The 47,484-nt window shown below is 60.5% G+C and carries 33 protein-coding genes and 2 riboswitches; of the genes, 21 read left to right on the forward strand and 12 right to left on the reverse strand.

Translation table 11 applies throughout. The features are described 5' to 3' along the window. Together cobN and cobW are read right to left on the reverse strand one after the other, a co-directional pair. Window positions 1-2,480 (reverse strand): cobaltochelatase subunit CobN (cobN, locus tag EJA72_RS03500; protein WP_157710151.1); only part of this gene is annotated, 2,480 nt, incomplete at its 3' end. A 3-nt stretch (window positions 2,481-2,483) separates the two neighbouring features. Continuing rightward, window positions 2,484-3,551: a cobalamin biosynthesis protein CobW gene (gene cobW, locus EJA72_RS03505; protein WP_157710152.1), complete on the reverse strand. Its 1,068-nt coding sequence runs from the start codon at window positions 3,549-3,551 to the stop codon at window positions 2,484-2,486. 99 nt (window positions 3,552-3,650) lie between these two features. Further along, window positions 3,651-3,866, reverse strand: a riboswitch (cobalamin riboswitch). A 223-nt stretch (window positions 3,867-4,089) separates the two neighbouring features. Continuing rightward, window positions 4,090-4,318, forward strand: a riboswitch (cobalamin riboswitch). 119 nt (window positions 4,319-4,437) lie between these two features. Between cobW and EJA72_RS03510 the strand changes: the two genes are divergently transcribed. The 4 genes from EJA72_RS03510 to cobM all read left to right on the forward strand — a co-directional run bounded on the left by EJA72_RS03510 (window position 4,438) and on the right by cobM (window position 6,585). Next, on the forward strand, window positions 4,438-4,629 hold the full coding sequence (locus tag EJA72_RS03510) for a CbtB-domain containing protein (protein WP_157710153.1): 192 nt from the start codon (window positions 4,438-4,440) through the stop codon (window positions 4,627-4,629). 11 nt (window positions 4,630-4,640) lie between these two features. Next, on the forward strand, window positions 4,641-5,345 hold the full coding sequence (locus EJA72_RS03515) for a CbtA family protein (RefSeq protein ID WP_157710154.1): 705 nt from the start codon (window positions 4,641-4,643) through the stop codon (window positions 5,343-5,345). Further along, window positions 5,342-5,755: a cobalamin biosynthesis protein gene (locus EJA72_RS03520; RefSeq protein WP_157710155.1), complete on the forward strand. Its 414-nt coding sequence runs from the start codon at window positions 5,342-5,344 to the stop codon at window positions 5,753-5,755. The genes EJA72_RS03515 and EJA72_RS03520 overlap by 4 nt, the downstream gene beginning before the upstream one ends. A gap of 83 nt (window positions 5,756-5,838) precedes the next feature. After that, window positions 5,839-6,585, forward strand: coding sequence for a precorrin-4 C(11)-methyltransferase (cobM, locus tag EJA72_RS03525; protein ID WP_157710156.1), 747 nt, complete (start codon window positions 5,839-5,841; stop codon window positions 6,583-6,585). A 181-nt stretch (window positions 6,586-6,766) separates the two neighbouring features. On the opposite strand, the gene nfuA is transcribed toward cobM, so the two are convergent. The 3 genes from nfuA to EJA72_RS03540 all read right to left on the reverse strand — a co-directional run bounded on the left by nfuA (window position 6,767) and on the right by EJA72_RS03540 (window position 10,927). After that, window positions 6,767-7,351 carry a Fe-S biogenesis protein NfuA gene (gene nfuA, locus EJA72_RS03530; protein ID WP_045057579.1) on the reverse strand — a complete coding sequence of 195 codons (585 nt, stop codon included), beginning with the start codon at window positions 7,349-7,351 and terminating at the stop codon, window positions 6,767-6,769. A gap of 57 nt (window positions 7,352-7,408) precedes the next feature. Next, entirely contained in the window at window positions 7,409-8,443 is a 1,035-nt protein-coding gene (locus tag EJA72_RS03535) for an acyltransferase (RefSeq protein ID WP_157710157.1), read from the reverse strand. Window positions 8,444-8,629: 186 nt separating this feature from the next. Beyond that, window positions 8,630-10,927, reverse strand: a complete 2,298-nt coding sequence (locus tag EJA72_RS03540) for a fatty acid cis/trans isomerase (protein ID WP_157710158.1) — start codon at window positions 10,925-10,927, stop codon at window positions 8,630-8,632. 155 nt (window positions 10,928-11,082) lie between these two features. Here EJA72_RS03540 and metH point away from each other — a divergent pair, with 155 nt between their 5' ends. Further along, window positions 11,083-14,793, forward strand: a complete 3,711-nt coding sequence (gene metH / locus EJA72_RS03545; protein WP_157710159.1) for a methionine synthase — start codon at window positions 11,083-11,085, stop codon at window positions 14,791-14,793. A gap of 54 nt (window positions 14,794-14,847) precedes the next feature. On the opposite strand, the gene EJA72_RS03550 is transcribed toward metH, so the two are convergent. After that, window positions 14,848-21,819, reverse strand: a complete 6,972-nt coding sequence (locus EJA72_RS03550; protein WP_157710160.1) for an NEL-type E3 ubiquitin ligase domain-containing protein — start codon at window positions 21,817-21,819, stop codon at window positions 14,848-14,850. Window positions 21,820-22,012: 193 nt separating this feature from the next. Between EJA72_RS03550 and EJA72_RS03555 the strand changes: the two genes are divergently transcribed. Then, window positions 22,013-22,231 carry a DUF2970 domain-containing protein gene (locus EJA72_RS03555; protein ID WP_157710161.1) on the forward strand — a complete coding sequence of 73 codons (219 nt, stop codon included), beginning with the start codon at window positions 22,013-22,015 and terminating at the stop codon, window positions 22,229-22,231. Between the two features lie 7 nt (window positions 22,232-22,238). On the opposite strand, the gene EJA72_RS03560 is transcribed toward EJA72_RS03555, so the two are convergent. Continuing rightward, window positions 22,239-23,324 (reverse strand): ABC transporter substrate-binding protein, encoded by a 1,086-nt coding sequence (locus EJA72_RS03560; protein ID WP_157710162.1) that lies wholly within the window; start codon window positions 23,322-23,324, stop codon window positions 22,239-22,241. 522 nt (window positions 23,325-23,846) lie between these two features. Between EJA72_RS03560 and EJA72_RS03565 the strand changes: the two genes are divergently transcribed. Beyond that, the gene (locus EJA72_RS03565) at window positions 23,847-25,505 is read left to right on the forward strand and encodes a nitrite/sulfite reductase (protein WP_157710163.1); all 1,659 of its coding nucleotides are present in this window, start codon (window positions 23,847-23,849) and stop codon (window positions 25,503-25,505) included. Beyond that, window positions 25,489-25,983, forward strand: a complete 495-nt coding sequence (locus EJA72_RS03570; protein ID WP_157710164.1) for a DUF934 domain-containing protein — start codon at window positions 25,489-25,491, stop codon at window positions 25,981-25,983. The genes EJA72_RS03565 and EJA72_RS03570 overlap by 17 nt, the downstream gene beginning before the upstream one ends. A gap of 48 nt (window positions 25,984-26,031) precedes the next feature. On the opposite strand, the gene EJA72_RS03575 is transcribed toward EJA72_RS03570, so the two are convergent. Together EJA72_RS03575 and sohB are read right to left on the reverse strand one after the other, a co-directional pair. Continuing rightward, complete coding sequence (locus EJA72_RS03575; protein WP_157710165.1) at window positions 26,032-29,832, reverse strand: dermonecrotic toxin domain-containing protein; 3,801 nt, start codon at window positions 29,830-29,832, stop codon at window positions 26,032-26,034. Window positions 29,833-30,017: 185 nt separating this feature from the next. Beyond that, on the reverse strand, window positions 30,018-31,040 hold the full coding sequence (gene sohB, locus EJA72_RS03580; protein WP_178129023.1) for a protease SohB: 1,023 nt from the start codon (window positions 31,038-31,040) through the stop codon (window positions 30,018-30,020). 199 nt (window positions 31,041-31,239) lie between these two features. Between sohB and EJA72_RS03585 the strand changes: the two genes are divergently transcribed. The 3 genes from EJA72_RS03585 (at window position 31,240) to EJA72_RS03595 (ending at window position 34,336) form a co-directional block, all read left to right on the forward strand. Further along, window positions 31,240-31,950: a histidine phosphatase family protein gene (locus EJA72_RS03585; RefSeq protein ID WP_178129024.1), complete on the forward strand. Its 711-nt coding sequence runs from the start codon at window positions 31,240-31,242 to the stop codon at window positions 31,948-31,950. 64 nt (window positions 31,951-32,014) lie between these two features. Further along, a complete protein-coding gene (locus tag EJA72_RS03590; RefSeq protein ID WP_008015934.1) occupies window positions 32,015-32,329 on the forward strand; it encodes an SCP2 sterol-binding domain-containing protein in 315 nt (104 codons plus the stop codon). 165 nt (window positions 32,330-32,494) lie between these two features. Beyond that, on the forward strand, window positions 32,495-34,336 hold the full coding sequence (locus EJA72_RS03595; RefSeq protein WP_157710167.1) for an amidohydrolase: 1,842 nt from the start codon (window positions 32,495-32,497) through the stop codon (window positions 34,334-34,336). A gap of 15 nt (window positions 34,337-34,351) precedes the next feature. Here the strand turns inward: EJA72_RS03595 and EJA72_RS03600 are convergent, their stop codons facing one another. Beyond that, complete coding sequence (locus EJA72_RS03600; RefSeq protein WP_157710168.1) at window positions 34,352-36,985, reverse strand: glucosidase; 2,634 nt, start codon at window positions 36,983-36,985, stop codon at window positions 34,352-34,354. Window positions 36,986-37,164: 179 nt separating this feature from the next. Between EJA72_RS03600 and EJA72_RS03605 the strand changes: the two genes are divergently transcribed. From EJA72_RS03605 to EJA72_RS03615, 3 genes are all read left to right on the forward strand, one after another. Then, entirely contained in the window at window positions 37,165-38,028 is an 864-nt protein-coding gene (locus EJA72_RS03605; RefSeq protein ID WP_157710169.1) for a LysR family transcriptional regulator, read from the forward strand. A 106-nt stretch (window positions 38,029-38,134) separates the two neighbouring features. After that, window positions 38,135-39,280, forward strand: a complete 1,146-nt coding sequence (locus tag EJA72_RS03610; RefSeq protein ID WP_157710170.1) for an SRPBCC family protein — start codon at window positions 38,135-38,137, stop codon at window positions 39,278-39,280. After that, window positions 39,277-40,368: an SMP-30/gluconolactonase/LRE family protein gene (locus EJA72_RS03615; RefSeq protein WP_178129025.1), complete on the forward strand. Its 1,092-nt coding sequence runs from the start codon at window positions 39,277-39,279 to the stop codon at window positions 40,366-40,368. Before EJA72_RS03610 ends, EJA72_RS03615 begins: the two co-directional genes overlap by 4 nt. Before the next feature lie 131 nt (window positions 40,369-40,499). Here EJA72_RS03615 and EJA72_RS03620 read toward each other — a convergent pair whose 3' ends face one another. Both EJA72_RS03620 and EJA72_RS03625 read right to left on the reverse strand, forming a co-directional pair. Further along, entirely contained in the window at window positions 40,500-40,730 is a 231-nt protein-coding gene (locus EJA72_RS03620; RefSeq protein ID WP_157710171.1) for a hypothetical protein, read from the reverse strand. A 98-nt stretch (window positions 40,731-40,828) separates the two neighbouring features. Further along, window positions 40,829-41,062, reverse strand: coding sequence for a DUF465 domain-containing protein (locus EJA72_RS03625; RefSeq protein WP_157710172.1), 234 nt, complete (start codon window positions 41,060-41,062; stop codon window positions 40,829-40,831). Window positions 41,063-41,278: 216 nt separating this feature from the next. Here EJA72_RS03625 and EJA72_RS03630 point away from each other — a divergent pair, with 216 nt between their 5' ends. The 7 genes from EJA72_RS03630 to EJA72_RS03660 all read left to right on the forward strand — a co-directional run bounded on the left by EJA72_RS03630 (window position 41,279) and on the right by EJA72_RS03660 (window position 47,412). Further along, complete coding sequence (locus EJA72_RS03630) at window positions 41,279-41,800, forward strand: DUF4142 domain-containing protein (RefSeq protein WP_157710173.1); 522 nt, start codon at window positions 41,279-41,281, stop codon at window positions 41,798-41,800. 184 nt (window positions 41,801-41,984) lie between these two features. After that, entirely contained in the window at window positions 41,985-42,836 is an 852-nt protein-coding gene (locus EJA72_RS03635) for an STAS domain-containing protein (RefSeq protein WP_157710174.1), read from the forward strand. A 4-nt stretch (window positions 42,837-42,840) separates the two neighbouring features. Then, window positions 42,841-43,203: an STAS domain-containing protein gene (locus EJA72_RS03640; RefSeq protein ID WP_157710175.1), complete on the forward strand. Its 363-nt coding sequence runs from the start codon at window positions 42,841-42,843 to the stop codon at window positions 43,201-43,203. Beyond that, window positions 43,200-43,604, forward strand: coding sequence for an anti-sigma regulatory factor (locus EJA72_RS03645; RefSeq protein WP_157710176.1), 405 nt, complete (start codon window positions 43,200-43,202; stop codon window positions 43,602-43,604). Before EJA72_RS03640 ends, EJA72_RS03645 begins: the two co-directional genes overlap by 4 nt. After that, the gene (locus EJA72_RS03650) at window positions 43,601-44,611 is read left to right on the forward strand and encodes an ATP-binding protein (protein ID WP_178129027.1); all 1,011 of its coding nucleotides are present in this window, start codon (window positions 43,601-43,603) and stop codon (window positions 44,609-44,611) included. The genes EJA72_RS03645 and EJA72_RS03650 overlap by 4 nt, the downstream gene beginning before the upstream one ends. Beyond that, window positions 44,604-45,479 (forward strand): sensor histidine kinase KdpD, encoded by an 876-nt coding sequence (locus tag EJA72_RS03655; RefSeq protein WP_157710178.1) that lies wholly within the window; start codon window positions 44,604-44,606, stop codon window positions 45,477-45,479. Before EJA72_RS03650 ends, EJA72_RS03655 begins: the two co-directional genes overlap by 8 nt. After that, window positions 45,469-47,412 (forward strand): response regulator, encoded by a 1,944-nt coding sequence (locus EJA72_RS03660; RefSeq protein WP_157710179.1) that lies wholly within the window; start codon window positions 45,469-45,471, stop codon window positions 47,410-47,412. The genes EJA72_RS03655 and EJA72_RS03660 overlap by 11 nt, the downstream gene beginning before the upstream one ends. Window positions 47,413-47,484: the final 72 nt, after the last annotated feature.

Here is a 47,484-nt window from a genome sequence, read left to right on the forward strand (position 1 = left end):
AGCTTGCTCCCGCTTGAGTGCGCAGCACTCACAACAGGGGCCGCTACGCAGCCCAGCGGGAGCAAGCTCCCTCGCCACAAAAGCTCATTCCCACAGGGATCGGTCAGTGTTTGCGTGATCAATTGCGCGGCGAACAGTTCCAGGCGTTCGCGGGTGTCGCCGGCGGTGCGCCAGGCTTCCTCGGATACGTGTTGCAACTGCGCAGGACGCGGCCCGCTCCAAGGCTCGGCCAACGCACAATCCAGCGGATCGAAGCCCAATTCGAAGGCCTTGGCCAACGCCCGCAGCACACTCGATTGCGCCCCACGGCCATCGCCACGGGGAATGCGCAGCAGCGCCAGTAACGTATCGATGCGCAACCGTCTGGTCGGCGATTCGCCAAAAATGTGCAGGCCGTCGCGAATCTGCGATTCCTTCAAATCGCACAAATACGTGTCCAGACGCGGTAGCCAGATCGCCGCATCGGCGTCGCTGTCGAGTTTCTCGTCCAGTTGCAGCTCACGGTCGATGTGCGTATCGCGCACCAATTGCAGGATGTCGCGCTGCAACTCCCGGGCACGGCGCGGATCGAGCAGTTGCGCTTCGTAATATTCGTCGGCCAACAGCTCGAGGTTGCGCAACGGCCCGTAGGTTTCGGCGCGGGTCAGCGGCGGCATCAAGTGATCGATGATCACGGCCTGGGTGCGGCGCTTGGCCTGGGCGCCCTCGCCCGGATCGTTGACGATGAAGGGGTAGATATTCGGCAGCGGCCCGAGCAGCGCATCCGGCCAGCAATGGTCCGAAAGCCCGACGCCTTTGCCCGGCAGCCATTCGAGGTTGCCGTGCTTGCCAACGTGAATCACGCCGTGGGCGCCGTAGGTGTTACGCAGCCAGAAGTAGAACGCCAGATAACCGTGGGGCGGCACCAGGTCCGGGTCGTGATAGACCGCGCTCGGGTCAACCTGATAACCCCGGGCTGGTTGAATGCCAACGAACGTCAGGCCAAACCGCAAACCGGCAATCATCATCCGTCCGCCCCTGAACATCGGATCGCTTTCGGGCGTGCCCCAGCGTTCCAAAACGGCTTGCCGATTAGCCTCGGGCAAGGCGTTGAACATCTGGTCATACGCGTCCAGCGCCAGGCTTTGGTGGCAAGGGCGTTGGTCGAGGGTATCGAGGTCGTTGCTGACGCCGCCGAGCAATTGCTGGATCAACGCGGTGCCGCTGTCGGGCAGTTCCGCCGGCAGCGGATAGCCTTCCGAATGCAGCGCGCGCAGGATGTTCAGTGCCGCCGCCGGGGTGTCGAGACCGACGCCATTACCGATGCGCCCATCGCGGGTTGGGTAGTTGGCGAGGATCAGCGCGATGCGTTTTTCGCCGTTAGGCACCCGCGCCAGGTCAATCCAGCGCCGCGCCAGTTCGGCGACAAAATCCATGCGTTCCGGTGCCGCGCGATAGCACACCACATCGGACTGGCTGCGCTCGCTGCGCCACGCCAGGTCCTTGAAGCTGATCGGGCGGCTGATGATTCGTCCGTCGAGTTCCGGCAACGCAATGTGCATCGCCAGATCCCGAGGGCCAAGCCCCTGTTCGCTGGCACGCCAGCCGGGTTCGTTGTCCTGGGCGCAGATCGCCTGAATCACCGGGATGTTGCGACGAAACGGCCGCAGGTGCGGCGCTTCCGGGCTGGATTGGGCGAAACCGGTGGTGTTCAGAATCACCCCTGCTTCGACTTCATCCAACAGCTCCTCGACCACCGAAAGGCAACCGGGCTCTTTCAAACTGGCCACGGCAATCGGCAACGGGTTCAACCCCGCCGCCTGCAAGCGCTGGCAAAAAACATCGATAAACGCGGTGTTGGCCGCCTGTAAATGCGAGCGGTAAAACAGCACCGCTGCCACTGGTTGATCGGCCTGCCAGTCGGCTTGCCAATCCTGCAGTTCAGCGGGGCTTTTATGGGGATGGTAAATCGCCGTGCGTGGCAAGGCAGTTGGCTCGGCCCACGGGTAATCGCGATTGAGCCAGCGAGTGGCCAGGCAACGGAAAAAATCGAGGGCATTGCTCAGGCCGCCCTGACGCAAAAACTGCCAGAGTCGGTCGCGGTCCTCAGCGCCCACGGTGCTCAGGTCGCTGAGTTCCGGGTCGGGGCGATCATCACCGGGCACCAGAATCAGCTGCACGCCGCGCTGGGACAACTCGACCAGTCGCTCGACGCCGTAACGCCAATAAGCGATGCCGCCGTGCAGCGAGATCAGAATCACCTTGGCGTGGCGCAGCACCTCGTCGACATACAAATCGACCGAAGCATGGTTCTGCACCTGCATCGGGTTGGCCAGGCGCACGCTCGGGTAATCGTCGGGCAGTTGCTGCGCGGCTTCGGCGAGCAGCGCGAGGCTCGAATCGCCGCTGCACAGGATCACCAGCTCGGCGGGGGTTTGTCCAAGGTCGGCGATATTGTCATCCGACACGAAACCGCCGGGCTGGGTCCTGAGCAGGTGCATGGGTTAAACGCTGAGCGCGGCGCGCAATTGCGCTTCGAGTTGAGCGGCGTCCAGTGCCTGGCCGATCAACACCAGGCGTGTAGTGCGCGCTTCATCGGCGCCCCACTGACGGTCGAAATGCTTGTCGAAACGCGTGCCCACGCCCTGGATCAGCAAACGCATCGGTTTGTTCGGGATCGCGGCGAAGCCCTTGACCCGCAGGATGCCGTGCTTGACCACCAGTTGGGTCAGCGCGTCCATCAGCAGGCTTTCGTCGGCTTGTGGCAGTTCGATGGAAATGGAGTCGAAAGCATCGTGATCGTGGTCATCGTGATCGTCACCGTCGTGGTGGTGATCGTGGTGGCTGTGACGGCTGTCGATGTGTTCTTCGGAACCGGCGCCGAGGCCGATCAGCACGTCCAATGGCACGCGACCGCTGCTGGCTTCGATGACCTTGACCGCGGGCGGCAGTTCTTCGGCGACTTCAAGGCGTACGCGGGCCAGGTCTTCAGGGCTGATCAGGTCGGCTTTGTTGAGAATCACCAGGTCAGCGCTGGCCAATTGGTCGGCGAACAGTTCGTGCAGTGGCGATTCGTGATCCAGGTTCGGGTCGAGTTTGCGCTGGGCATCGACCTGATCCGGGAACGCGGCAAAGGTGCCAGCGGCCACGGCCGGGCTGTCGACCACGGTGATCACCGCGTCAACGGTGCAGGCGCTGCGGATTTCCGGCCACTGGAAGGCTTGAACCAACGGCTTTGGCAGGGCCAGGCCAGAGGTTTCGATGAGGATGTGGTCGAGGTCACCGCGACGGGAAACCAGTTCGCGCATCACCGGGAAGAATTCTTCCTGGACGGTGCAGCACAGGCAACCGTTGGCCAATTCGTAGACGCGGCCGTTGGCTTCTTCTTCCGTGCAACCGATGGAGCATTGCTTGAGGATTTCACCGTCGATGCCCAGCTCGCCGAATTCGTTGACGATGACCGCGATGCGACGGCCCTGGGCGTTGTCGAGCATGTGCCGCAGCAAGGTGGTTTTGCCCGAACCGAGGAAGCCGGTAACGATGGTGACGGGGAGTTTGGCCAGTGTTTTCATCGGATGCCCTTTGGCAAGGTGGCGGGCATACGGGACGACAATCGCTGCGACGGATGCGCGCGCGGAAGAGTTCGCCACCGGATCACCCCGCCCGGTTGTAGTGAGAATCTGTGTCGAGGCAGGTCTCCTGGCTGACGGTGTGCAAGGCCATTGGGCCCGGCATTCGCTGCGCCTTCCCGCGAACCCGTTGTACAGGGCTTGCAGTGGCGTGGCAGCGAACATCACCGTTCACAGTTGCGGGGGCAGCCGCGGCATCGACCGCGTTCCCTTCTTAGCTTCGGCCATCGCCGAAGAACCTCGAAAGCGCAAGGCTACGCAGGGTGTGGGGGCGGGTCAATGACCGAGAGGCACTCACCATCTCCTGTGGCGAGGGAGCTTGCTCCCGTTCGGCGGCGAAGCCGTCGTCATCACTGCTTGCAATTTATGACTGAAGCAATGCAGGGGGTCGCTTCGCAATCCAGCGGGAGCAAGCTCCCTCGCCACAGGGCAGCGTATTGAGAACCCCTGCCAATTGACGCCCAACCCCCGCCCATGCTCTCCTACGCATCTTGTTACGGGTGCCCTTCACAGGGTGAAACGGGAAACCGGTGAATCATGTGCTTTACTCAAAGCCATGTCAGTCCGGTGCTGCCCCCGCAACGGTAAGCGAGCGGAGAATCAGATCCACTGTGCCAGCAGTTCGGCATGGGAAGGTGATTCTTGCAGGTTTCGGCTGATGCCAAAGCCCCTCGTGAGCCCGGAGACCGGCCCGCAACACAAAGTGATCATTACGATCGCTGCATAACAAACCCGCGGTGGGCGGGCGCTGTTTGAATCTCTGCGAGCCCGATTCGCAGGGGTCTTCCATGCGCTCTATTCACCCGCTGACAGACCAGAGGGAAGCGCCATGTCGATCATCAGCAGCACCGACCACAGCACCGCCAGCACCACTTCTACCCTGACGCAGCGCCTGACCGCTGCCGTTTGCGCATCGATCCTTGGCGCGTGCCTGGTGTATTTCGCCGGTTTCTCGCACATCGAAGCGGTGCACAACGCCGCGCACGATACCCGTCACAGCTCTGCATTCCCGTGCCATTGAGACCTGACGACATGATCAAGCGTATCGCGCAAACCGCAGGTTTCACCGGGCTGCTGGCCGCCCTGCTGCTGACCCTGCTGCAGAGCTTCTGGGTCGCTCCGCTGATTCTTCAGGCGGAAACCTACGAGAAAGCCGCACCGGCCGTTGAAGCTCATGAACACGCCGACGCGGCGATGGCCGGTCACACCCACGACGCCGAAGCCTGGGAGCCGGAAGACGGCTGGCAGCGCGTGCTGTCGACCACGGGCGGGAACCTGGTGGTAGCCGTCGGTTTCGCCCTGATGCTCGCTGGCCTTTACACCCTGCGTGCACCGACCAAAACCTCTCAGGGTCTGCTCTGGGGCCTGGCCGGTTACGCAACCTTCGTGCTGGCGCCCACACTGGGCCTGCCGCCTGAACTGCCGGGCACCGTCGCGGCCGATCTGGCGCAACGGCAGATCTGGTGGATCGGCACTGCCGCCTCCACCGCTGTCGGTATCGCACTGATCGTGTTCAGTCGTCACTGGCTGATGAAAGCCCTGGGGGCCGCGATCCTGGTGGTGCCACACGTGATTGGCGCACCGCAACCGGAAGTGCATTCGATGCTCGCACCGGAAGCCCTGGAAGCTCAGTTCAAAATCGCTTCGCAGCTGACCAACATGGGATTCTGGCTGGCCCTGGGCCTGATCAGTGCCTGGTTGTTCCGCCGCAAAGGCGATGGCCAATACCACGCATGACGAATGCCAGCACAGCGCCGACCCTGGTGGTCGGCCTGGGCTGCCAGCGCGGCTGCCCCGTCGGCACGCTGCGGGCGTTACTCGATCAGGCATTACAGGCCCATCAAATCGAACTTCACCAGATCAAGGCCCTGGCCAGCATCGACCTGAAACGTGATGAACCTGGCCTGATCGAACTCGCTGCACACCTCGCACTGCCGTTGACCTTCTTCAGCAGCGAGCAATTGACCGGCTATGAACCCCAACTCAGCCACCGTTCGGACATCGCTTTCGAACGCACCGGCTGCTACGGCGTCGCCGAAAGTGCCGCCCTCGCCCTCGCGGAACAACTGGTTCAAGCGCCGGCAAAACTGCTGATCTCGCGACAAAAATACGCTCAGGCGACCCTGGCGTTAGCCTGTCCCGCGTAAAATCCCCGATACTCCTCGCCATCGATCATGAGCAAACTTCATCTGAAGCCTTGCCCAGACCCTTTTTCTCACAGGAACCGACAATGACCGTGTACTTCATTGGCGCAGGTCCGGGCGACCCGGAACTGATCACCGTCAAAGGCCAGCGGCTGATTCGCAGCTGCCCGGTGATTATCTACGCCGGCTCTTTGGTGCCCGCTGCCGTGCTGGACGGTCATTGCGCCGAACGCGTGGTCAACAGCGCCGAATTGCACCTGGAACAAATCATCGAGCTGATCAAAACCGCCCATGCGAACGGGCAGGACGTGGCCCGGGTGCATTCCGGCGACCCGAGTCTGTATGGCGCGATTGGCGAGCAGATTCGTTATCTGCGTGAGCTCGGTATTGCGTTTGAAATAATCCCCGGCGTGACAGCCACTGCCGCGTGCGCGGCGCTGCTGGGTGCGGAACTGACCTTGCCGGACGTGTCACAGAGCGTGATTCTGACGCGCTACGCCGATAAGACGGCGATGCCGGCGGGCGAGGAATTGGGGAGCCTGGCGCAGCATGGGGCAACCATGGCGATTCATCTTGGGGTGAATCATCTGCAGAAAATACTGGCTGAATTGCTGCCGCACTACGGCGCGGACTGTCCGATTGCGGTGATCCATCGCGCGACCTGGCCGGATCAGGATTGGGTGGTGGGGACGCTGGACGATATTGCCGGGAAGGTTGAAGCCAAGGGGTTTAGGCGCACGGCGTTGATTCTGGTGGGTCGGGTGCTGGGCAGTGATCACTTTAGTGAGTCGTCGCTGTATCGAGCGGGGCATGCGCATCTTTACAGGCCCTGAACACCTGCGACTTGAAGCACTTGTGGCGAGGGAGCTTGCTCCCGCTGGACCGCGAAGCGGTCCCAACATCAGCCAACGCATTCATCACGGGAAAATGCATTGACTGCTTTGCGACTGCTTCGCAGCCGAGCGGGAGCAAGCTCCCTCGCCACAGCGTTTTTTCGTTTCCGCAGCGAACACCTTAGTAGTAGGCGTTTTCTTTCTGCGTGTGGTCGGTCACGTCACGAACACCCTTGAGCTCGGGAACGCGCTCGAGCAAGGTGCGCTCGATGCCTTCGCGAAGGGTGACGTCTGCCTGGCCGCAGCCCTGGCAACCGCCGCCGAATTTCAGTACGGCGATACCGTCATCGACCACATCGATCAGGCTGACCTGACCGCCGTGGCTCGCGAGCCCCGGGTTAATTTCGGTTTGCAGGTAGTAGTTGATACGCTCGTTGATCGGGCTGTCGGCGTTGACCATCGGCACTTTGGCGTTTGGCGCCTTGATGGTCAGCTGGCCGCCCATACGGTCGGTGGCGTAGTCGACCACCGCGTCGTCCAGGAACGCTTCGCTGAACGAATCGATGTAGGCCGTGAAGCTTTTCAGCCCCAGCGCCGTGTCTTCAGGTTTTTCTTCGCCCGGCTTGCAATAAGCAATGCAGGTTTCGGCGTACTGGGTGCCAGGCTGGGTGATAAAGACGCGGATGCCGATGCCTGGGGTGTTCTGCTTGGAGAGCAGATCAGCCAGATAGTCATGGGCGGCGTCGGTGATGGTAATAGCGGTCATGGAAACTCCTCGCAGGCTTGGGCGCAGTTTACGCCAATCATCGCGCCGCACAAAGTCCTAGTATTTTTGTCGGGAAAGAGCCAGGCCGTCCCGGCCAACCGGATCGCCGTCGATCCGGTGTTTAAGCCACCGATAGCTGCATTTTTCCACCCATTCGTAACTTGCCCAGGAACCGACGCCAATGGTCAGAGCGCAAACGCCGAACATCACGTAAGGGTTTATGCCATAGCGTTGTGCGACAAAACCACCGGCGGACAGCACCAAAACGTGCATCAGGTACACCGAGTAGGAGCAATCACCGAGCAACTTGAGCACGCGGCTGTGCTCGAAAAAACGCTCCAGCGACATACACGCCATCACCAGCACCGCGCTCGGCAGCCCCCAGGCCAGGAAGCGCGGCTGTGGCGGCAGGTAATAAATCACCAGCAATGCGCCGCCGATGCCCAACAATGGCAGGCTCAACCCAGGCCTGATCCAGCCGCGCCGGTAGAGCATGCCGATGGCGATCCCCAACAGAAACTCGTAAACAATGTCCGAGCGGTAAAACGCGCTGACCCAGCCATAGCCGGTCCACGCCTGGCACACCGCAAACAGCAGCGCCGCGACGATCAGCAGCCGAACCTGTAGACGGAACAGCAGCGCCCAGGCAAACAGCAGGTAAAACAGCATTTCGTAGTTGAGGGTCCAGCCGACATTGAGTGTCGGATAAATCCCATAGCCACCGGGGTTTTCCGTAGGAATAAACAACAGGGACAGCAGGAAATGCGACCAGTTGACAGTCTGGTCCGGCAACACCGGACGCGCGAAAACCACCAACAGCGCCATTAACACGGTGTACAACCAATACGCAGGAACGATTCGAAACAGGCGATACAACAGGAATCGCCCCGGCGGCAGCGACTTGCCCTCGGTAGAAAGGAAAATCACCAGTCCACTGATGACAAAGAAGATGTCGACGCCCACCGCGCCCTTGTCGATGAACATCTGGCCGATCGGGCCACGGGCCTTGAAGTCGAAGAAAATCTGCATGAAGTGGTGACACACCACCCCCCAGGCCGCGAGTGCGCGCAGTGCCTGTACTGAAATCAACATGGGTGGCCCTCCGGTTCGCAACTCCAAACCACCACATTCCCTTGTAGGAGTTAGCCTGCTCGCGATCGCGGTATGACATTCAAAATAAATATCGACTGATCCACCGCTATCGCGAGCAGGCTCACTCCTACAAGGGGGATTGGCGGTGTCTTACAGATTCGACACCACCCCACCGTCAAAGGTCGATCAAAGATTCTCGTACCGGTTCATGTCCAGCACGCCCTCTTCCACTGGATCAGTCTCGTGGACGTACTTACTCAGATCATGGAAATAGAACCAGAACTGCGGATGACTCCGGCGGATTCCCCAACGTTCGACGATTTTCTCGAAGCGGTTGGCGTCCTTGGCATTTTCCATGGCATCGACGAAAGCCGGCACCTGTTCCGCCGGAATGTTGAACATGAAGTTCGGATAGCTACTGAGGACACCGGGGAAAATGGTCAGGGTGTCGAGCCCTGGCTGATAACGCAGCGACTCACCGAGCAGGAACGCTACGTTGCTGTGGGCCCGGTTGCGCAACAGGCTGTAGACCTCGCGCTTGCCGCTGGCGGTTTCAATGCGCAGCATCGTCGCTTCCGGCAATTGATCAATAACCTTCAGCCCCGCCGCCGGCCGCGACGCCAGGCGACTCAGGGCCTGCTCGGCACTCTGCAAGGCCGGATCGATGTTCGGCCGCGAGCAATAGGCGCCGTCGCAGCGGTTGATCGGGTCAGGCTTGGCGTTGAGGTCGCCATAGCGGGCCAGCAACTGCAGGGCGAAATCGCGCTTGGGGTCTTTGGCGTCGAGTTTCAGTGCGGTCGGCTTGTCATCGTCGATGGCCTCGTAATCCAGCCACATCTTGAATTTGCCACTGCTTTGGTACCAATCGTCGAGGTAACCGTCCCGGGAATCGGCCGGCATCAGACGCAGGAAATTCTGTTCGGCGCCGTTGCGGATCAAATCGAAATACAGGCGCGTCTGCGCCTGATGGGAGACGTTGCCGAACACGTCGAAGTTGACCGCCAACTGGTAATACGTGCGCTCCAGCAACGGAAAATCGAAGAGCCACATCGTTTGCGGCACATCACCGATCAAGCCCTTGTTCACCGAGGCGCTGTCGAAATGGCGGAAGATGCTCAGCAAGGCGTTGTCATTGCCGGCCCACAAGGTTGACCAACTCGGTGCCGGCGCATCGGCGTAGCTGTCCCGGCGCAGCGCTTCGTACGCGTTGCGCTTGTCACGATAGTCGTGCCACAGGCTCAGGACGCTGCCGACGTCGTCGTTCTGTCCCGGCATGGCCAGCAACGGCGTGGCCTGGCCGCGGTAGGCCGGGTCGATGATGTAGAGATCGTGCTCCGGCGCCTGGAACAGCGCCCAGAAATTGTCACGAATCACGTCCGTGGCGATCTGACCCCGGCAGACCGGGCCGCGAATAAAGGTGCGCACGAAGTATTCGGCGTTATCGAGCATGAACTGGTAACGCGCCTGCGCCGGGATGGCTTCAAACGTGGCGAACGGATTCGCCCGGCGCTCCGGCCCGTATCCGGGCAACGCGTTGACCTGCCAGTTGCCGTTATAGAAGAGGCTTTTGATCCGCGCCATTTTCGGCGCGCTCAGCGGATACGTGATGTGGGTTTTCTGCACAATCACGCCCTGCACCGGCCACAAACGGTAGTACACCTGGGTGCCGGGATCGTCGTTCGGGCGACGGGTATTGATCAGGTCAATCGGCTGGCCGGTCGGCGTGCGCGAACGCACCCACTGAAAGAAGTGCCCCGGCTCACCGTCCTTGAAGTAAATGTGGGCAAGGAACCAGTGCTCGAACAACCAGCGCCCCACCAGGCTTTGCCGCGAGCCAGGCGAATTGAGCAGGTTCTCCCATTGCACCACCTGCAACGCTTCTCTCGCAGAAGGCACCAGGCCTTGTTCATCGATGGGCGCACCGGACGCCAGCCAGCGCTGCAGCGTCTGGTATTGCTGGTCGGTCAGGCCGGTGACTGCCAGTGGCATGCCTTCCTTCGGATGAGCGCTGGCGTAGCCGTCGAACTCGGCCGGCATGGCGCACCTATTTTCCCGGTTCAGACCCAGGACGATGTCTTCCGGCAATTTGGCGTTTGGCGTTAGCGGCGTTTTGTGGCCCAGCTCCAGCATCCGCGCCATCAAGGCAGCCTGACTGCCCTGGTTGTCGATGACCGGATAAAAGCCCTTTTGCTGCCAGGCGTGCTTGCCGAAGGCGTCATAAAACAAACGGGTCGGTGCAGCGGCAACGCTGCGTTCGCCGTCATAAACCGGCACTTTGGTCGCGCCACGGGCAGCGCCCTCGCCGCTGCCCAAGTTGAGCTGGCACGCGGAATCATTGCAGGCATGGCAGGCGACGCACTTCTCGGTAAAGATCGGCTGAATATCGCGGCTATAGGAAATTGCAGAGGGAATCGCCGGTCCTTGCGCAGCGGCACCGTAGCTAATAAGCAGCAAGAAAATGCTGGTGATGACGCGATACGACATGTCCCTGGTCCTGATCCTGAAAAAACGCCGCGATTCTACCGGTCCGACACCGGCACCAACATGAGCGATATTCATGCAAAACCAAGACATGCTCTAAAAGCGCACAGGTTTGCTATGATCCCGGCCCTTCGTCATGGTCTTTTCGAGTAGTCCCAATGTCCGATCGCAGCATTCGCCTTCAAGCTCTCAAGCACGCCCTCAAAGAGCGCATCCTGATTCTCGATGGCGGCATGGGCACGATGATCCAGAGCTACAAGCTCGAGGAGCAGGATTACCGCGGCAAACGCTTCGCCGACTGGCCAAGCGATGTCAAAGGTAACAACGACCTGTTGGTGCTGACGCGCCCGGACGTGATCGGTGGCATCGAAAAAGCCTACCTGGATGCCGGCGCAGACATTCTGGAAACCAACACCTTTAACGCCACCCGGATTTCCATGGCCGATTACGGCATGGAAGAACTGGCCTACGAATTGAACGTAGAAGGCGCTCGCCTCGCACGCAAGGTCGCCGACGCGAAAACCCACGAGAACCCGGACAAGCCACGCTTCGTCGCCGGCGTGCTCGGCCCGACCAGCCGCACCTGCTCGCTGTCGCCGGACGTCAACAACCCCGGCTACCGCAACGTGACCTTCGATGAACTGGTGGAAAACTACACCGAGGCCACCAAGGGCCTGATCGAAGGCGGCGCCGACCTGATCCTGATCGAAACCATTTTCGACACCCTCAACGCCAAAGCCGCGATCTTCGCCGTGCAAGGGGTCTTCGAAGAACTGGGCATCGAACTGCCGATCATGATTTCCGGCACCATCACCGACGCCTCCGGCCGTACCCTGTCGGGCCAGACCACCGAAGCGTTCTGGAACTCCGTGGCCCACGCCAAACCGATTTCGGTCGGCTTGAACTGCGCGCTCGGCGCCCGTGAACTGCGCCCGTACCTGGAAGAGCTGTCGAACAAGGCCGGGACCCACGTCTCGGCGCACCCGAACGCCGGCCTGCCGAACGAATTCGGTGAGTACGACGAATTGCCGTCGGAAACCGCCAAGGTCATCGAAGAATTCGCCCAAAGCGGCTTCCTCAACATCGTCGGCGGTTGCTGCGGCACCACCCCCGGCCACATCGAAGCCATCGCCAAGGCCGTGGCCGGCTACGCGCCGCGTGAAATCCCGGAGATTCCAAAGGCCTGCCGCCTGTCGGGCCTGGAACCGTTCACCATCGATCGCAGCTCGCTGTTCGTCAACGTCGGCGAGCGCACCAACATCACCGGTTCGGCCAAATTCGCCCGCCTGATCCGTGAAGACAACTACACCGAAGCCCTGGAAGTCGCCCTGCAGCAGGTCGAAGCCGGCGCCCAGGTGATCGACATCAACATGGACGAAGGGATGCTCGATTCGAAGAAGGCCATGGTGACCTTCCTCAATCTGATTGCCGGCGAACCGGACATCTCCCGCGTGCCAATCATGATCGACTCCTCCAAGTGGGAAGTGATCGAAGCCGGCCTGAAATGCATTCAGGGCAAGGGCATCGTCAACTCGATCAGCATGAAGGAAGGCGTCGAGCAGTTCATTCACCACGCCAAGCTGTGCAAGCGCTACGGCGCCGCCGTGGTGGTGATGGCGTTCGACGAGGCCGGCCAGGCCGACACCGAAGCGCGCAAGAAAGAAATCTGCAAACGCTCCTACGACATTCTGGTCAACGAAGTCGGCTTCCCGCCGGAAGACATCATCTTCGACCCGAACATCTTCGCCGTGGCCACCGGCATCGAAGAACACAACAACTACGCTGTGGACTTCATCAATGCCTGCGCCTACATCCGCGACGAGCTGCCGTATGCGCTCACGTCGGGCGGCGTGTCGAACGTGTCGTTCTCGTTCCGGGGCAACAACCCGGTGCGCGAGGCGATTCACTCGGTGTTCCTGCTGTATGCGATCCGTAATGGCCTGACCATGGGCATCGTCAACGCCGGTCAGCTGGAAATCTACGACCAGATCCCGCAAGAACTGCGTGACGCTGTTGAGGACGTGATCCTCAACCGCACGCCGGAGGGCACCGACGCCCTCCTCGCCATCGCCGACAAATACAAAGGCGACGGCAGCGTCAAGGAAGCCGAAACCGAAGAGTGGCGCAGCTGGGACGTCAACAAGCGTCTGGAGCATGCGCTGGTCAAAGGCATCACCACGCACATCGTTGAAGACACCGAAGAATCGCGCCAGTCGTTCTCGCGCCCGATCGAAGTCATCGAAGGGCCGCTGATGTCCGGCATGAACATCGTTGGCGACCTGTTCGGCGCCGGCAAAATGTTCCTGCCGCAGGTGGTGAAATCCGCCCGCGTGATGAAGCAGGCCGTGGCCCACTTGATCCCGTTCATCGAGCTGGAAAAAGGCGACAAGCCGGAAGCCAAGGGCAAGATCCTGATGGCCACCGTAAAAGGTGACGTGCACGACATCGGCAAGAACATCGTCGGCGTGGTACTCGGCTGCAACGGCTACGACATCGTCGACCTCGGCGTGATGGTGCCCGCTGAGAAGATCCTGCAAGTGGCCAAGGAGCAGAAGTGCGACATCATCGGCCTGTCCGGCCTGATCACGCCGTCGCTGGATGAAATGGTCCATGTCGCCCGCGAAATGCAGCGCCAGGATTTCTACCTGCCGTTGATGATCGGCGGCGCGACCACCTCCAAGGCACACACGGCGGTGAAGATCGAACCGAAGTACAGCAACGATGCCGTGGTCTACGTGACAGACGCTTCCCGCGCAGTGGGCGTGGCGACGCAGTTGCTGTCCAAGGAACTGAAACCGGCGTTCGTCGAGAAAACCCGCCTGGACTACATCGACGTCCGCGAACGTACCGCCAACCGCAGCGCGCGCACCGAGCGCCTGAGCTACCCGGCGGCCATCGCCAAGAAGCCGCAGTTCGACTGGAGCACGTATGAGCCGGTCAAACCGACCTTCACCGGCGCCAAGGTGCTGGACAACATCGACCTGAAAGTACTGGCCGAATACATCGACTGGACCCCGTTCTTCATTTCCTGGGACCTGGCCGGCAAATTCCCGCGCATTCTGGAGGACGAAGTGGTCGGTGAAGCCGCCACGGCGCTGTACGCCGACGCCCAGGAAATGCTCGCCAAGCTGATCGACGAGAAACTGATCAGCGCCCGTGCGGTGTTCGGTTTCTGGCCAGCCAATCAGGTGCGTGACGACGACATCGAAGTCTACGGCGATGACGGCAAGCCGATTGCCAAGCTGCATCACTTGCGCCAGCAGATCATCAAGACCGACGGCAAGCCGAACTTCTCCCTGGCGGATTTCGTGGCACCGAAGGACAGCGAAGTCACCGACTACGTAGGTGGTTTCATCACCACCGCCGGCATCGGCGCCGAAGAAGTGGCCAAGGCGTATCAGGACGCTGGCGACGATTACAACTCGATCATGGTCAAGGCCCTTGCCGACCGCCTGGCCGAGGCCTGTGCCGAATGGCTGCACCAGCAGGTCCGCAAGGATTACTGGGGTTATGCCAAGGACGAGACGCTGGATAACGAGGCGCTGATCAAGGAGCAATACACCGGCATCCGCCCTGCTCCTGGCTACCCGGCCTGCCCGGACCACACCGAGAAGGCCGCGCTGTTCAAGCTGCTGGATCCGGAAGCGCAAGAGCTCAAGGCGGGCCGAAGCGGCGTGTTCCTCACCGAACACTACGCCATGTTCCCGGCGGCAGCGGTCAGCGGCTGGTACTTCGCGCACCCGCAGGCGCAGTACTTCGCTGTTGGCAAGATCGACAAGGATCAGGTGCAGAGCTACACCTCGCGTAAAGGTCAGGAATTGAGCGTGACCGAGCGCTGGTTGGCGCCGAATCTGGGTTACGACAACTGATCCAGTGAGCTCTGGAGTCGACCCTGTCGGCTCCAGAGTGTTGCCGATAGCAGATCAGGTCATCGCGGCCTGCTCGGCCAGTTCACGGGACGTGAGTTCGCTCAGCAGGTTATTGCGGTCAACAAGGTTGTCCGAGTCCAGTTCTTTCAGTTCCTGATCGTACGCTGCATTGATTGACTCATACTTATCCTCCAGTGCCGCGTACTTATCCGCAAAGTCCTGTTGAACCCGCCTAAATTCAGCCGGGTACTTTTCTTCCAGATAGTCCCTCCAGTATTTGCGCGCAATCAGTTGGTCGTTGAACAACGTGGTCTGCTCCTGGGCGATGATGCTGGCATAGGCTTGATCCAGATCCGCAGCCGCCACTCGCGCCATGTTGGCAAAGTGCATGCTTTTGGGTTGATCGGGAAGATCCAGGCGTTGTGCCAGGCCGATGCGATAGGCCAGGCGGACTTCCGCCTCATCAATCCCCGGATGAGCAGCGATTTTGGTACTGGCGACCTCTTCCACCTGCGACAGGCGAAACAGCCGCCTGGACAGTTTGAGCAGCTCGCGACCTTTATGCTCAGGAGCAATGGACTTCAAAGCCTCGTACTCGAACACCTCGACTTCCAGTTCGTTGAACAAAAGGATTCGGCCGTCACCGCAGGTCGCCCTGTACCGTAGCGCTCTTGCCAGGCCCATCAGGCGCTCCCTCAGCCGCTTGTCAGCATAAGCCGACTCCATGACGCGCCAGACCCGCCGGGTCAGACCGAGGCGATCCACGCTAAAATCCCGGGTATGGCGCAGCTGCGACAGGATGTAGGCAAAATCATGGGTGGTATCCTGCTCCATCAAGGCGTCCCACGTGGCGTGCTTTTCCGAGTCCGCCGCAACGCCACTGAACCACCGTTCTTTCTGGGCGGCGCCTGACTCTTGTTCAGGATGCACATCGGCCTCGTCAGACTCCGACGATCCCCCATCGCCAAATCCCGCCATCTGTTCATCGATATCCATGACAGTGAAACCTAACCCTCGCCCGGTTTCCCGCAAGTATCCCTGCAAGCGGATGAACTCATCAGGCTCCAACAGGTTATCGAACAGGTTGGTGCCGGCCATCAGATTCGCGTGTTGCGGTGCAAATGCTGCTTGAGGGATGGTGGATATCTGGTTGTTCCTAAGGTCTAAAGTGGTCAGTTCGGGTGCCTGCAGTACCCCCGTCGGCCAATCGCCCAGGGTGTTGCCACGCAGATCCAGACCTTGCAGCTGGTCGAGACCGGTCATGTCAAATTCGCTCAGGTAATTTTCGCCCAGGTTCAGCCATTGCAGGCGCGGCAACGCACGCAATTGGCGCTGTAAAGGCTCGTTGGTGCGAATGTCCACGAAAGTGGCATTCAGGCGGGTCAGATCCTGGCACTGGGTCACTGCCTCGGGCAAGTTGCCCAAGCCGTTCTGGCTGAGCGTCAGGCTGCGCAAGCGTGGAAAAGAACGCAAGAACCCTTCGGAATTCGCCGATAGCCCGACGCCAGTGAGGTTGAGTTCCACAACATGATTGAAAATGAACGGCATAGCGGGCGGATCGCCGATGAGCAGGCCGGTAAAGTCGAGCGTCCCCTCCACTCCGGGCGCGTCGGTTAGCGTGAGACGCCAGCTTTCCAGCAATCGGTCAGCGGCCCGACGACGGTCCACAGCGTTCACCCATGCGTTACGCAAGCGTGAAGCCGGGGCATTGATCCATTCATTGAAACGATTGACCAGTTGTGTTTGTTGCTGCTCCCATTGCATCAGCCGTGCATCAATCTCCGTCAACCCCAGGCCTTGGGCCAGCCATGCATTGATTCGCTCAGCGACTTCGGCCTCGCCCAGTTGCGGATCAAGGCGCTGCAGCCGGGCGTCAAAAGCCTGCGGCAAAGTAATGTCATTTGGCGCAAGATTTTGCGGCAATAGAAGCTCCGGCTGCTCCCACACTTCGACCGGGAAAAATTCGGGATCTCCGCCGGTGCGACCTGCCGCCAGATGCGCCCGCGTGATGCCCATCGGCGTCGGGAGCACCGCGCGCTCACCGAAGGCGCGCACTGCCGCCAGGCTTTGCGGGCTCAATCGGCAACCTTGCAGCAGGGTCCCCCCCAGGAGTCGATCATGACCGGTCAACGCCTCTGTCGGGATTTCGGTGATGGCACTGTTATTGAGGCCCAGAAGACGTAGTCGGGGTAACGAAAGCGCACCCTCTGGCCAGCGAGTGATGCCTGTACTCCCCAGGTACAGACTCTGCAGATTCCTCAACGCACTGACGTCCAGTGTGCCTACCCGGTTTAACGACAGGTTCAGCGTTTGCAAAGAGGACAGGCGATTGATCCTGGCTTGCGACGTCGCCGTGATGGTCAACTCGTTAATCGAAAGGTCGAGCTCGGTCAGTTCGGTCAGTACTTCGAGCGCCTGGGGCACTTCGGTCAGTCGGTTGGCGCTGAGTTCAAGGGTGCGCAGTTGCGGGAACGCTCGCAAGAAGTCATTGACCTGGGCGGTCGTCAGACGGCAGGCGGTCAGGTTCAGGCGACGAATATGAGCAAACACCGTATCGCCCAGTGCAGGCAGATCACCGATAGGTCCCATTCTTGTCAGGTCGAGCCACTCGTTGATGAATTCGCGAGATGCCGACGATGGTCCCGCCACCGGTTCGCCTGGTGCATATTGGGCACGCAAGCTGTTACGTGCACATTCACGAATCCTGTTGGCAATCTCCTCGCGACGATGAGTCGGGACCTCCTGCCCTTCAACCCTGACAGGGGCGTCCTGCCACGTATTCAACGCCAGATCCAATGTCCTGCGCTGTTGGTGCAGGGCGTCGACCCGTTCGAGCAGTGCCGTGCCCATTACACCGTCGGCATTGAACCGCGCCAACGCGTCGTTAGCGAAGGAAATATCCATGGGCGCCAGCGAGGCAAGTTGATCACGGCAGTAATCCGTGACCATCTGTGATTCATCCACCAGATGCGCCGGATTGTCGTGCACGTAATTGTAGGCCTTGCGCCACGCCTGAGGCTCCAGGGCTCCCCACTTTAACCTCAAGCCACGCCAAAGCGCTTCATGCTCCGTATAGAGCTCGTCAGGCAGGTCCGGGATCGCCATGAAGTGCGAGTCCAGGGTCTGGAGCACCGGCAGATCCAGCACCCCTGTCGGCCAACGGCCGGGTTGACCGGGTTGGCCGACCAACTTCAGGGAACGCAGGCGCGTCAACTTGCTGAAGTCCATCAAGCCCGCGTCCCCCGTCAGAGAGAGGACCTCAAGCTGTGTCATGCCCTCCAGTGCGCGCAGGAATTGGGGCGCATACGCCTGCCCATTGGTTTCAAGGCGCAGCTCGGTCACCGTGGTCCATTCAGACAGTTTCCCCGCCAGGGCGGCTATATCCTGCCCTTCAACGAGAATGTCGAGCTTCTTGACCTGCGCAAACCTTGCCAGCAGTGCTGGAGCGGTGTCGGTGGTGAGCTGGCCACTTTTGAGCCGCAAGCTTTTCACATGACTGAAGTCGGCGTCCCACTCGGGTAATGCATCTCCCCCCCTCAAGTCCAGTTCAAATTCAGGTTCAAGCCCTCGATAGAGCCCATTGCGCCAGCACTGGATCACTCTTTCTGCCTGAATCCGGCGCGCGATTTGCCTGGCGCCGGTCCCGATCCAATTGCTTAGCTGGCGGGACAGTCCTTGGAATTCCCGCATACGGTTATTCAGCAGGTTGAAAACCTGCTGATGGCTGTCGCCGGCGCTCAGGCGGCTGTTGATGAACTGATTGGCTTGTTCATCGGAAATGTTCGGGTAGAGCACTCGTACCCGGGTAACCAATCCGGCATCGGGCAAGTCGGGGAACCCGGCCCCGCGACCGCTGGCCAGATAACCGACCTGGCCTGAAGGCAGGCGCAGGGACGGCGCCGGCCCGTCGATGGGACGTTGGTTGAGCACGCGCGCCATCTCCTCGCGGTGGGAGCTGGCATAGTTGGCCAATTCCTCACGCAAGGCCTGGCCCTGATGACCTTGCAGGTTATCCCGGGAAGCCTGGGGCAGGACCTCCACCAGCGATTCGAAAAGATTGCGCCCATGGGCAGGAATGCTATTCAGTGCCACGCCCTGCGCATTGAATGCCCGGTAAGTACCCAGGCTTTCTAGCAGATAGAAGCCGGGCCTCGCGGTTGCGCTGCCGACGCTGTCCAACAGCGGCCCCCTGATGAACCCGGCGCGCACTTCCACGCGCATCTGCGCGGACCAGCCGGGCATGTATTGCAGGTTGTGCAATGCCAAACGATCACTGGCCAGCGAGGCCATGCTGTCCAGGCGTAAGCCACACAGAGCACGATTAAGGGCGGCTTGCTGAAGATGCAGGCGAATCGCCTTGGCCTGGCGCAAGGACATTTTGCCGCTACTGCGCAATCGTGCCAAATCGCTGCCACGGGAGCCATTGAGCACATCCTGGGCGGCCTCGGTCGACAGCGTTGGAAAACTGCGCTGCAGGCGCTGGATATCGGGATTGGATGTCGATTCCGGCGTGTGCAGACGATTGAACATTGACTGTCTGCGATTCAGCGCCTGATCGGCAAGCCGGTCCCTGAACACCTGTACCCGGTCCGCCCCGGGTCCCGCGCCGTGCGCACCCAGCAGTTGAATTTTTTGCTGTTCGTCGAGCGCCGTCAGCACGATCTCCGGCAGCTTGCCGGCGCGGACTTCGGCTCGAGTGATCTTGATCGTTGGCCGGGTACTGTCCTCCCCCGCCTGCGCAGCGTAGCGCCGGGAAGTGCCCCAGTATTCAGCTCCCTCGAACACTTCCACTACTTCTTCAACCGGCCAGTTGGGCAGCTCGAGGGCCAATGGCACCGTAACCTCGGAGGTTGCATTCAGGCGAGTACCACGTCGCAGTCCCATAATGAATTCATCCACCCGCTGATCGGCGCTGAACGCAGCGAGCGTCTCTGCCAGGCGCGGCGGCGGTGGCTGATGATCGATGTGCATCTGGCGCAAGGCATCGTCACTGACCCCGCTGACCTCAGAGATTTGCAGCAACTGGGCATCGGAGAAGACATCCATCTGCGTGCCGATACGGCGTAACAGCGTCAGGCGATCCCACTCCAGCGGCCGCTCATCCAGGTGGCGCCAGGCTCCGAGCTGGTTGTGCTGCAAGATCGGCTGGAAAGCTTCCGGGTCAGTGGGGTGCTGGATTCGCCACTGTTGCAGTTCGGGGTCGTAGGTTTTCTCGTAGGCATTGCCCTCGAGCTTGATGAAGGTTTTACCTTCCACCTCGTATTGACCAAATGCATTCGGTGCCACGCCTTCGAGTGAAACGCTGCTTTTGTACGCCACCAGGTCGGGGTTCCACAGGCGCGGCTCGCCGAACGGCGTGGTGACTTTGCGCATGCCATCGATGAAGCGCGAAGCCGTTATCGGTGGTGCCTTGCTGGCCACTGCGCCCAGCACCGCCATGAAGGCCACGTTCTGCATGACTGATGTGAGATGCCCCCAGGCCTCTTCGGCATCGCCCTCCTTCCAGGCTTCCACGCCCTGATACACCTCACGGCCCAGTTGCACCGCGGTCACCAGCAGCATCACTTCGCCAAGGCCAGGAACGAAGAACGCGCCGACGTTGAGGATGTTCAAGCCCCATTCGGCCAGGTGTTCGAGGCGTTCGATCCAGGCCCGGTGATCGACCGCAGCCGTCGGCACCGCCAACAGCCTGGCGTTGGACTTGATCCTCGCCAGGTGGGCTTCGTAGCGCGCACCGAATACTTCAGTGTCAATGAACGTTTCGCTCAGGGCCAGGTTGGCGTCGTCGTTCCACACCTCTTCATACATGCCGTCCTTGTAGGCTTCAGGGTTATAGGGTGGGCCCGGCCAGACCGGATTCGGATTCCAGCGATGGGTTTTGAGCTGGGCCTTGAGCCTGCGGAAAAACCTCGGCGACTCGTCCTGAGGCAGCAATCCGGCGATAAAGCGCTGAAAGCTTCGCGAACGCAGCCGGGCGGCAAAGTCTTTGGCAAATGCGGCCAGCGACGTGAATTCCTTGATCGGGTGTCTCGTGTCACCCGGGATGTAGACGATGATTCGCGCATGGGGGTCGATTGCCATACTCCAGACGGGTACCGGCAGGAATGCCTCGGCGATGTCCTCCAGGGTCGAGGTGGGTTTTCGGGACACAGGGCCAATGATCAACACATCGCTCAACTGCGAGCCCAGTGCCGTCAATTGGCTAAACGCCACCGCCCGGCCGTCGATTTTGGGTTGCGGGCTAGCGTCGAGTACCGCCAGCAAGGTCGCATACGCCGACTCGCTGATGTGCGATTTCATTCGCGCGATGTGTACTTGCAGGCGCATCAGGTCTTTGTTGGCCGTGATCGTCTGCTCACGCACGGTAGCGCTGGTACCCGGCGCATCGAACACAGTGCTCAGGTGAGCCTGATACTGCTGGCCCAGGTCCAGTTGCCGGCACAGTTTGGCGAACTCCGCAGGCTTGATCGACAACTTGTCGCGGATCTTGTAGCGCGTACTCCAGAACGGGTAGCGCTCTCGCGCATCGTAAAGTTCGTTCTGCAATGCCCCGGCAGGCGCCAGGGCACTGGTCTCCTGCAGGGCGACTTCATCAAAGGACTCATCGACCTCGAAATTGCGCAACGCTGCCTGCAGCAATGTCTGCTCATCGGCCTGGTTGGGGGCTCGCAGGTGAAACAGCATGGTCTTGGTCGAATCGGGGGATTGGCCGAAGGTCTTGTTCATGGCCTCTGCCAGCAACGGCTTGGCAAATTCGGTGATGCCCTCGAAGTCCTTGAGGGTCTTGGCCAGTGCCTGGGTCGAGCTATTGCTGCGCACCTGACTGTCGTCCAGCGCCAGGCGCAGCGCAGGCGACGCCTCGGCGTAAAGCTGCGGATAATTCCTGGCAAACTCCGCGGCCGGGTCCCTGGCCCGGGCGAGGTTGTCGATATGTGCGGGGGTGAGGTGTCGAGTCCAGTCGGGCAGGCGTTTCTTGATAAACGGAACATAAAACCCATGGTCCATGGGCGGGGAAAGCTCGGGCATGACGTGCATCCTGATCACTGTGGTTGAAGCATCAGGAAATCACGGCCATCCAGCGCCATGGCGGTACATATTTATATTAGACAGCAGGGCTGTTGGTACGGCAGTCAGAGGCAGACTCCGCAAAAGCCCGCCTCATTCACCCTCACGGTTGTTTGACTATGCTTACCGTTCAAATCTGCATGACGAGGCGTTTATGGACGATCCAGTCGACAACAAGCCGCCAACCTTCTGGCAAATGCTGCACAGCGTCATGGCGGCGGCGTTTGGCGTACAAAGCGGGAAGAACCGCGCGCGGGATTTCACCCACGGCAAACCTAGTCATTTTGTGGTGATAGGGATCCTGTTCACGGCAGTGTTTGCGCTGACGCTCTACGGCATCGTGCAACTGGTGGTGCACTTGGCCGGCGTCTGAGCCAGGCCTAGTGCATCAAGGTTTGCAGGCTGAACGGATAACGATAGGACGCTGGCTTGCCCTTGGCCGACAGCTTGTGAAAGTCCACGCCGAAATCCTGCGCTGCGCCCATCGCCAGCAATCGCCTGGCCTGTGTCCGATCAATCAATTGCAGTAACGGGATCTGCCGGTCACGGCCACCGTACTGGCTGATATCTACGCCCTGATCGTAGTCATGCAACTGCACCAGCGCCCAGCCACCCAGGCTGAAATGCCCGCCCAACAACACGCTCAGCCGCTTGTCGAGCAACGCCTGCAAGGCCGCCGGAGAATTGTTGATGGTGCCAAACAGCGCATCCCTGCCCGGCTTGCGGCCTGTTTCCTCATACGCCTGCATCACACCAAAGCCCATTTCGTCATTGGCCGACCAGACCAGCGAGGTCTGCGGGTAGCGCTTGAACAACAGCTTGGCCTGCTCATACGCTCGCTGCCGGGTCCATCCGCCATAGACCAGCTGGCGCAGGTGCACCTCGGGATGCTCGGCCAGCGCCCTTCGCAATCCTTTCTCGCGCAACTGCGCAGACGGGGTGATTTTCAAACCGGAAAAGGCCAGCAGGTCAATACTCTGGCCAGACGGCACCGGGCCGTGTTGGCGAATCAGCTCGGAGAGCATCAAATAGCCGCCCTCCTCGTCGTTAGGCACCAGGCTACCGATCCAATCGGGATACTTGTCCGGCCGCGCGCCAAGCAGCTTCATCTGGTCCGGGGTCAGGGCGTTGTTGACGATAAACAGCTTTACACCGCTGCCTTGCGCCAGGCGCAGAATTTCCGGTGCGATGTATTGCTCGTTGACGAACACCAGATAATCGGGCCGATTGGGCCCTTGCAGAGCGGCGCGGGCCTGTTTGACGGTGGTTTCAGGCACCCGGTCGGAGTACTGAATGCTCAAGTCCATGCCCAGATCGCGCGCCGCCGCGTGCATGAATTGGGAGTAGCTGACCCAGAAGGCTTCCCTGGTGTTTCCCGGATTCAGGAACAACACCGACGCCGCGTGGGCGCAAGGTCCCGCGACCACTCCCAGCGCCAGTACGACACCACAAAGAAACTTCAACATTGTTCGCCCGAGCCCCCGCCAATTCGCCGCGCATTATAGCCAGCGAACTCGCGTAAATCGGCGTTTATTCCGGTTTTTGTCCGACAATCGTCGGAGCAGGGCCCGGGCGGTGTCGATTATTGATGACTGACCCAGAATACCGCTGTGCCCACGACCAGAATGATCAAAAACAGAATGGCCCAGGCATCGACCGTACTGTCAGGCTTTGAAGCTTTGGTAGGGTTGCTCATTGCATCGCCTCTTGTCGGTTTTATCGGTGATTGCATAAAGACTCGACCAGAGTAAAGACGACGATTGCCCACACCACAAATACGGGTTTGGTAATAACGATTCTCGTTAGTCGTTTTGGTTCTTTACATATACTCAAACATCACTTTTGCGCATAACTCCAAACTGGTATCTTGCCCCGGCTCCGTACGGAGTGCGCGGCCGTGCGCGCAGAATTGCCGAGGCATTATCGGAGACTTCTAGGCGAAAAACGCAACTGGATCCGACCGGCCCAAGCCTGAGAACAGGACTTATATGTACGTATACGACGAGTACGATCAGCGGATCATCGAGGACCGCGTCAAGCAGTTCCGTGATCAGACCCGACGCTATCTGGCAGGCGAGCTGAGCGAAGAAGAATTCCGCCCCCTGCGCTTGCAAAACGGGCTTTACATCCAACGCTTCGCGCCGATGTTGCGAGTAGCGGTGCCTTATGGCCAGCTGACTTCGCGCCAGACGCGAATGATGGCCAAGATTGCCCGCGACTATGACAAGGGCTATGCCCACATCAGCACCCGGCAGAACGTGCAGTTCAACTGGCCGGCGCTGGAAGACATTCCGGACATTCTCGCTGAACTGGCAACCGTGCAGATGCACGCGATCCAGACCAGCGGCAACTGCCTGCGCAACGTCACCACCGACCAGTTCGCCGGCGTCGCTGCAGACGAACTGATCGATCCGCGCCCATGGTGCGAGATCGTTCGTCAGTGGACCACGTTCCACCCGGAATTCGCCTACCTGCCGCGCAAGTTCAAGATCGCCATCAACGGTTCGACGTCTGACCGTGCAGCCATCGAAGTCCACGACATCGGCCTCGAGCCGGTGCACAACGCCGCTGGCGAACTGGGCTTCCGTGTGCTGGTCGGTGGTGGCCTGGGCCGTACCCCGGTGGTCGGCGCGTTCATCAATGAATTCCTGCCGTGGCAAGACCTGTTGAGCTATCTCGACGCCATCCTGCGTGTTTACAACCGCTATGGCCGTCGTGACAACAAGTACAAGGCGCGGATCAAGATTCTGGTCAAGGCCCTGACGCCTGAAGTCTTCGCACAGAAAGTCGACGCGGAAATGGAGCACCTTCGCGGTGGCCAGACCACACTGACCGAAGCCGAAGTGCATCGCGTCGCCAAACATTTCGTCGACCCGGACTACAAGGCGCTGGACAACCAGGCCGCCGAACTCGCCGAGCTCGACAAGCAGCACCCGGGCTTCGCTCGCTGGCGTACCCGCAATACCCTGGCCCACAAAAAGCCGGGTTATGTCGCGGTAACCCTGTCGCTGAAACCGACCGGCGTTGCGCCGGGCGACATCACTGACAAGCAGCTGGACGCCGTGGCCGACCTGGCCGATCGCTACAGCTTCGGTCAACTGCGCACCTCCCACGAGCAGAACATCATTCTGGCTGACGTCGAGCAGTCGAAGCTGTTCGCCATGTGGGGCGAGTTGCGCGAGCAAGGCTTCGCCACGCCGAACATTGGCTTGCTGACCGATATCATCTGCTGCCCGGGTGGCGATTTCTGCTCCCTGGCCAACGCCAAGTCGATCCCGATTGCCGAGTCGATCCAGCGCCGTTTCGACGACCTGGATTACCTGTTCGACATCGGCGAACTGGACCTGAACATCTCCGGCTGCATGAACGCCTGTGGTCACCACCACGTTGGCCACATCGGCATCCTCGGGGTGGACAAGAAAGGCGAAGAGTTCTACCAGGTGTCCCTCGGTGGCAGTGCCAGCCGTGACGCCAGCCTGGGTAAAATCCTCGGCCCGTCCTTCGCCCAGGAAGCCATGCCTGACGTGATCGAAAAGCTGATCGACGTGTACATCGAACAACGTACCGAAGACGAGCGCTTCATCGACACCTATCAGCGTATTGGCATCGACCTCTTCAAGGAGCGCGTCTATGCAGCGAATAATTAAGAACAACGAAGTCGTCGACGAAACCTGGCACTTGCTGCCCAAGGACTTCAACATCGACGAGATCAGCAACTGCGACGACCTTATCGTCCCGTTGCAGCTGTGGCGCGAACACAGCCGTATGCTCAAGGCCCGCGATGGCGGCCTGGGCGTGTGGCTGGACGCCGACGAAGAAGCGGAAGAAATCGGTGAAGACGTCAACGAGTTCAAGGTGATCGCCCTGAACTTCCCGGCCTTCACCGATGGCCGCAACTACTCCAACGCCCGTCTGCTGCGTGACCGTTATGGTTTCAAAGGCGAACTGCGGGCGATTGGCGACGTGCTGCGCGACCAGTTGTTCTACCTGCATCGTTGCGGTTTCGACGCTTTTGCGTTGCGTGCCGACAAAGATCCGTACGAAGCCCTGGAAAGTCTCAAGGACTTCTCGGTGACCTACCAGGCCGCCACCGACGAACCGCTGCCGCTGTTCCGTCGCCGCTGACGAAATAAAGCCTTGGCCCCAGACGGGGTCAAGGCTTTATCGGCTCTGCTATCGCTGGATCGGGATCGGTTGCCCCAAGGCCATCCAGTCCCGATGGAGCTGCACACGGCTTTCCAGTGCTGTGAACACCGCGAGCGGGCTATCGAAAGCACCCTCCGGCATCGGAACATTCCGGGCCAACCGTCCCCATAGTTCTTCCGAAGCGTCTGCTTCCGTCAACAGTCGCCATACCCTTGCCTGAAGGTCCGGATAGCTGACCTGGAAATCCGGGGTGAGCGTCAATGTGTTCATGGTCCCTAAAAACCGTCCACCACCTGGCTTGAGCGCCAGTCGCTGCCAGATTTGCAGCCGGGCATCGCGCAGCCCTGCTTCACCCCCGTTCAACCAGGCCGCCGGATTTCCATAGTCAGGCCCCGCCGCACTCAGCCACAAGTTGATGCCGGTTTGCTCCCGATGCGCGACCAGCCGCCGCAAGGTGTCCTCATCGGTCAATGGGTTGTTCCACAGCAACACCCTGTCCCTGGCAATAGCCTGATTGATCACCGCCTGGGGAATCCGTGTGATCTGGTTGTCGCGCAAATCAAGGGACGTCAGGTACGGCTCATCCCTGACCCCGACCGGACAACGACTGATCCGGGTATTCCTCAGGTTGAGCTGGCGCAAGTCGTTCAGGCCTAGCAACACAGGCGGCACACCCAACGGATTGTCGCTCAGGTCGAGGTTTTGCAGACGGGTCAGATCCGTCAGTTGCGACGCCGCGCGCTCACTGAATTCCAGCTGGGTGCCACGCAGGTTGAGTGAAGTCAGGCGCCTCAACTGGCAGAGGGCGGGTGGCAACGCGCACCCCTCGTGTCCGTCCTCGGAGAAATGACGCAAGTCGACATTTTCCAGATTCAACACTTCGAGATTCGGAAAGCTCTCGATGAACCCGTTCAAACTGTCCGCCTCGGTCACGTGAAAGCCTCGCAGAAGCAACTCCGTCACATCTTCGAACGAGACATTCAACGCCGGCAATCGGTGATAGTTCTCGAAGTTCATATCCAGCGTGGTACGTGGAGACTCTCCGCGCTTTTGCCAGATGGAAACCAGATCGTCGGCGAGCTCGGTCCTGAGGGCTCGCTCGTCCCGCATTCCCTCCATCAAAAGCCGGACGTTATAGGCTGCGATTTGGGCAGGGTTCAAATCCTCCGCAGCCGCATCCCCAACGGCGAGCAAGGGAAGATCCATGTTTTGAACGTCATCGCCGGCCTGTTCAATCCAATTGCCCAGATCGGTGCCGAGTTGCTGTCGTTGCACGTTCAAACCGTCAATGTAAGCCTGTGCGTTATTGCCCAAGCGCTGCAGTGCTTCATCGGCTTGTGCATGGGTGAAATCCGGATAGATATCCTTGAGCTGCAACCTCATCATCTCGTGGGTCATGGCTTCGCCTTGAGGCGTCGCCGGGTAGCCTCCGCCGCGCAGCCCCTGAGGTTCGAACGTCAGGCCGCTGTCCATCCTTTGCAGCCCGAGCATGGCTTGCGAACGAGGCAGCGCCACTTCGCTGATCTTTACCCGCAATTCATTGGCTGGATCGAGGGACGTCAGGTGTAACGCCGAGCGTTCGTCGTCTGACAGAATGGCGAGGAGAGAACCATAGAAGTCCGTTTTCAGGTGCTGCGGTTCTTTGATGATGTTTCGAGAGCGAGCGGCGTCAAGCGGACCGGTACGGTCCAGCACCCGGCCAACAGATGAGCCGTCAAGAATATCTATTCGAAGATTCTTAGGCCATCCCGGCAAACGATTGAGGGAGTGCAACGCCAGCGTGTCTGTCTCGGGATTGTTCATGGAGTGAAGGTAAAAGCCTTCGTATGCACGATTAAGCCTGACATGTTGCTGATACTGACGGGCCTTGCTGTTCAGTCGCGTGAACACCTGCCTCGCCTCGGCAAGGTCGGGGGTCGTGCGGATGTCCACGCCGTAGCGGTCGAGCATTTGCTCGATGGCGCTTGTTGGCAGGTCAGGGTATTGCTGCTGGAACAGCCGAACCCATTCAAGCTCCGACCGTTGAAGCTCGGCATAACGTTGGCTGAATAGCTCAGGGTCCCTGGCCGGACCGAGATCCTGGTCGATCCTGAAACGGCTGATGGTGTCAGCCAACAAGGGAGTGGGTGGGCGGCCTGTCCGGATCAGCCGAAGCATGTCGTCGTCAATCGCGCTGACCTTGCCGATCTGCGCCAGTGTTTCATCACTGAAAGACGCTACCGACGCGCCAACACCGCGAATGAGTTCCACGCGGGTTGCCGGGGCAATGCTCACGGGTTCGGGCGTTGGGGCAACCGCTGGGTCCTCCACGGACCTCACAGCCTCCTCCGCCGAACCGGAGACGGCCTTTTCGCCTTGCAGCGCCACTTCCGTGACAATGGGCAACGCATTGAGCAAGCCAAAAACCGTGCGCGTCAGTCCTTCTGAGCGTTCGCTGGGTGTTTTGCCGTTAACCACCTGATTCAGGCCGTAACCCGCATCGATCAGCCCCGCCAGTGCCAATACACCTTCGCCTCCCGGAACGAACAGCGCCAAGGGACCGAACCGGTTGATCCATTGCACAAGCGGTTCAACCACCGCACTTAAATCGTCACGGTTGACCTGGGCGTCATCACGGATACTGCTGACGCTGCCCCGGGCTGCATGCTTCATCGTCAACACCAATTGTGCAAACGGGTCGGTCGTGTCGCCAGGATCGTCGAAACCAATGTATTCGTCCGGGTCCCAGTAGCCGTCGTTGTTGAAGAAGCCGGCATTGTTCGTCAACCAGTGTTTGGCGGGATACGATGACATGCCATCCAGCGCTGTCAGGACACCGGCGTGGAACGTACCGTCCTCGCGATCATCTTCGGCAAAGTGTGAACCCAGTGCCTGTTTTGTCTCGCTCGACTTACCTTGCGCGACCACCCATTGGTGCAGTTGGGTGGCATCGGCAAATTCATGCAGCGGGGAAGAGTTGCCCGGGATGTACACCAACACTCTGGCGCTGGAGGTGTCACGGAAAGCCCAGACATCGGTGGCGGAGTAGCGGTAGAGCTTCAGCAGGCCGAATTTGATGGACGAAGGAACGCGGGTCGAGGCTTGCAATTGCTTGATGGACAGCTTTTCCCATGGTTGCTCGGGTGGCAAGCCTGCTGCGAGCATTGCCAGTTCCAGGCCCTTTTGCGTCAACCTTTGCTCTTGAAACTGCATCCTGGCCGCCAGGACGAATGCCGCTTTGACCGATGTTCGCAATGCGTAGGGTTCAGGTGCAACGAGCACGTCATCGGCCGGCCACGCCTGAGCGAGATACGCCTGGTACAAGTCCTTCAGTTCCAGTTCCCAGACCCATTTCTTGAAGTCGGCGGGTCTCACATTGACCTGTGTTTGCGGCCCGTAGATTTGCGGTTTGGTCTGGCGATAAATCCCTTCGTACGTCTGGTGATTGCCGCTGCCGTGATCGGCAAACTCGTCGACGTTTTCCACAATGCGAACGGAGGGGCCGGTATCCGGCGGCGTGTACAGCCCGAACGCGGTTTCAGCGAAACGTCCATCACCTACCGTTTGGTAGTTGGACAATAGCGTTTGCAGCAACGAACGCGAACTCGCCACTTGCCCCTGCTCGGTGCCGTCAATCGCCGGATGGCCCTTGTAGTTGTAATCGAGCGTGACCAGCAAGGTTGTCTGCGGATCAATCCCCTGCCCCCACTTCTCCTTGATCAGGCGCTCGCCAAACTGGCGGGGGGTTAGGGGCAGTGCGATTTCCAGTGCGGTTTTCAGTTCGTCGCGCATTCGCGCGCTGGACGCGGGATGAGGGCTGGCCACGGTGTTGTTAAGGAACTCGGTCATGGTGCATTCCATTGCAATCATTTCTGGAACACCACCCTACCCGACCCGGGCTGACGAAAAAGCCGGATCGATTGACAGTGACGATAGGAAATTTCGCTGCTTGCGCACGGAAAGCGGAGCGTGTTGAAAGGTAAAAAAAACCGTGGAGGTCTCCACGGTTTTTTTGAGGGATGACGCTTTGAACGTTACCAGAAGCGCTGCTGGGTCAACCGGCTCCACCAGCTCAGCAACAAACGATCGACCGACCCGCTGGCCGCCATGCCGATACGTTCCTGCAGGCTTTTGCGCTCGGCGTAGTGCAAGTGGTACAACTCCGATTTCTTCGCACGTTCGGCGAGGTATTCGTCGCTGGTCTTGAGTTCGTCCACCAGTTGCTTGTCCAGCGCCGCGACGCCGAGCCAGATTTCGCCGGTCGCCACTTCATCAATGGCCAGTTGCGGGCGATAACGGGCGACGAAGTTCTTGAACAACTGGTGCGTGATGTCCAGGTCTTCCTGGAACTTCTCACGGCCCTTCTCGGTGTTTTCGCCAAACACGGTCAGGGTGCGTTTGTATTCGCCGGCGGTCAGGACTTCGAAGTCGATGTCGTGTTTTTTCAGCAGGCGGTTGACGTTGGGCAACTGCGCCACTACGCCGATGGAACCGAGGATCGCGAACGGGGCGCTGATGATCTTCTCGCCGATGCACGCCATCATGTAGCCGCCACTGGCCGCAACCTTGTCGATGCACACGGTCAGCGGCACGCCGGCGTCACGGATGCGCGCCAGTTGCGAGGAGGCCAGGCCGTAGCTGTGGACCATGCCGCCGCCGCTTTCCAGACGCAGCACCACTTCATCCTTTGGTGTCGCCAGGGTCAGCAGCGCGGTGATCTCGTGGCGCAGGCTTTCAGTGGCCGAGGCCTTGATGTCGCCATCGAAATCAAGCACGAACACCCGAGGCCTGGCTTCGGGTTTCTTCTTTTGTTTTTTCTCGGATTTGGCTTCGACCTTGCGCAGGGCCTTGAGCTGGTCCTTGTCGAGCAAGGTCTGCTCCAGGCGCTCGCGCAGCCCTTTGTAGAAATCATTGAGTTTGCTGACTTGCAACTGGCCTGCCGACTTGCGTCGACCTTTGCTGCGTAACGACGCGAAACTGGCCAGGACCACCAGAATGGCGATCACCAGGGTCACGGTCTTGGCCAGAAAACTGGCGTACTCGGTGAAAAACTCCACAGGGACTCCTTTGAACAATGCGCTGCACAACCGCGCGGATGCCTCCAGCATACCCATGCGCCGGCCCGGCGGCCAGCCGTGAAACCTCCGGCAACAGGCCTGCAACGGCCATTTCAAACAAGCGTATGTTTTTTCATTGACAGCTCACCGTCATCCTCATAACCTCGCCAAACCTTCAACGTACCGGGATGACGCGGACGTGGGCAGCATCTATCTGATTCGACATGGCCAGGCCTCCTTTGGTGCAGACGACTATGACGTCCTGTCGCCGACTGGTATTCGCCAGGCAGAAATCCTCGGCCAGCACCTCGCCGAACTGGGTATCAGCATCGACCGCTGCTACTCGGGCGACCTGCGCCGCCAGCAGCACACGGCCAACAGCGCGCTGGCACAGTTCGCGGCTGTGGGCCTGCCGGTTCCGGTGGTTGAGATCGATTCCGCCTTTAATGAATTCGACGCCGATGCGGTGATCCGCGCGCTGTTGCCGGCCATGCTCGACGACGAGCCCGAAGCGCTGGACATCCTGCGCAACGCCGCGCAAAACCGAGCCGAATTCCAGCGTATCTTCGCCCTGATCATCGAGCGCTGGCTGGCCGGCACCCATGACACGCCGGGCCTTGAAAGCTGGCTAGGCTTTGTCGATCGGGTTCAGGCCGGTCTGCAGCGCATTCTCGACAGCGCCGACAACACCCAGAAAATCGCCGTGTTTACCTCCGGCGGCACCATCACCGCCCTGCTTCACCTCATTACACAGATGCCGGCAAAGCAGGCATTCGAACTGAACTGGCAAATCGTCAACACCTCGCTCAACCAATTGAAGTTTCGTGGTCGCGAGGTGGCCCTGGCTTCTTTCAACAGTCATGCGCATCTGCAACTGTTGAAAGCCCCGGAACTCATCACGTTTCGCTGAGTCCGGACTATTGTGACCCTGGCTGTAATCACCCAGCTCTAATTACCCAAGAAAGGATCGAACCATGACCTCCGTAGCTGATGCCGTACAAGCAATGAAAGCCAAGTTCAACCCAGCCGCTGCTGCCGGTCTGGACCTGGTTTTCGGTTTCCGCATCGACGACACCAAGAACTTCTCGCTGATCGTCAAAGACAGCACCTGCGAGCTGCAAGAAGGCGAGAACCCGGACGCCCAGGTGACCCTGGTGATGGACGGCGAGACCCTGGAAGGCATCGTTGACGGTTCGACCGACGGCATGCAAGCGTTCATGGGTGGCAAACTGCGCGCTGAAGGCGACATGATGCTGGCCATGAAACTGTCCGAGCTGTTCCCGAGCTAAGACGACGGTTCCTCTCTCGGGAGCCTCTCTGGCTGCAAACGAATCCCGCCCCTCGTGGCGGGATTCGTCGTTTTCCACCCTTGGAAAACGGTGACCCGTGGATTTGCGGACTATATTCCTTGGGCCGCATGCGTCAGGCATCGGCTACCAGCAGGGAGTAAAACCATGCCCGATACCCCGGCCGACCTCATTCTGTACAACGGACGCCTGCACACCGTCGATCGTAAAAAACCCCAGGCCAGCGCCGTCGCGATCAAGAACGGACATTTCGTGGTGGTCGGCAGCGATGCTCAGGCCATGGCCCTGCAAGGCCCCGGCACGCACATCATCGACCTGCACGGTCGCACGGTGATTCCCGGACTCAACGACTCACACTTGCACCTGATCCGCGGCGGTTTGAACTACAACCTCGAACTGCGCTGGGAAGGCGTGCCGTCATTGGTCGATGCCTTGCGCATGCTCAAGGAACAGGCCGACCGCACGCCCATGCCGCAATGGGTGCGAGTGGTCGGCGGCTGGAATGAATTCCAGTTCGCCGAAAAACGCCTGCCGACCCTCGACGAACTGAACAAGGCCGCGCCCGATACGCCGGTGTTCGTCCTGCACCTCTACGACCGTGCCCTGCTCAACCGCGCAGCGTTGAACGTCGTGGGTTATACCCGCGACACGCCGAACCCGCCGGGCGGCGAAATCCAGCGTGACGCCAATGGCGACCCCACCGGCATGCTGATCGCTCGCCCTAACGCGATGATTCTCTACTCGACCCTGGCCAAGGGCCCCAAACTGCCGCTGGAATACCAGGTCAACTCAACCCGCCAGTTCATGCGCGAACTCAATCGGCTCGGCCTGACCAGCGCCATCGACGCGGGCGGCGGCTATCAGAATTACCCGGACGACTATCAAGTCATCCAGCAACTGGCCAAGGACCAACAGCTCACGGTGCGCATCGCCTACAACCTGTTCACGCAAAAACCCAAGGAAGAACTCAGCGATTTCAAAAACTGGACCAGCACTTCTCACTACGGCCAGGGCGACGATTTCCTGCGGCACAACGGCGCCGGGGAAATGCTGGTGTTTTCCGCAGCCGATTTCGAAGACTTCCTCGAGCCACGCCCCGACTTGCCTCAAACCATGGAGCAGGAACTGGAACCGGTGGTCCGGCATCTGGTGGAGCAGCGCTGGCCCTTCCGCCTGCACGCCACGTACAACGAATCCATCAGCCGCATGCTCGACGTGTTCGAGAAGGTCAATCGCGACATTCCATTCAACGGTTTGCCATGGTTCTTCGACCACGCGGAAACCATCACGCCGCAGAACATTGAACGGGTGAAAGCCTTGGGTGGCGGCATTGCGATCCAGGACCGCATGGCCTTCCAGGGCGAGTATTTTGTCGACCGCTACGGCGCCAAAGCGGCCGAGCACACGCCTCCCATCGCCCGCATGCTGGCCGAGGGCATTCCGGTCGGCGCCGGCACCGACGCCACGCGGGTCTCCAGCTACAACCCCTGGACGTCGCTGTACTGGCTGGTCAGCGGGCGCACCGTCGGCGGGCTTGAGCTGTACCCGCAGGGGCTGAGCCGCGATACCGCGCTGGAACTGTTTACCCATGGCAGCGCCTGGTTTTCTTCCGAGCAAGGCAAGAAGGGCCAGATCAAGGCCGGGCAACTGGCGGACCTGATCGCGCTGTCGGCGGACTACTTCCACATCGAGGACGAAGGGATCAAATCGATCGAATCGGTGCTGACCATCGTCGGTGGCAAGATCGTCTACGGCACCGCCGAGTTTGAAAAACTCGGCCCGCCACCTATTCCTGTGGTGCCCGAATGGTCACCGGTGACCAAAGTGCCGGGACACTGGAAGGCGCCACTGGCGGCGCAGGTTCATCAGTGCGTCGGGGCGTGTGCGGTGCATGCCCATCACCATGAACGGGCGCGCTTGTCTTCGGCACCGGTCAGCGACTTTCAGGGATTCTGGGGAGCATTCGGTTGTTCGTGTTTTGCGTTTTGAGTTGAAGCCAGGGCATCACCCGACCTGTAAAAGCAGCGCCACCAGCGCTGTCCAGCCGGTCTGGTGACTGGCCCCCAGGCCACGCCCGGTTTCGCCATGGAAATACTCATGGAACAACACCAGGTCCCGGCTGGCGGGATCAGCCTGCAACTGCGGATACGCCACCATCGAGGGCCTGTTGCCCTCTTCGTCGCGCAAAAACAGGCGGGTCAGGCGTTGGCTCAGGCTGTCCGCCACCTCTTCCAGCGAGGCATAAAACCCTGATCCAGAGGGGTACTCCACGGAGAAGTTCTGATCGTAGTAACGGTGAAATTCGCGCAAGGATTCGATCAGCATGTAGTTGATCGGCATCCACACCGGCCCGCGCCAATTGGAATTGCCGCCATACAGCCGCGACTCCGACTCCCCCGGCTCATAGCGGGCGCACAGCTTGTCACCATTGATTTGCAGGCCAAAGGGCAATTCAGCAAAGGCCTTGGACAGTGAGCGAACGCCGAACTCGCTGAGGAATTCGGCTTCGTCGAGCATGCGTTTGAGCAGGTCTTTGGTACGTTCACCGCGCAACAGTGCCAGCAACATCCGGTTGCCTTCACCCGGCTCGGTCCAGCGCGAAACCAGGCTGGCGAGGTCCGGTCGATGGCGCATGAAACCCAACAGGCGTTCACGCAACCCCGGCAACCCCTCGTGCTCATGCTGTTCCAGCACCTGCACCGCGAACAGCGGCATCAGGCCAACAATCGAACGCAGCCTCAGCGGTTCGTTCACGCCGTCGGGCCGGTGCAGCACGTCATAGAAAAACCGGTCCTGTTCGTCCCACAACCCTTCGGCTTCGGAGTCAACCCGATTGATGGCCCCGGCGATGTAGAGGAAGTGCTCGAAAAACTTCACCGCGATGTCGACGTACACGGGGTTGCGCTTGGCCAGTTCCAGGGCGATGCGCATCAGGTCCAGCGCATAGGCGGCGACCCACGCGGTGCCATCGGCCTGATCGAGCTCGTAGCCGGGTGGCAGGATCGCCGAGCGGTCGAACAACGCGACGTTGTCCAGCCCGAGAAATCCACCTTGAAACAGGTTGCGCCCCTCGGCGTCCTTGCGGTTGACCCACCAGGAAAAATTCAGCAGCAGTTTATGGAAAATCCGCTCAAGGAAGTCCATGTCCCCTGCCCCGGTCAGCGCCTTGTCCTGTTGATACACCCGCCAGCTGGCCCACGCGTGAACCGGTGGGTTGGCGTCGTCGAAACGCCATTCATAAGCCGGCAACTGACCGTTAGGGTGCATGAAGCGGTCTTTGACCAGCAGCAACAATTGATGCTTGGCGAACCCGGGATCGATCAGCGCAAACGCCACGGCCTGGAAGCCCAGGTCCCATGACGCGTACCACGGGTATTCCCAGGTGTCGGGCATGGAAACGATGTCGACATTCGACAAGTGCCGCCAATGCGTGTTGCGAATGTGCAGCCGTTCGGAGGGCGGCTTCGGTTGCGCCGGGTCGCCGTCGAGCCACTGGTTGACGTCGAAGTAATAGAGCTGTTTCGACCAGAGCAATCCGGCCAGTGCCTGGCGTTGCACGTTGCGCGCGTCCGGGTTGGCGAGCCCGGTTTGCAACGCGGCGTAAAAGGCATCGGCTTCCCCTCTCCGCCGCTCGAACAGGGCCTTGGCATTGACCCGAGCGGCGCCGGCCGGGGCGAACCGCAGATAGACGCTGCGGCGTTGTCCGCCATCGAAGGTCAGTGCGAAATGCGCGGCCACCCGGGTTCCCGCGTCGCGGCGGATTGCACCGCTGAGGCCATCGAGCAGAAAATCGTTGATCCCGTCCTTGAACGGACCTTGCGCTGCCACGCCATCGAGTTTGGGGAAGTTGCTCTCGTTCTCGCAGAACAGCCAATCGCAGCTTTCCTCGCCCCAGGCGGTGGCCTCGCGGTCAGCAAGTTGTGGATGCCGGGCCAGCACCCGGTCGCTGTCCAGCATCAGGCTTGGTTTCTGCCCTTCAGCCACCCAACTCCAGGTGTTGCGCGCCCACAGGTGTGGCAAGACGTGCAAGCGCGCGGGTTGATCTGAACGGTTATGGATCGTCACCGCCATGAAGATATCGTCCGGCGCGTGTTTGGCGTATTCCACCGTCACGTCGAAATAGCGGTCGTCCTCGAAGACGCCGGTGTCGAGGATTTCGTACTCGGTGTCCGCCAGGCCCCGGCGAGCGTTTTCGGCGATCAGGTCAGCGTAGGGAAATTCGGCCTGAGGGTATTTGTAGAGCATGCGCATGTAGGCATGGCTCGGCAGGCCGTCGAGGTAGAAATACAGTTCCTTGACGTCTTCGCCGTGATTGCCCTCGGCGTTGTTCAGGCCGAACAGGCGCTCCTTGAGAATCGGGTCGCGTTCGTTCCATAGGCCCAATCCGAGGCACCAATGCTGGGCTTTGTCGGAAAACCCCGCGAGCCCGTCCTCGCCCCAGCGGTACGCGCGGCTTCGGGCGTGATCGTGAGGAAAGTAGCGCCAGGCGTCGCCATCGGCGCTGTAGTCCTCGCGCACCGTGCCCCACTGACGCTCGCTCAGGTAAGGCCCCCATTCGCGCCAGGCCCCCGCTTCGTCATTGGCCAGACGCTGACCTTCGACGGTGCCGAGGATGTTCGCAGCGGGTTTGGCCGTCATGGGTGGGTCCGTAGGGCGAGAGACGGTTGGAGTGTAGTGCCTGCGCACGGTGCGAGGCTGAACGCTCACTGTAGACGGAGCGAATGTCGGGGTTGCTGCGCAACCCAGCGGGAGCAAGCTCCCTCGCCACAGGTTGGGTCTGCTCTTACAATGCGTGCACCTTCCACACCGGCCGCCCCATGGACATCGACCTCGCTCGCACCTTTCTCGAAATCGTCCGCCACGGCAGCCTGGCCGCCGCCGCTGAAAAACTTCACGTCACCCAGACCGCCATCACGGCGCGGGTGCAGAAACTCGAGAGCCAGTTGGGCAGCACGCTGTTCGTGCGCAACCGCGCCGGTGCCCGGCTGACGCCCAACGGCGAGGCCTTCGTGGTGTATGCCAATCAGCTGGTGCAGACCTGGGAAGCCGCGCGTCGGGACCTGCCGTTGCCCGAGGGTTACCGCGACGTGCTGCACATCGGTGGCGAGGTCAGCCTGTGCAACCCGCTGATGCTCAGTTGGGCCGGCGAGTTGCGCGAGAAGATCCCCAGCCACGCGCTGCGCATGGAGATCCACGACGGCGAACACCTGCTGCGCCAATTGGAGCTAGGGGTGCTGGATGCGGCGCTGGTCTATCAGCCCGAGTATTGGCCGGGCCTGCAAGTCGAGCAGGTGCTGGAAGAAAAACTGGTCCTCGTGCGGCTCACCGGCCAGCCTGATCCGTACGTGTACATCGACTGGGGGCCGGATTTCCGTCGTCAGCACGACGCCGCGCTGCCGGAAAAGGCCAAAGCCGCATTGAGCTTCAACCTCGGCCCGCTCGGCTTGCAGTACATACTGGAGAACGGCGGCAGCGGCTACTTCCGCACGCGCGTGGTCCAGAGTTATCTGGAAAGCGGCGTACTGGAGCCCGTGCCCAAAGCCCCGGAATTCAACTACCCCACCTACCTGATTTATTCCCGCGACCGCGATTCAGCGACCCTGCAACGGGCCTTCGACCTGCTGCGCGAAGTCATCAGGTCCGACGAAGACTGGTCACAGCGCTGGAACCCCCTGACCTGAATTCGCCCTGCACCGGATCCTGGCAGTTGTGCCGTCAAGGTTCGGCCAGCCAAAACGCCGGAATCGGCTAATCTGCTGGAGATAACAATAAAACACAGGTGATTGCATGAGGCAGACCACCGAATCATTTCGCGCCCGTTACCGCGCAGGCATTCATCCCTTCTATAACCCCTGGCTGCACGGCGCGTTTGTGCTGCTGTTCGGGTTGCTGGCCATTGCCGGGTTCTGGAGTACCGTGCATCAGGTCAAGCCGTCGGAGTGGGCGGCGGTACCCCTCGCGCTGCTGTTTTTCAACTTCGGCGTGTACAGCGTGCATCGGCATCTGGGGCATCACAAAAAAAGCTTCGCGCGACTGTTCTACGCCCGCCATGCCGGCGACCATCACAGCTTTTTCGCCCCCGGCCACATGACCTACGACAGCGCCCGCGACTGGCGGGTGATTCTGTTTCCGGCGTGGCTGATCGTGCTTCACACGCTGGTGATCACCCTGCCCCTGTGGTGGCTGCTTCAGCAGTTCGACACCAACGTCGCCGGGCTGGTCGGTGGTTGCCTGGTCCTCGGCTACCTGGCCTATGAAGTGTTCCATGCCTGCGAGCACCTGCCCCCTGAAAATCCGCTGACTCGGCTGCCATGGATCCGGCAGATGCGCCGCCTGCATGAACTGCATCACCGCCGTGAGCTGATGCAGGCACGCAATTTCAACATCGTTTTCCCGCTGATGGACTACCTGTTCGGGACCCTGTACTGGGAACCGGAGCAGATCTCCCCGACCCCGACGAGAACCGCCATGACCCGCATGCAACATCAGATCGACATTGCCGGAAATCCGATTGACGTGTTGGCCTACGCCAGCACCGTAACGTTGTGGCCGCAGTGGCATCCGTCGTCACTCAAGATCGATGGCGCGCGCGGTTCGTTGCATGCCGGCGCGCGCTTCGAGGAGGACATTCGGGCCGGTGGCCGAGACGGGCATCTGACCTGGGTGGTCGACGAATACCTGCCGGGACGCCGCTGGAGCGCCCGGGCGATCGGTGACAAAGGCCTGTCCCTGGTGGTGACTTACGAATGCGAAACCGAAGGTAACGGCACGCGGTTTGTGCGCACCCTGGAGTATGAGTTCAGCGGCCTGGCGATGCGCATCGCCAACCAGCTGCTGCTCAAGCGGCGCATCGACCATGAGTCGGCGGCGTCGATGCTGGCCTTGCGTGACATGGCGCAAAAACACCTGGCCCCGGCAGGAGTTACGGCGTGAGTCGATCCGTCAAATTCCGCCATGTGGTGCTATTGGTAATCGTGGCCATCGCTGCGTTTTTGTTGCTGATGCCGACCAAGGTGCAACCGGTGGCCTGGACGCCGCCACCAGCGCCCTCGCTCACCAGCGGTGTCTACGCCGACAATCAGCGCCTCAAAGGTGTAGAGCGTGTGGGGGCGCTGAATATCGACGGGCCCGAGGCGCTGCTGCTGGAAGACAACGCACTGATTACCGGCTTGCACGATGGCCGCCTGATTCGCACCAGTCTCGACGGCAAAGTCACTAAAGTGCTGGCCGATACCGGCGGCCGGCCGTTAGGCCTGGCCCGTCATCCCAATGGGTTGCTGGTGATCGCCGATGGGGTCAAAGGCCTGCTGTCCCTGGATGCCCAGGGCCGGTTGATTGCATTGACCACGACGGCCAACGACGTGCCCTTCGGCTTCACCGACGACGTGGCCATCGACAAATCCGGGCATTACGCCTACTTCAGTGATGCGTCCAGCCGCTTCGGCTATGGCAAGGACGGCGAGGCTATCATCGAGCATGGCGGCGACGGTCGTTTACTGCGGTATGACTTCCAGACCGGCAAGACCAGCCTGCTGCTCGACAAACTGGAGTTTGCCAACGGCGTGACGCTCGGGCCGGAGGATGCCTATGTCCTGGTCAACGAAACCGGCGCATATCGCATCAGCCGTTATTGGCTGACCGGGCCGAAAGCAGGCACCCATGACCTGTTCATCGACAACCTGCCGGGGTTGCCGGACAACCTGGCGTTCAATGGCCATGACCGTTTTTGGGTGGCGCTTTACGCGCCGCGAAACGCGTTGCTCGACTCCACGGCGAGGCATCCCTTTGTACGCAAGGTGCTCGTGCGGGCCATGACCGTGTTGCCCAAGCCGGTGGAGAAGCGCGGGTTTGCGCTGGGGCTGGACCTGGAGGGCAAGGTGATTGCGAACTTGCAAGATGGCAGCAGCGATAATTACTCGCCGATTACCACGGTTCGCGAGTATGGCGACTGGTTGTATTTCGGGTCGTTGAAGGCGGATCACATGGTGCGGTTGCCGTTGAGCAAGGCATTGCAGCAGTAACGCCAATCAAATTGTAGGAGCGAGCTTGCTCGCGATGGTCGTTAACGATACCGCGTGTTTCCTGGCTAAACGCAGTGCATTTGAGTCCATCGCGAGCAAGCTCGCTCCTACAGGATTGGTGAAAGGCGTGGCTAGCGGGGATCGTGTACCGCGTTGTCGGTTTCTTGCAGCACCCGCTCAGGGTCCAGCGCTGTGGTCTCTTCCTCGTCCAGCGGGATCGCACCTTCATCGTCGGGCAATTCGTCGATGCCCGGCTCATCTTCAGGTTTGATTGTCGTGCGCCCAGGGCTCAAGGGCTCTGGATGGGTGGGAATCGGATCGTAGCCGCCCTGCTCTTCGCTCGGGAATCTGGGTTCGTTCATGAGGGCACCTCGCATGGAGCCGTGAAGTCGGGCTCTATTCATTCGAGGTGCCGGGATTTAGCGCCGTTCCAAATTTTCAGCCACCGGTCGTCGGTGGCTCAGGCATGTGTCTGGAGTTGCTTGACGATCTTGTCCTTGACCAGCAACCGCGTCTCCTTGAGCTTCCTGACGGCATCATCGCTGGATTTGGCTTGCTCGGCCTTCACCACTTCGGCATCCGCTTGCGAATACTTGTTGATCAATGAGTCCAGTAACGGGTCATTGGTGCGTTTTTGCTGGATCTCTTCCTTTGAAAATTTCAGGTCCTGGTAAAGATCATGGGTCACCGGCATGGAACACCTCCGTCGTTGATCGGCAGCAAGCGCGATTGATTGCGCTTACCAACTATCAGGATGGCCTCGGTTAGCCGGTTCTGTCGACCGCCTATCGGACCAGTGGTGTCCGTTCGTCGTCCTGAAGCAAACGCGATAAAACCTTTGCCCGCCCGTCGGCCTCCATCGTTTAACGATCACTCGATCGCCTCTGAAAACCTGTGTGGAGATTGACCAATGGACGGATTCACCCTGCGCCACCTCGCACTGGCTGTCGCCTTGAGCAGCAGCATGGGCATGGCCTGTGCTGCCACTTCCAATGATTTCGTCGATAACGCGGCCGCCGGCGGCATCGCCGAGATCGAAACCAGCAAGCTCGCGCTGGAAAAAAGCGCGTCGGCGGACGTCAAGGCCTTCGCCAACATGATGATCACCGACCATACCAAGGCTAACAACGAGCTGGCGGCCCTGGCGAAAAAGCACGACATCGAAGTGCCGGACGATACGACACTGGTAAAACAGGCCAAGGAAAAAATCCTCGACCTGCGCGATGAATCCTTCGACGCGGCCTACGCCAACAATCAGGTCAAGGCCCACGAGGAAACCATCGAGCTGTTCAAGAAAGAAGCCAACACCGTGACGGACGACAAAGTCAAGGGCGGCACCGAACTGAAAGGTTTCGCGCAAAAAATGTTGCCCGCGCTGGAAAAACACCTGGAGATGGCGAAAAAACTGCAGGCCGCGCACCCGAGCAAATAACCGCTTGTAACGCAAAAAAGCCGCATCATTCGATGCGGCTTCTGTTTGTCAGCTTTACTGGTATCGTGCCCGGCAAGAAAAAATCCTGCCGGCATCGAACAACTATTGCCCACGGCAAATGTCATTGAACTTGCGCCGATCAAAATTTGGAGAATCGGCACACCTTTCCAGGGAGTTACGTCACATGGCAGCACTGCAAACCACCACACTCGACGCATTGAAAAAAAACCAGGCGCAACTGCTCAATGAATGGACGAGCAGCCTGGAGGCCAGTGGTGCCACGCGTAACTTGAAAGAGCACGACCTGAAGCAACAAACTGCCGAATTTCTGCGGTTGATTGTCTCGGGACTGGAACAAGGCAACAGCCAGAACGTCGCCGCGCCTGGCTGGGACGAGATTCGCCAGTTCCTTGAAAAACTCTCCCATAGCCGTGCCCTGCTTGGCCAGGATTCGCAGCAGACTGCCAGTTTCATCTTTGCGCTGAAAGGCCCGCTGTTTGCGCTGCTGCAGAATCACTACCAGGACAATCCGGCGCTGCTGGCCGAGCAACTCTGGGAAATCTCCGAGCTGCTCGATGCCTTGGGCATGCACACCATCCGCACCTTCCAGAAATCCCGCGAGGCGGTGATCAAGCGTCAGCAGGAAGAATTGCTGGAGCTGTCGACCCCGGTGGTCAAGCTCTGGGATGGCGTGCTGGCGCTGCCGATGATCGGCACCCTCGACTCGCAGCGGACCCAGGTGGTGATGGAATCGCTGCTGCAGCGGATCGTCGACACCGGTTCGGAAATTGCCATCATCGACATCACCGGCGTGCCGACCGTTGACACCCTGGTCGCGCAGCACCTGCTCAAGACCGTCACTGCCATTCGCCTGATGGGCGCCGATTGCATCATCAGCGGCGTGCGCCCGCAAATCGCCCAAACCATCGTGCACCTGGGGCTGGACCTGCAAGGCGTAGTTACCAAGGCCAACCTGGCCGATGCCCTGAAACTGGCCCTGACCCGCCTCGGAATCACTGTCAGCAAGGCGGACTGAACCGATGGAGCGTATTCCGATTTTGCAAATGGGCGACTTCCTGCTGGTGACCATCCAGGTCGACATGCATGACCAGTTGGCCCTGACGCTCCAGGACGACCTGTCCGAGCGTATCAGTCGCACCTCCGCGCGCGGCGTGTTGATCGACATTTCCGCGCTGGACATGGTCGACTCGTTCATCGGCCGGATGATCGGGACCATTTCCGGGCTGTCGAAAATCATGGACGCCCAGACCGTGCTGGTAGGCATGCAGCCCGCCGTCGCCATTACCCTGGTGGAGCTGGGCTTGACGTTGCCCGGTGTCAGCACCGCGCTGAATGTCGAGCGCGGCATGAAACTGCTACAGGAACGAGTACGCCAGCAATGACCGTTCGCAGCAGCGGTTCTCACCCGATTGTCATTGAGCAGGACGTGGTGCTTGCCCGCCAGTTGGCTCGCAAGCTGGCCCAGGAATGCGGGATGCGCCTCATCGACCTGACCAAACTGGTGACGGCCGTCAGCGAGCTGGCGCGCAACACCATGGTCTACGGCGGTGGCGGCGACATGGACTGGCAAATCCTCGACGAAAATTCGCGCACGGGCCTGCGCCTGGTCTTCCGTGACGAAGGCCCCGGCATTCCCGACATCAAACTGGCGATGACCGACGGCTGGACCTCCGGCAGCGGTCTCGGCCTGGGCCTGACCGGCGCCAAGCGCCTGGTGGAAGAATTCGAACTCGACACCGCGCCCGGCAAAGGCACTCGCATAACGATCACCCGATGGACGTGAACATTGGCGGTTCAATGACGCACGTGCTGCCCATTGAAGACAGCAGCCAGATCGGCCATGCACGGCGCACCGCCCAGCAACTCGCAGAAAAACACGGCTTTGACGCCACGGACGCCGGACGCGTGGCGCTGGTGGCCACTGAACTGGCGAGCAATATCCTCAAGCATGCCAACCGGGGCGAACTGCACCTCAGGGTACTGCCCCGAGCCACCGGCGCGGGCATCGAAATGCTCGCCGTCGACCGCGCCAAGGGCTTCGATGTGCAGGCGTGCCTGGCCGACGGATTTTCCACCCGTGGCACCCAGGGCATCGGGCTGGGGGCGGTGTCGCGCCAGACCGAAGTGTTCGACGTGTACGCCGACGCCCGGGGCGCCGTGTTGCTGACGCGGTTGTATCCGCGCAACGACAAGGCGCCGGATCGTCGAATCGGCATCAGTCAGCATTCGCTGCACAATGACCCTGCCTGCGGTGATGTCTGGCATTTGGCCTTCGACGGACCGCGCATCAGTGCACTGGTGATCGATGGCCTCGGTCATGGCGAAGAAGCCGAGCGTGCCGCCCGCGCTGGCGAAAAAGCCTTTGCCCTGTCGCCCTTCGATTCGCCGGTGCCGTTGCTGGAGGACATCCATCGCGCCATGATCGGCACGCGGGGCGGTGCGCTGGCCATCGCGCAGTTCGACAACGACGCCAACGCCCTGCGGTTCGTCGGCATCGGCAACATTGGCGCCTGCCTCATCGCCCCGGGCACGTCCCGCGGCCTGGCTTCACACCCCGGCATCGTCGGTGGCCAATATCGAAAGGCGCAACCCTTTGACTATGCTCAAGTGAACGGACAACTATTGATCATGTACAGCGACGGCCTGCAGTCCCGTTGGAACCTGCAAGATTACCCCGGCCTGGTGCATCGCCATCCCGCCGTGATCGCCGCCATCCTGCACCGCGATTTCTGCCGTGGACGGGACGATGTCACGGTGTTGGTCATTGCTCTGGAGACAGCCCATGGCTGAGACACCCCTGAGTCAGGTTGACGATAACGCCGCACGGGTCGCGCAGCTGCAAAGCGAGGCCGATGCCCTGCGCGAAGAACTGGATGAGACCAATCAGGGCGTTCTGGCGCTGTACGCCGAACTCGACAACCAGGCCGAGCAGCTGCGCCAGGCCTCGGACCTCAAAAGCCGCTTCCTGTCGTACATGAGCCATGAGTTCCGTACGCCGCTGGGCTCGATCCTGAGCATCGCCAGCCTGTTGACCGACGAGCTCGACGGCCCCTTGAGCGACGAGCAGCACAAGCAGGTGGCCTTCGTCAGCAACGCGGCCCGCGAACTGAGCGATATGGTCGACGACCTGCTGGACCTGGCGAAGATCGAAGCCGGGCGCATTACCATTTCACCGGCCTGGTTCGACATGTTCGACCTGTTCGCCGCCCTGAGGGGCATGTTTCGCCCGATCGTCGATACCAGTGCCGTGGACCTGATTTTCGAAGAGCCGATCGGCCTGCCGAGGCTGTACACCGATGACAAGAAACTTGCACAGATCCTGCGCAATTTCATTTCCAACTCGCTGAAGTTCACCACCCGGGGCGAAGTCCGTGTTTCGGCACGGCTGGAAGGGATCGACCAGGTGCGCTTCGCCGTCAGCGACACCGGAATAGGTATCGCCCCGGAGCTGCATGGCGCATTGTTCGAAGACTTTTCCCAGGTCGACTCGCCCCTGCAAAAACGCCTGCGCGGCACCGGGCTCGGCTTGTCACTGTGCAAGCGCTTTGCGGCGCTGCTGGGTGGCGACGTCGGGGTCCAGAGCACCCCGGGCGTGGGTTCGACCTTTTTCGTGATCATCCCGCTGGCCATCGCCGTGGAGCCTGTCGATGAAACGTGACATCCGTTTACTGATCGTCGATGACAACGTGGCCACGCGCTACGCCCTGCGACGGCGCCTGGAGGGGCATGGCTACGCGGTGCTCGAGGCCGGCACCGGTTCCGAGGGGCTGCAACTGATCGACAGCGTCGAGATTGACGCGCTGATCCTCGACGTCAACCTGCCGGACATGAGCGGGTTCGACATCGTGCGCAAACTGCGCACCGAAGCCGCCACCGCCCTGCTCCCGGTGATTCACGTGTCAGCGGCGTCGATCCAGACCGGCGACATCATTACCGGCCTCAATGCCGGCGCCGATGCTTACTTGATCCATCCCGTGGACCCGGACGTGCTGTTGGCGACGCTGCGCACCCTGTTGCGAGTCCGTGACACCGAAAATGCCCTGCGTGAGAGCGAGGCGCGGTTTCGCGAAATCTTTGTCAATGTGTCGGCCCCCATCGCCGTGCTGGATGCCACGCTCAAGGTGCACGAGTGCAACCACGCCTTCGCGCGGCTGATCCAGGACAACCTCGACCCCGATGCCTTGCGCGAGTGTTTTGCCGAGGACCAGTGTGCGGTCATTGATGAACTGCGCCTGCGACTGGCGTACGGCGAGCGCTGGAAAGGCACCTTGAGCATGCGGGTCCAGGGTGAGGTTCGCGAAACCGAGTGGCAGATTTCACCTTACCGCACGCCGGAATTGAGCCTGGTGTTCGTCGAAGATGTCACCGAGCACCGCCACCGCGAACGTTCGCACCTGGCCCGGCTGGACGATGCCACGACCCAGCTGGCCAAGGAAGTCGCCGAGCGCGCGCGCACCGAAGCGCAGTTGTTGCAAGTGCAGAAGATGGACGCGCTGGGCAAATTGACCGGGGGCATCGCCCACGACTTCAACAATTTGCTGACTGGCATCATCACCAGCCTGGAGCTGATCCAGAAACGTGTCGCGGCCTCGCGCACCGACAAGGTCCAGTTTTACGCCGAGGCCGCCTTGAACTCGGCCACCAGTGCGGCGGCGTTGACACATCGCCTGCTGGCCTTCGCCCGCCAACAGCCCCTCGATACCCGGCCCGTGGACATCAACGAACACGTGCGCTCGCTCGAAGAATTGCTGGTGCGCACCATCGGCGAACGGATTGCTTTGAAGCTGGAACTGACTTCCAAGCCCGCCATCGCCCTGGTCGACCCCATTCAACTTGAAAGCGCCATGCTTAATCTGGTGATCAACGCGCGCGACGCCTTGCCCACGGGCGGCAATATTTGGGTCAGCACCTATGCCGCCTATTCCCATGGCGACCCTAACCTGGCCGATGGCGCGTACGTCGCGTTGTCCGTGCGGGATGACGGCACGGGCATTGAACACAGCGTGATCGACAAGGTGTTCGATCCGTTTTTCACCACAAAACCCTTGGGCCAAGGCACCGGACTGGGGTTGTCGACCATCTATGGGTTTGCCCGGCAATCGGGGGGCGATGCGCACATCCGCAGCGTTGCGCGGCGCGGCACCGAAGTCACCATTATGTTGCCGGCCAGCTCCGACCCGACGGCCAGCGACGTCGCGCCGGCGACCGTGGACCCTCAGGGCGCGGGCGAGCACGTATTGATTGTCGAGGACATGCCGTCGGTGCGGATGTTCGTCGCCGAAGTGCTGGTGGATGCCGGTTACCGGTGTACGCAAGTGGGCGACATCGAAGGCGCCCTCGAGCGCTTGCAGAACGACCCGACCATTGACCTGTTGCTGACCGACGTCGGGCTGCCGCGCATGAGCGGCCGCGAACTGGCGGACGTGGCCCGAGGCTGGCGCGAGAAATTGCCGATCTTGTTCATGACCGGCTATGCCGAAACCGCGATCAACCGGCAGGTGTTCCTGGGTGATCGCATGGAAATGCTGGTCAAGCCGTTTCAGATCAATGAGCTGCTGGACAAGGTTCGACGCACGCTGGATGGTGCCTGATAGACCGCCATCGCGGGCAAGCCCGCTCCCACAAGGATCTGTGTCGTTCACACCTTCCCTGTGGGAGCGGGC

Origin of the sequence: Pseudomonas sp. PB120, assembly GCF_009761815.1 — a bacterium.
In the GTDB taxonomy this organism is placed as follows: Bacteria; Pseudomonadota; Gammaproteobacteria; order Pseudomonadales; family Pseudomonadaceae; genus Aquipseudomonas.

What these genes read in the sequence shown, in the direction of transcription:
- cobW (WP_157710152.1), bottom strand. Translation starts at nt 3,551, where the DNA reads ATGAAAACACTGGCCAAACTCCCCGTCACCATCGTTACCGGCTTCCTC.
- EJA72_RS03510 (WP_157710153.1), top strand. Translation starts at nt 4,438, where the DNA reads ATGTCGATCATCAGCAGCACCGACCACAGCACCGCCAGCACCACTTCT.
- EJA72_RS03515 (WP_157710154.1), top strand. Translation starts at nt 4,641, where the DNA reads ATGATCAAGCGTATCGCGCAAACCGCAGGTTTCACCGGGCTGCTGGCC.
- EJA72_RS03520 (WP_157710155.1), top strand. Translation starts at nt 5,342, where the DNA reads ATGACGAATGCCAGCACAGCGCCGACCCTGGTGGTCGGCCTGGGCTGC.
- cobM (WP_157710156.1), top strand. Translation starts at nt 5,839, where the DNA reads ATGACCGTGTACTTCATTGGCGCAGGTCCGGGCGACCCGGAACTGATC.
- nfuA (WP_045057579.1), bottom strand. Translation starts at nt 7,351, where the DNA reads ATGACCGCTATTACCATCACCGACGCCGCCCATGACTATCTGGCTGAT.
- EJA72_RS03535 (WP_157710157.1), bottom strand. Translation starts at nt 8,443, where the DNA reads ATGTTGATTTCAGTACAGGCACTGCGCGCACTCGCGGCCTGGGGGGTG.
- EJA72_RS03540 (WP_157710158.1), bottom strand. Translation starts at nt 10,927, where the DNA reads ATGTCGTATCGCGTCATCACCAGCATTTTCTTGCTGCTTATTAGCTAC.
- metH (WP_157710159.1), top strand. Translation starts at nt 11,083, where the DNA reads ATGTCCGATCGCAGCATTCGCCTTCAAGCTCTCAAGCACGCCCTCAAA.
- EJA72_RS03550 (WP_157710160.1), bottom strand. Translation starts at nt 21,819, where the DNA reads ATGCCCGAGCTTTCCCCGCCCATGGACCATGGGTTTTATGTTCCGTTT.
- EJA72_RS03555 (WP_157710161.1), top strand. Translation starts at nt 22,013, where the DNA reads ATGGACGATCCAGTCGACAACAAGCCGCCAACCTTCTGGCAAATGCTG.
- EJA72_RS03560 (WP_157710162.1), bottom strand. Translation starts at nt 23,324, where the DNA reads ATGTTGAAGTTTCTTTGTGGTGTCGTACTGGCGCTGGGAGTGGTCGCG.
- EJA72_RS03565 (WP_157710163.1), top strand. Translation starts at nt 23,847, where the DNA reads ATGTACGTATACGACGAGTACGATCAGCGGATCATCGAGGACCGCGTC.
- EJA72_RS03570 (WP_157710164.1), top strand. Translation starts at nt 25,489, where the DNA reads ATGCAGCGAATAATTAAGAACAACGAAGTCGTCGACGAAACCTGGCAC.
- EJA72_RS03575 (WP_157710165.1), bottom strand. Translation starts at nt 29,832, where the DNA reads ATGACCGAGTTCCTTAACAACACCGTGGCCAGCCCTCATCCCGCGTCC.
- EJA72_RS03590 (WP_008015934.1), top strand. Translation starts at nt 32,015, where the DNA reads ATGACCTCCGTAGCTGATGCCGTACAAGCAATGAAAGCCAAGTTCAAC.
- EJA72_RS03595 (WP_157710167.1), top strand. Translation starts at nt 32,495, where the DNA reads ATGCCCGATACCCCGGCCGACCTCATTCTGTACAACGGACGCCTGCAC.
- EJA72_RS03600 (WP_157710168.1), bottom strand. Translation starts at nt 36,985, where the DNA reads ATGACGGCCAAACCCGCTGCGAACATCCTCGGCACCGTCGAAGGTCAG.
- EJA72_RS03605 (WP_157710169.1), top strand. Translation starts at nt 37,165, where the DNA reads ATGGACATCGACCTCGCTCGCACCTTTCTCGAAATCGTCCGCCACGGC.
- EJA72_RS03610 (WP_157710170.1), top strand. Translation starts at nt 38,135, where the DNA reads ATGAGGCAGACCACCGAATCATTTCGCGCCCGTTACCGCGCAGGCATT.
- EJA72_RS03620 (WP_157710171.1), bottom strand. Translation starts at nt 40,730, where the DNA reads ATGAACGAACCCAGATTCCCGAGCGAAGAGCAGGGCGGCTACGATCCG.
- EJA72_RS03625 (WP_157710172.1), bottom strand. Translation starts at nt 41,062, where the DNA reads ATGCCGGTGACCCATGATCTTTACCAGGACCTGAAATTTTCAAAGGAA.
- EJA72_RS03630 (WP_157710173.1), top strand. Translation starts at nt 41,279, where the DNA reads ATGGACGGATTCACCCTGCGCCACCTCGCACTGGCTGTCGCCTTGAGC.
- EJA72_RS03635 (WP_157710174.1), top strand. Translation starts at nt 41,985, where the DNA reads ATGGCAGCACTGCAAACCACCACACTCGACGCATTGAAAAAAAACCAG.
- EJA72_RS03640 (WP_157710175.1), top strand. Translation starts at nt 42,841, where the DNA reads ATGGAGCGTATTCCGATTTTGCAAATGGGCGACTTCCTGCTGGTGACC.
- EJA72_RS03645 (WP_157710176.1), top strand. Translation starts at nt 43,200, where the DNA reads ATGACCGTTCGCAGCAGCGGTTCTCACCCGATTGTCATTGAGCAGGAC.
- EJA72_RS03655 (WP_157710178.1), top strand. Translation starts at nt 44,604, where the DNA reads ATGGCTGAGACACCCCTGAGTCAGGTTGACGATAACGCCGCACGGGTC.
- EJA72_RS03660 (WP_157710179.1), top strand. Translation starts at nt 45,469, where the DNA reads ATGAAACGTGACATCCGTTTACTGATCGTCGATGACAACGTGGCCACG.